The sequence below is a fragment of the Arsenicitalea aurantiaca genome (assembly GCF_003994485.1).
Classification (GTDB): Bacteria; Pseudomonadota; Alphaproteobacteria; order Rhizobiales; family Devosiaceae; genus Arsenicitalea; species Arsenicitalea aurantiaca.
On the sequence record NZ_RZNJ01000006.1, the window covers coordinates 54,764 to 111,456 of the forward strand.

The window sequence follows — 56,693 nt, forward strand, 5'->3', positions numbered from 1 at the left end:
GACCGAGGCGCCGATCCTCGAACTGCGCGGGCTCGAGAAGCGCTATGGGTTCGTGCAGGCGCTCAAACGCTCCGACCTCAGCTTCCGCCGCGGCGAGATCCACGCGATCGTGGGCGAGAACGGGGCCGGTAAATCCACCCTCATCAAGCTCCTGACCGGCGTCATCCGGCGGACGGGCGGCGACATCCTCTGGCAGGGCGAGCCGGTGGGGCTCGACACCCCGCAGGAGGCGATCGACCACGGGATCAACGCGGTTCACCAGGAGGTCGTGCTCTGCCGCCACCTGACGGTCGCGGCCAACATCTTTCTGGGCGACGAAAAGGTCCGCTTCGGGCTGATGCAGCAGCGCGCCATGACGCGCGAAGCGCAGCGCATCCTCGACGACATGGGCTTCCAGCTGCCGGCAGGAGAAATCCTGGGCAATCTCACCATCGGCCAGCAGCAGCTGGTCGCGACGGCGCGCGCTTCGCTCCGGGGCACCAAATTCCTCATCTTCGACGAGCCCACCGCCTACCTCACCCGTTCAGAGGCAGCGCAGCTCTTCGCGCTCATCCGAAGGCTAAAGGCCGAAGGGGTGACGATCGTCTATATCAGCCACCGCATGGAAGAGGTGTTCGAGCTCGCCGACCGGGTGTCGGTGCTGCGCGACGGGCTTCTGGTGGGCACGCGCAATATTGGGGAAACCGACGAGACCGAACTCGTCGCGATGATGATCAACCGCTCGCTCGAGCAGATCTACCACAAGGAAAAGATCGCGATCGGCGAGGTGCTGATCGAGACCAAGGGGCTGAGCGGCAAGGGCTTCGAGAACGTGTCGCTGAGCGTGAGGCGAGGCGAGATCGTCGGGCTCTATGGCCTCATCGGCGCGGGCCGGAGTGAATTCGCCCTCTCGCTCTTCGGGCGCAATCCCGCGACCTCGGGCGAGATCTTCTGGAAGGGCAAGCCCCTATCGATCACCAATGAACGCCAGGCGATCGAGATGGGCATCGCGCTCGCGCCCGAAAGCCGGCGCGACCAGGGGCTCGCGCTCAACCTGCCCATCGGCTTCAACATCAACCTGCCGGTCTATGACCGGCTGAGCCGGGGCCCGCTGATCGACGGGCGAGAAGAAGGGCGCCTGGCGGATCGCCAGATTTCCGATCTCGCCATCAAGACGCCGAGCCGGCGGGTGCTGGTCTCGGCCATGTCGGGGGGCAACCAGCAGAAGGTCGTGATCGGCAAATGGCTCAATCACGGGGCTGACCTCTTCATCTTCGACGAGCCGACGGTCGGTGTCGACGTCGGCACCAAGGCCGAAATCTATCGCCTCTTCGGGGATCTCCTCAAGAACGGCGCCGGGATCATCCTGATCTCCTCCTACCTGCCCGAAGTCTATGAAATGGCCGATACGCTCCATGTGTTTCGCACGGGGCACCTCGTCGCCAGCCGCAAGTTCCACGAAGCCAGCCATGAAGACATCCTCGCCCAGGCGATCGGTGTCTGAGGCTTTGCACAGCGACCCCCGGAGACGCCAATGAGCACCGAAGCCCCGCAGAAAAAGCCGATGTCCATGCGGAACTTCAACTTCCTGTTCGCGCTCACCCTGCTCGCGCTGCTCATCCTTTTATGGGTGATCCTGGCGATCGCGACGCCGAACTTCGGAACGCCCAACAATATCGCGAACCTGCTGCGCCAGGGTTCGATGATCGCGATCCTCGCGATCGGGCAGACTTTCGTCATCATCACCGCCGGCATTGATTTGTCGGTGGGCGCGATCGTGGGGTTCTCGACCGTCACCGTTGCCTGGCTCCTGCAACAGGGCGTGCCGGTCTGGGGCGCCATCCTCATTACACTCCTGATCGGGCTCGCGATCGGGCTCTTCCACGGCTTCGGCATCGTCAAGATGGGCATGCCGCCCTTCATCATGACGCTGGCGACGCTGACCTCGCTGCGCGGGGTGGGGCTTCTGATCACCAATGGCGCGACGATCAACATCACCGATACCGGCTTCACCGAGTTCTCGCGGAACTCGTTCCTCGGCATCCCCAACCTCTTCTGGATGGTGATCCTCGTTGCGGTGCCCGCCTATATCTTCCTGCACCACACGCGCTGGGGCCGCTACCTCTTTGCGGTGGGCTCGAACCCGGAATCGGCGCGCCTTTCGGGCGTGAACGTGCCGCGCATGATCTACATCGCCTATTCGCTCTCGGCGGTCTGCGCGGCCTTTGTGGGGGTGCTGCTCGCCGCGCGCATCGGCATCGGCAACGCCACGCAGGCCGAAGGCTGGGAATTGCAGTCGATCGCCTCGACCGTGATCGGGGGCACGAGCCTCTTCGGTGCGGTGGGTTCGGTGCACGGCCCGCTGATCGGCGCCTTCATCCTCGCAACGATCAACAATGGGGCGAACCTGCTCAACGTCAATTCGTTCTGGCAGCGCATCATCACGGGCCTCCTGATCATCGTGATCGTCTTCTTCGACCAGCTGCGGCGACGCCGGCAGTAAGACCAAAGGCGGAGGGCCCGCGGGCCCTCCATCCATTAGGACGGGGCCACCACGCTTTGCCGATCGGGGTCTGAGGTGAAAACCGATACCGTCTACAAACGCGCCTTCAACCAGGCGCTCGAACTGGTGGCGCGGTCCGGAGCGGGCGCGCCGCTCCCTTCCGAGACCGCGCTCGCCGAGCGCTTCGCGGTGAGCCGCACCACGGTGCGCAAGGTGCTCGAGGGGCTTACGGCGCGCGGGCTCGTTTCGGGCGCGGGGCGCCGCCGCATCGTCACCGCCACCCCCGAACACGCCGATGCCTTTCCCGACGCCGAGACGGTGCCGACGGCCGACCAGGTGGAACAGCGCTTCATGGAATGGATGCTCCGGGGCGATCTCAAGCCCGGCGCGCACATCAATGCGCTCGATCTTGCGCGCCAGTTCAACGTCTCGACCACCGGGATCCGCGAGTTTCTCAACCGCTTTGCCCGCTTCGGGCTCATCGAGCGCCGCCCCAACGCGCGCTGGACGTTCAAGGGGATGACGCGGGACTTCGCGCTCGAGCTCTGCGACATTCGCGAGCTTTTCGAAATGCGCGCGGCCGAAGCCTTCATCGCCCTGCCCGAAGACGACCCCTCATGGGCCCGCCTGAGGGTCCTGCGGGCCGATCACGAAGCGCTGCTGGCCGAACTCGACGCGCGTTTCCACGATTTTTCCGAGCTCGACGCAAGGTTGCACCGGCTCATCAACGACGCGGCTGACAATCGCTTCATCCGCGATTTCTACGACATCATCGCCTTCATCTTCCACTACCACTACCAGTGGAACAAGACCTTCGAGAAGGAGCGCAACGCCGTCGCGATCGGCGAGCACATCGCCTATATTGACGCGCTCGAAAAGCGCGACCGGGCGGCGGTCGCCGAGGCGTGCAGACGCCACCTCGTCTCGGCGCGCGAGACGCTGCTGGCCTCGCTCGCGGAGCCCTGAGCCCCCTCCCGCACGCAGCCGTGAGCGGGCGGGCGCAAAAGAAGTCTGGCCGCCCCGACAAAACCATGGTTGAATTTCAAGGCTTTCGGCCCACACCCTACCCCGAACCGGAGACTTGATGGGCGCCTACATCCTCAGACGCCTGCTGCTGATGATCCCGACCATTTTCGGGATCATGGCCGTCTCGTTCCTCGTCGTGCAGCTTGCGCCGGGCGGCCCGGTGGAGCGGATGATCGCGCAGATCTCGGGGAGCGAGTTCAACGTCACCTCGCGCATCACCGGGGCGGGACCGGGCGAAGCGGGGGTGCAGCCGGGGATCGGCGCGGCCGCGACCGGGGATACGCCGCGCGGACAATATCGCGGCGCGCAGGGGCTGAGCCCGCAATTCATCGCCCAGATCGAGGCGCAGTTCGGTTTCGACCGCCCGCCGCTCGAGCGCTTCGGCATGATGCTGTGGAACTATCTGCGCTTCGATTTCGGCGAGAGCTATTTCCGCGACATTTCGGTGATCGACCTCGTGCTCGAGAAGATGCCGGTGTCGATCTCGCTCGGGCTCTGGATGACGCTGATCAGCTACGGGATCTCGATCCCGCTGGGGATCGCCAAGGCGATGCGGGACGGCAGCCGGTTCGATGTGTGGACCTCGGGCGTCATCATCGTGGGGTACGCGGTGCCGGGGTTCCTGTTCGCCATTCTCCTCATCGTGCTCTTTGCGGGGGGCAGCTTCTGGACGATCTTCCCGCTCCAGGGGCTGACGTCGGAGAATTTCGCGCAGCTGAGCTGGTGGCAGCAGATCCTCGACTATTTCTGGCACCTGACGCTGCCCATCATCGCCATGTCGCTCGGGGCGTTCGCGACGACGACGCTTCTGACCAAGAATTCCTTCCTCGAGGAGATCCGCAAGCAATATGTGATGACGGCGCGGGCCAAGGGCCTGACCGAGCGGCGGGTGCTCTACGGGCACGTCTTCCGCAACGCCATGCTGATCATCGTTGCGGGCTTTCCGGGCGCCTTCATCGGGGCGTTCTTCGGGGGGTCGCTCCTGATCGAGACGATCTTCTCGCTCGACGGGCTGGGGCTGCTCGGCTTCGAGGCGGTGCTGGGGCGGGACTATCCGGTGGTGTTCGCGACGCTCTACATCTTCTCGCTGATGGGGCTCGTCATCGGGCTCATCTCGGACCTCACCTATATGTGGATCGATCCGCGCATCGATTTCGAGAGCCGGGAGGTCTGATTTGGCGCTCTCGCCCATCAACCAGCGCCGGCTCGCCAATTTCAAGCGCAACAGGCGCGGCTATGTCTCGTTCTGGATCTTCCTCGTCCTGTTCCTCGTGACGCTCGTCGCCGAGCTCATCGTCAACGACAAGCCGATCATCGTCTCCTACAAGGGCGAGACGCTCTATCCGATCGTCGTCGATTATCCGGAGGCCAAGTTCGGCGGCTTCCTGGCGGTGACCAACTATCGTGATCCGTTCATCCAGGAGGAGATCGAGGCCAATGGGTGGGCGCTCTGGCCGCCGGTGCGCTATTCGTTCCGGACGGTCGATACCGCGCTCGGGGTGGCGCCGCCCTCCCCGCCCTCATGGCTGATGACCGCCGAGCAGAGCTGCGGCCGCCTGCCGCTCGGGGCGGAGGACCCCAATTGCTCGATCGGCAATTACCATTGGCTCGGGACCGACGACCAGGGCCGGGACGTGCTGGCGCGGCTCATCTACGGGTTCCGCATCTCGGTGCTGTTCGGGCTGACGCTGACGCTCATCTCTTCGGTGATCGGGGTCGCGGCGGGCGCGGTGCAGGGGTATCTGGGGGGATGGGTCGATCTCATCGCGCAGCGGGCGATCGAGATCTGGACCTCGATCCCCTCGCTCTATCTGCTGCTCATCATCTCCTCGGTGATCGCGCCCAATTTCTGGATCCTCCTCGGGATATTGCTGCTCTTTTCCTGGGTGGCGCTCGTGGGGGTGGTGCGGGCCGAATTCCTGCGCGGGCGGAACTTCGAATATGTGCAGGCGGCGCGTGCGCTCGGGGTTTCGAACGGCCGCATCATGTGGCGGCACCTGCTGCCCAATGCGATGGTCGCGACGCTGACCTTCATGCCCTTCATCCTCGGGGGCTCGATCACGACCTTGACCTCGCTCGACTTCCTCGGCTTCGGCCTGCCGCCCGGCTCGCCCTCGCTCGGGGAGCTGCTCGCGCAGGGCAAGAACAATCTGCAGGCGCCCTGGCTCGGCATTACCGGCTTCCTCGTCATCGCGATCATGCTCAGCCTCCTCATCTTCATTGGGGAAGCGGTGCGCGACGCGTTCGATCCGCGAAAGACCTTCACGTGACCGGGCCGCTTCTGGATATCCGCGACCTCGAGGTCGCCTTCGGCACGGGCCCCGATCCGGTGCGCGCGGTGCGGGGCGTGAGCTTTTCGATCGCCCCGGGGGAAACGGTGGCGCTGGTGGGGGAATCGGGCTCGGGGAAATCGGTGACGGCGCTGTCGGTGCTGAAGCTCCTCACCTATCCGCCCGCATCCCATCCGCGCGGGGAAATCCTCTTCGAAGGCCGCGATCTGCTCAAGGCCGACGAGCGGGCGCTGCGCCAGGTGCGCGGCAATGCGGTCTCGATGATCTTCCAGGAGCCGATGACCTCGCTGAACCCGCTTCACCGGATCGGGCGCCAGATCGTCGAGGTGCTGAGCGTCCATCGCGGGCTCGGGCAGCAGGCGGGGCGCAGCAAGGCCATCGAACTGCTCGGCGAGGTCGGCATCGACAATCCCGAGAGCCGGCTCGAAAGCTTTCCGCACCAATTGTCGGGCGGCCAGCGCCAGCGCGTGATGATCGCGATGGCGCTCGCCAACGAACCCAAGCTCCTGATTGCGGACGAGCCCACCACCGCGCTCGACGTGACGGTGCAGGCGCAGATCCTCAGACTGCTGAAATCGCTGCAGGCGCGCCACGGCATGGCGATGCTCTTCATCACCCATGACCTGGGGATCGTCCGGCACATGGCCGACCGGGTCTGCGTGATGAATGCCGGCGAGATCGTCGAGACCGGGCCGACCGAGCGCGTCTTTGCCGCGCCCGAGCACGCCTATACCCGCCATCTGCTTTCGGCCGAACCGAAGGGTCAGCCCCCCGGCACCGATGCCGCCGCGCGCCCGCTGCTGGTGGCCGAGCATCTGAAAGTCTGGTTTCCGATCAAGGCGGGGCTTCTCAAGCGAACGGTGGGGCATGTGAAGGCGGTCGACGATGTCGACATCGTCCTGCGCGAAGGCCAGACCCTCGGGGTCGTCGGGGAATCGGGATCGGGCAAGACGACGCTGGGACGCGCGCTCCTGCGGCTCGTCTCGTCCGAAGGCACCATCCGGTTCGACGGCGCCGACATCCAGAACCGCTCCTGGAAGGCGATGCGCCCCCTGCGCAAGGACATGCAGATCGTCTTCCAGGATCCCTATGGGTCCCTCTCCCCGCGCATGTCGGTCGCCGAGATCATCGCAGAGGGCCTCAGCGTGCACAGGCCGGGGCTCGGCGCCGAGGAGATCGAGGCGCGCGTCATCGCCGCGCTCGAGGAGGTCGGGCTCGACCCGGCAACACGCGGACGCTATCCGCACGAATTCTCGGGCGGGCAGCGCCAGCGCGTCGCCATCGCACGGGCGATGGTGCTCGAGCCGCGGCTGGTCGTGCTCGACGAACCGACCTCCGCGCTGGACATGAGCGTGCAGGCACAGGTGGTGGACCTGTTGCGGGCGCTGCAGGAGAGCAAGGGCCTCTCCTACCTCTTCATCAGCCATGACCTCAAAGTGGTACGCGCGCTCGCCAATGACGTGCTCGTCATGAAATCGGGCCGGATCGTCGAGCAGGGTCCGGCAGAAGCGATCTTCAACCGGCCACAAGAGCCCTATACCAAGGCTCTGCTGGCGGCCGCCCTCGATACCGGCAAAGGGCCCATGCGGCCGCAGAACTGAACCCCGGCGCCCGCCCCGGCGGGCCCGACAACGACGATTGGGAAGAGAGCGCAGTGATGAAACCCTTGTCCCGACTGGTCCTCGCCCTCGGCGCGACGCTCGCGCTGACCGGCCCGCTGCTGAGCCAGGAGGCGGCCCCGCCTCCCGACATGGCCGACGAGGCCCATGCCGACACCTGGCTCTTCGGCACCTCGCTCATCGACGAACCGAAATATGCCGAAGGCTTTCCCCATTTCGACTATGTGAATCCGGACGCGCCCAAGGGCGGCGTGCTGCGCCTGTCGGCGTCGGGCGGCTTTGACACCTTCAACCCCATCCTGCCAGCCGGCGAGCCTGCCGCCGGGCTCGGGCTCGTCTACGAGACGCTGATGACCTCGTCGCTCGATGAGGTTTCGACCCAGTACGGGCTGATCGCCGAGGCCTTCCGCTATCCGGCCGACTATTCGTCCGTGACCTTCAGGCTCGACCCCGATGCGCGCTGGCACGACGGGGAACCGGTGACCGCCGAGGACGTCAAATGGTCCTTCGAGAAAATGGTCGAGCTCAACCCCAACATGGCCAATTACTACCAGAACGTGGTTTCGGCCGAGGTGACCGGGGAACGCGAAGTGACCTTCACCTTCGATGAGGCGGGCAATCGCGAGCTGCCGCACATCATGGGGCAGGTTCTGGTCATGCCGCAGCACTGGTGGGAGGGAACGGGCGCCAACGGCCAGCAGCGCAATATCGGCGCCTCCACCCTCGAACCGCCGCTGGGCTCGGGCCCCTATCGCATCGCGAGGTTCACCGCCGGCCGGTCGGTCGCCTTCGAGCGGGTCGAGGACTATTGGGGGGCCGACAAGCCGGTCAATGTCGGCACCAACAATTTCAACGAGATGCGCTACACCTATTATCGCGACGAGACGGTGCGCTTCGAGGCGTTCAAGGGCGACCAGTTCGACTTCTGGCAGGAAGCCATCGCCCGGCGCTGGGCCACGGGCTACGAGATTCCCGCGGTTACCGAAGGCCGGATCATCCGCGAAACCTACGAGAACCCGTTCCGCAGCTCGGGCATCCTCTTTGGCTTCGTGCCCAATCTGAGGCTCGAGAAATTCCAGGACCCGCGCGTGCGCGAGGCGCTGAACTATGCCTATGATTTCGAGACGCTGAACCAGACGCTCTTTTACGAGCAGTACCGGCGCATCGATTCCTATTTCTTCGGGACCGAACTCGCCTCTTCGGGCCTGCCCGAGGGCGAGGAGCTCGAAATCCTCGAATCGGTCCGGGACCTCGTGCCGGAAAGCGTCTTCACCGAGGTCTACACCAATCCGGTGGGCGGGGATCAGACGCAGCTGCGCGCCAATCTGCGCGAGGCGCTGCGGCTCTTTTCGGAAGCGGGTTATACGCTCGAGGGCAACCGGCTGGTGGACGCCAACGGCCAGCAATTCGGCTTCGAGATCCTGATCGACAACCCGATCCTCGAGCCGATGATCACGGCCTTCCAGACCAATCTGCAGGCCATCGGCATCAACGCCACGATCCGGACGCTCGCCGCGGACCCCGCGCAATATCTCAACCGGCTGCGCTCGCGCGATTTCGAGATGGTCTATGAGCGCTGGGGGCAGTCGCTCTCCCCGGGCAACGAGCAGCGCTTCATGTGGGGCTCCTCCTCGGCCGAGGGCGATTCCTCGAACTATCTGGGCGTCGCCGATCCGGGGATCGACCAGCTGATCAACCGGGTGATCTTCGCCGATGACCGCGAAACGCTGATCGCGGCGACGCGGGCGCTCGACCGGGTGCTGCTGCACAATCATTTCGTCGTGCCGACCTATACCGCGGGCAGCGCGCGGATCGCCTACTGGAACCGCTTCAGCCACCCCGAGGAACTGCCCGAATACGCCATCGGCTTCCCCTCGATCTGGTGGTACGACGACGCCAAGGCCGCAGCGACCGGCGGTCGATAGGGGTTTCTTTGGGTGCGGGGGGCGGGCGTTCGTCCGCCCCGGATTAGGGGGCTGCCATCTGAGCGCGCCTTTAGTGCTTGTCCCGCACCATCACAGTCCCCTCATCCGCCCCTTCGGGGCACCTTCTCCCACAAGGGGAGAAGGAGGACGACTGCAGCTCTTGTGCTGGTGGAAGGCAACGCAAGTACCGGGCCTGCGTGCGGCTGCCCTCTCCGCTCGGGATGTGCCCGGTGGTGACGGCAGATCGGGGCTAGAAGTAGGCCTCTATCCTTACGCATGACGTCTCAGTCGGGATCCCTTCTCCCCTTGTGGGAGAAGGTGGCGCGCAGCGCCGGATGAGGGGGCTGCGATGGGGCGGGTCTTTCATTGATGACGCCGCACGATCTCAGTCCCCTCATCCGTCTCGCGCTTCGCGCGATCCACCTTCTCCCACAAGGGGAGAAGGGGGACGACTGCAGGTTTCGGTGGAGGGGAATGCTGCAGAGGTGAGGCCGGTTCTGGCCAAGGGGCGTCATCTGTGCGAGAGGGACGCCATCCTGCCCCTTGCCGAGAGCTTGACGATGCGCCGCCTTACTTTCCGCCGCCCCGATGACTGGCATGTCCATTTCCGCGACGGGGCGATGCTCGAAACGGTGGTGCCCCATACCGCGCGCGCGTTCGGGCGGGCGATCGTGATGCCCAATCTCGTGCCGCCGGTGACGGATCGGGCGAGCGCCAGCGCCTATCGCGACCGGATCGTTGCGGCGGTGCCGCAGGACGCCGATTTCACCCCGCTGATGACCTGCTACCTCACCGATCACACGGACCCCGCGGACCTCATTGCCGGGTTCAGGGAGGGGCTCTTTGCGGCGGCAAAGCTCTATCCGGCGCACGCAACGACCAATTCGGCCCATGGCGTCTCCTCGATCCGCGCCATAGACGGGGTGCTCGGGGCGATGGCCGATGCGGGGATGCCGCTTCTGACCCATGGCGAGATCACGCGGCCCGAAGTGGATATCTTCGACCGGGAGAAGGGGTTTGTCGACGAGGTGCTGATCCCCACGCTCGAGCGATTCCCGACGCTGAGGGTGGTGATGGAACACATCACCACGCGCCAGGGCGCGGAGCTCGTCGCCGAGCATCCGGACCGGATGGGCGCGACGATCACCCCGCAGCACCTGCTCTACAACCGCAACGCGCTTTTTGCGGGGGGCCTGCGCCCGCACATGTTCTGCCTGCCCATCTTGAAGCGCGCCGAGCATCAAGAGGCGCTGCGCAAGGCCGCGACGAGCGGGCGTTCCAACTATTTCCTCGGCACCGACACCGCGCCCCATCTGCGCCACCTCAAGGAAGCCGATTGCGGGTGCGCGGGCGTGTTCAGCGCCCCGGTGGCGATCGGGGCCTACCTCAAGGTCTTTGCCGAGGAGGATGCGCTCGACCGGTTCGAGGCCTTTGCAAGCCTCAACGGACCGGCCTTTTACGGGCGCGCGCCCAATGAGGCGCGGGTGACCTATGAGGAGCGCGCCACCCCCGTGCCCGCGACTATTGCCACCGGCGAGGGTGAACTCGTGCCGCTCTTCGGAGGCGGCTCGGTTGACTGGATCGAGGCCAGCCAATAGGACCCAATCCGATCAGGAGACAGAGAACATGAGCCTGCCCGCATCGGCCGACAAGAAGGCCATAGCCGCCCAGACCGCACGCATGCTGCTCGAGGTCGGCGCGATCCAGTTCAACGCCGAAAAGCCCTTCATCTTCACCTCGGGCTGGGCGAGCCCGGTCTATACCGATTGCCGCAAGCTGATCTCCTATCCGCGCCTGCGCTCGGGGCTGATGGATTTCGCGGCGCGCACCATCGTGTCCGAGATCGGGTATGAATCGCTCGACGTGGTGGCGGGCGGGGAGACGGCGGGCATTCCGTTTGCCGCGTGGATCGCGGACCGGCTGTCGCTGCCCATGCAATATGTGCGCAAGAAGCCAAAGGGCTTTGGGCGCAATGCGCAGATCGAGGGCAATGTGGTGCCGGGCCAGAGGGTCCTGCTCGTTGAGGATCTGGCGACCGACGGACGCTCGAAGGTTCATTTCGCCGATGCGCTGCGCAAGGCCGAACTCACCGTGGAGCACTGCTTCGTGCTCTTTTTCTACGACATCTTCTCGGGCAGCCGGGAGACGATGAAGGAGATCGGTATCGAGCTCCACTATCTCGTCACCTGGTGGGACGTGCTGGAAGCGGCGCGGGCGAGCACGCATTTCGATCCGGGTGTGCTGCGCGAGGTCGAGAGTTTCCTCCGCAATCCCGCCCCGTGGTCGGCGGCCCATGGCGGGATCTCGGATTTCGCGCAGAAGGCGGAATAGGCCTTTCGCGGGGACTTTCGAAAGGGCGGCCCGCGCGTGGCCGCCCTTTTTCTTGCGCTAGAGCGCGCCCTTTGCCTCGGGGATGACGCGGGTGAGGCTGCCTTCGGCGGGAAAGAGCGGGATCAGGCACGCTTGGAGCGCATGATAGATGTCGGGCTTGCCGGTAAAGAGGCGCTGCGCGACCGCGAGGGTTTCGGACAGTTCGGGGTGCCAGCCGCCATGCTCGGTATCGAGCAGGTGATTGGCCGAGAAATCCCAGAGCCGGCGATACCAGCCCTCATGGACCGCGCTCGGGCGATGCGCGTTGAGGAAGGCGGTGGCCCCGATCCCCTCATTGACCGGCCACCAGAGCTTGTCGGTGAGCGCGGGGCGGCTCTCCCAGTCGAGCGTATAGTAGAAGCCGCCATGGGCATGGTCCCAGCCGATGGTGACGGCCTGGGCAAAGAGGCTCTCGGCCGCCTCGGGAAGCCAGGAGACCGTCCGCCCGCCGAGCACCCAGAGCTGGAGCAGGAGCCGCGACCATTCGAGCCAGTGGCCCGGGGTGGAGCCGGCAGGACGGAACATGTCGGCGCCCCGATAGTCGCGGTCGAGCACCCAGTTCTCATCGAAATGCTCGGCAACGCGGAAGTCGAGCGCGCGGGCGTGGCGGTTGATGATGAGGTCGGCGATGCGCTCGGCCTTGTCGAGATAATGCCGCTCGCCGGTCGCCTCGAAGGCGGCCATCAGGGCTTCGGTCAGGTGCATGTTGGAGTTCTGCCCGCGATAGGGGCCGATCTCGGACCAGTCGCGGCGAAACTCCTCCCGTACCGCGCCATGGCCCTCGTCCCAGAAGCGGGTTTCGAGCACTTCGGTGATGTCGGCGAGGAGGCGGTAGGCAAGCGGATGGCCGAGGATCTTGCCGCCAGAGGCGGCGAGCAGCACGAAGGCGTGACCATAGGCCTGCTTGGTGTCATCGCGCGGGCCGTCATCGTCGAGCGACCACATGTAGCCGCCATGGGTCTCGTCCCGATGCGTGCCCCAGAGATAGGCGAGGCCATGATCGACGATCTCGTCGCTGCCCGGCCGCCCCAGCAGGCTGCCGATGGTAAAGCAGTGCACCATGCGCGCGGTGGCGTGGATCTGGCGCAGGCCGTTTTGCGGATCGACCGGACGACCGGCCCGATCGAGGTCGAAAAAGCCGCCCTTGGGGTTGATCGCCCCCGCCTGGAAGAAATCAAAGAGGCTATCGGCCTGGGCCCGCAGCCACTGGCGGTGATAGGGGCGCCCCTGCCAGGGCGCCGCATTGGCAGGGGTGAAGGCGGGCGGGGTGGTCATGATCGTGCTCTTGGATTGGATGGCGCGTGCCGCAGGAGCGCCATCATGGGCAGAAGTTTCGCGCCGCTCAAGCCGGTTGAGCGCCGGGCGCAGGCTTCAATCACAGTTTGGAACCAACGCCCGACCCACGGATTGTTAGCCCGACAACGCCATCGAGGAAGCAAGCAAAATGGTCGAGCATCGTGAAACGGTCGTCGTGGATCGTGGCGGCGGAAGCGGCCTCGCCATTGCCGGCGGCATCGCAGCGGTCCTGCTGATCGTCCTTGCCTTCCTCTACTTCAACGGCACATTCGGCGGATCGGGCGGCAGCGTTGCTGTCGATGTCCCGGCGGTGAATGTGGACGTCGCGCCCGCCGGGCAATAGACCCCGGGCCCCTTCTTCAACTCCGGCAGCCAAGACCGGAGACCAAGTAGCCAGTTCGCCGTCGCTCCCCCCCGCGGCAGGACGAGACCTCAAGGCCGGCGCCATCCTCCCCCCAGGATGGAGCCGGCCTTTTTACTTGTGCGCCGGCCCTCGCGTGGAACGTTCGGTTTCGATATCTGTTTACGAGCGACGCGCCGCATGAGCGGCCATGTGAAAGACACCCCGATGGCCGACCCGGTGATCGCCCCGCCGCCCCCGCCCGCCAATGCGGGCAATCCTCTTGTCACGGCCGGCATGATCATCGTCCTGATCGGCGCCCTTTATGTCGGCGCCTCGATCTTCGTGCCGCTGGTGCTGGCGGTGCTCCTGACCTTTGCGCTCGCGCCGGTCGTGCGGTTCCTCCGCCGCCTGCGCCTGCCCCACATCGTTGCGGTGCTGCTGGCGGTGAGCCTTGCGGCCGTGGCGGTGGCCGGCATCGGCTATCTGATCGTGACGCAGCTGGCGCGGCTCGCCGCGGACCTGCCGGCCTATCAGATGACCATTGCGGGCAAGGTCGAGGCGCTGCGCGAGACGGCGGCCGGCGGCCAGGTGGTGGAGCGCATGCTGAGCGCCATACAGCGCATCGGCGACGCCGCGACGCAGGCGACCGGAGAGCTCGAAGCCGAGGCCCTGCGCGATACGCCGATCCCCGTGACCATCTCGAACGCGCCGATCTCGCCGATCGCGGCGGTGCAGGCCTTTCTGGGGGCGCTGCTCGGCCCCCTCGCTACAGCGGCCATCGTCCTCGTCTTCGTGATCTTCCTGCTGCTCGAGCGCGAGGATTTGCGCGACCGGTTCCTCAAGCTCGTCAGCCGGGGCGATCTCAGAACCTCAACCATCGTCATCAACGAGGCCGGCAAGCGCGTCAGCCGCTATCTGCTGGTGCAGCTCGGGATGAACACCGCCTATGGCGTGCTTTTCGGGCTCGGGCTCTGGTTCATCGGCGTGCCCAACGCCATTCTCTGGGGCCTGCTCTCGACGCTCTTTCGCTACATCCCCTTCGTCGGCACGATCATCGCCGCGGCGATCCCGATGGCGCTCGCCTTTGCGGTCGATCCGGGCTGGTCGATGCTGCTCTGGACGCTCGCCCTCTTCATTGCGCTCGAGGTCTTTGCGACCAACGCCATCGAACCGCGCCTCTACGGCAACAGCACCGGCATGTCGGCGCTGGCGGTGATCGTCGCGGCCATGTTCTGGGCGAGCCTCTGGGGGCCGATCGGGCTCATCCTCGCGACGCCGCTGACGGTCTGCCTCGTGGTGATGGGCCAGTATGTACCGCAATTGCAGTTCCTCCAGATCCTGCTCGGCAGCGAACCGGTGCTGGCCCCCGAAGAGCGGCTCTACCAGCGGCTGATGGCGGGCAATGGCGAGGAGGCGATCGAGATCGCCGAGGATCATCTCGAAAAGGGCACGCTGCAGACCTTCTACGACAGCGTCGCCGTGCCGATGCTGCGGCTGGCCGAGATGGACAGGGACCGCAACGTCACCGATCTTGCCCATCGCCGGGTGCTGGTGGATGGGCTCGAACTGCTCGTCGGGGAACTCGAGGATCTTGACGACAATGCGCCCGAGCGCCCCGAACTTCGGGCGGCGCGGATCGTCTGCGTCGGGGGCAAGACCGAGCTCGACGCCGCTGCCGCCGAGATGGCCGCACAGATCCTGCGCCGGCCCAACGTCACCACTCTCGTCATGCCGCCCGTGGCGCTGCGGCCCGAAGGCATCGGGCAGCTCGGGCTCGATGAGACCGATATCGTCGTCATCTGCTATCTCGGCACCCAGCCGCGCGCGCAGATGCGTTATGCGGTGCGCCGCCTGCGGCGCCAGGCGCCGGGCCTCAGGATCCTCGCGTGCCTCCTCTCTGCCGGGGAAAGCCGCGACGACGCCTATCGGGGCGACGACGTGCCCGTCGACGCGGTCGCCTTTTCGCTCGGGGAAGCCGAAGGACAGGTCGAGGGCTGGCTCGCCCTTGCCGCAGAGACCCCGGCGCTCGCCCCGGCGGTGGAGCAACTCGGCATGGCGCTGCAGCGGCTCAAGATCGATCCGGCGGCCGCCGAGACGCTTGGGAACTTCATCAACGGGGTCGCCGACCGTTTCGACGCGCAGTTCGCGCTTCTGACGCTCGCCGGAGAGAGCCTCGGCGAAGACACCGACGCCCCCACCTTCCTGCCCGACGCCGTCTCCCCCGAACGCGCGGTGCTGGCCGTGCCGGACGTCGCCGAGCATGCGGCCTATCGCACGGACCCCTTCCTCATCGAGAACGGGTTGCACTTCTTTGCTGCGGCTCCCCTGATCGAGGACGGCCGGGTGATCGCGAGCCTCGCGATCTTCGACCATGCGGCGCGCAAGTTCGGCTCGGAGGATGCCGAAGCGCTCCTCGAGGAGGCCGACACCCTCGCAGGGCTCGCTCTTGGGCGCGCCGATGGGCCCCCGAGGAACCAGAAGCGGTTAACGCGGGTTGATTGAGGAACCAAGCCAACGGAGCGTCAGCATGTCCTATTCGATCGAAAAGATCGCCCGCCGGGTCAACCGGCAGACCCGCAGCAGCCGCCATGAGATGGAAGACCGCCTGGGCGAGATCCGCCACGACATGGCCGCGCTCGCCGACGCGGTTCAGGCCTATGGGGCAGACGCGCTCGACCATGCATCGGATTTCGCAAGCCAGGTGAGCCGCCAGGGCGGCAAGGCGCTGGCGCGGGCCGGGCGCGAGGCAAGGCGGGCCGGCTCGGCCGTGCAGCGCGACCCCGTGCCGGCGATCGTCGCCATCGGCGTCGTCGCGCTCGTTGCGAGCCTTCTGGCCGCGCGCCGATAGGGGCCGGTCAGGCTCTGGAGGAGAACTGAACCGGGCGCAGGATGTCGGCGTATCCAGCCCATGACAGAGACACCCTTCGGAAGTGGCCCGGCAAGCGCGATCGTTATCGGCGCGAGCGGCGGGATCGGCAGCGCGCTTTTTTCGGCGCTCGAAGCGCACGGGCGCTTCTCCCGGATCGTCGCGCTCGGCCGCAATAGCAGCCCGGCCCTCGACCTCCTCGACGAGCGCAGCATCGCTTCGGCCGCTGCCGAGATCGCGCTTCTGGACGCAAAGCCCCGTCTCGTTCTCGATGCGACGGGGTTTTTGCATGGCGACGGCTTCGAGCCCGAAAAGAGCCTCGGGCAGATCGACGGCGCGCATATGGCCCGTTCGTTCGCCGTCAACGCCATCGGGCCGGCGCTGCTCATGAAGCATTTCCTGCCGCTGCTGCCGCGCGAGGGCAAGGCGGTCTTTGCGACGCTTTCGGCCCGGGTCGGCAGCATTTCGGACAATCGGCTGGGCGGCTGGTACAGCTACCGGGCAGCCAAGGCTGCGCTCAACCAGCTGGTGCGAACCGCATCGGTGGAGCTGCGCCGACGCGCGCCGGAAGCCATTTGCGTCGCGCTTCATCCCGGGACGGTCGAGACGCGGCTTTCGGCGAGTTTTGCGCGCCGCCATCTCGACGTGCTCACCCCCGCCGATGCCGCGACGCGTCTTTTGAAGGTCATCGACGCGGTCGGACCCGAACAGAGCGGGGCCTTCCTCGACAATCAGGGCGAGCCGATACCGTTCTGAGCTTGCCCCGTGCTCTCTCTATGCCGATAAAGGCTCTCATTCCCCCGCCTTCGGAGCATGAGATTGAGCGCTTCACACCGACCCGACCGCGAAGCCATGGAATTCGACGTGGTGATCGTGGGGGGCGGCCCGGCGGGGCTTTCCGCCGCGATCCGCATCAAGCAGCTCGCCCCGGAGCGATCGGTGGTGCTGCTCGAAAAGGGCGCCGAGATCGGCGCGCACGTGCTTTCGGGGGTGGTGATCGATCCGGTCGGGATCGACGCGCTGCTGCCCGGCTGGCGCAGCGAGGCGGGGCATCCGCTCGAAACGGAGGTCACGACGGACCGGTTTTCATGGCTCACCGAAACGCGCGCCATCGGCATCCCCCAGGCGCTCCTGCCGCCCCTGATGTCGAACCATGGCTGCTATGTGGGCTCGCTCGGGCGGATCGCCGCATGGCTCGCCGAGAAAGCCCAGGCGCTCGGGGTCGAGATCTATCCGGGCTTTCCCGCGAGCGAGATCCTCTTTGACGAGGAGGGGCGCGTGGTCGGGGTCGCGACGGGCGACATGGGCAGAACGCGCGAGGGCACGCCCGGCCCCGATTTCATGGCGGGCATGGAGCTTCACGCCGCCTATGTGCTCTTTGCGGAGGGGGCGCGCGGCTCGCTCTCGAAGCAATTGATTGCCCGGTACGGGCTCGACAAGGACCGCGACCCGCAGAAATACGGCCTCGGGCTCAAGGAGCTCTGGGAGGTGGAGCCCGCCCGGCACAACCCGGGCCGGGTCGAGCATTTCATGGGCTGGCCGCTCGGCACCGGAGTGGGGGGCGGCGGCTTTCTCTATCACCTTGCCGACAACCGGGTGTCGGTGGGGTATGTCGTCCATCTCGACTACAAGAACCCCTATCTCTCGCCCTTCGAGGAATTCCAGCGCTTCAAGACCCATAGCGCCATCGCGCCGGTGCTCAAGGGTGGGCGGCGGCTCGGCTATGGCGCGCGGGCGCTGACCGAGGGGGGGCTGCAATCGGTGCCCGAACTCGTCTTTCCGGGCGGGGCGCTGATCGGATGCGCGGCCGGGTTCATGAACGTGCCGCGCATCAAGGGATCGCATACCGCCATGCTCTCGGGCATCGAGGCGGCCGACGCAGTGGTGGGCGCGCTCGCCGAAGGGCGGCGGCACGATCGGCTCGACAGCTTCGAGCGGGGCTGGCGCAAGGGCCCGATCGGGCGCGAACTGGGACCGGTGCGCAATGTGAAACCGCTCTGGTCGCGGCTCGGCACGGTCTGGGGCGTCGCGGCGGCGGGTGCGGACATGTGGTGCCGGACGCTGCTGGGCCGTTCGCCGCTCGGCACGCTCCATCACGCCGGCCCCGATGCCGCAGCGCTCGAGCCTGCCGCGCGTCACCGCCCCATCGCCTATCCCAAGCCCGACGGCGTCGTGAGCTTTGACCGGTTGAGCTCGGTCTTCGTTTCGAACACCGCCCATGGCGAGGACCAGAAGGTGCACCTGCTCGTGCGCGACATGGCGCTCCACAAACGCTCCGAGCACGACGTCTATGCGGGGCCCTCGACGCGCTATTGTCCGGCGGGGGTCTATGAATGGATCGAGGGGCCGGACGGCCCGCGCTACCAGATCAACGCTTCCAATTGCGTGCACTGCAAGACCTGCGACATCAAGGATCCGAACGGCAATATCGACTGGGTGCCGCCCGAGGGCGGCGGCGGCCCGAACTATGCGGGGCTCTGACGCCTCGACTGTTTATGACGGGGCCGCGCGGTGCTATCTCTTTGAAAGGAGAGGTTCGGCGAGGGCGCATGCAGCAGATCATCGACGCACTTGAGGCCCGCCGCCGGGCGGCCCGCGCAGGAGGCGGCCCCGCGCGCATCGCGACCCAGCACGAAAAGGGCAAGCTGACGGCGCGCGAGCGGCTCGAGGTGCTGCTCGACCCCGGCAGCTTCGAGGAATACGGGCTCTTCGTTACCCACAGGGCCACCGATTTCGGCATGGCGGAGACCCGCGTGCCCGGCGACGGGGTGGTAACCGGCTGGGGCAGGATCGGGGGGCGGCTGGTTTACGTCTTTTCCCAGGATTTTACCGTGTTCGGGGGGTCGCTCAGCGAAACCCATGCCGAAAAGATCTGCAAGATCATGGATCTGGCGCTGCAGAACGGGGCACCGATCATCGGGCTCAACGATTCTGGCGGCGCCCGCATTCAGGAGGGCGTGGCCTCGCTCGGGGGGTATGCCGAGGTCTTCTGGCGGAACGTGCAGGCTTCGGGCGCAGTGCCCCAGATTTCGGTGATCATGGGCCCCTGCGCAGGCGGCGCGGTCTATTCGCCGGCGATGACGGATTTCACCTACATGGTCGAGGGGACGAGCTACATGTTCGTGACCGGCCCCGATGTCGTCAGGACCGTGACCAACGAAATCGTGACCCATGAGGAACTGGGCGGGGCGAGCACCCATACCCGCATCTCCTCGGTCGCCGATGCCAGCTTTGCCAATGACATCGAGGCGCTACTCGAAACGCGGCGGCTTCTGGACTATCTGCCCTCGCGCGCGGGAGAAAAGGCGCCGCGGCGGGAAACCACCGATCCCGCGACGAGGCAGGAGCCCGCGCTCGACACGCTGGTGCCGGCCTCGCCGAGCACGCCCTATGACATGAGCGAGCTCATCGTCCGGCTCGCCGACGAAGAGGAGTTCCTCGAACTGGGCAAGGCCCATGCGGGCAACATCCTGACCGGCTTCATCCGGCTCGAAGGGGAGACGATCGGGGTCGTCGCCAACCAGCCGCTGGTGCTCGCGGGTTGCCTCGACATCAATGCGAGCAGGAAGGCGGCGCGCTTCATCCGCTTCTGCGACAGCTTCGAGATCCCGATCCTGACGCTGGTCGACGTGCCCGGCTTCCTGCCCGGGGTCGCCCAGGAGCATGGGGGCATCATCAAGCACGGGGCGAAGCTCCTTTTTGCCTATGCCGAGGCGAGCGTGCCCAAGGTGACGCTGATCACCCGGAAGGCCTATGGCGGGGCCTATGACGTGATGGCCTCAAAGCACATCCGCGCCGACGTCAACTATGCCTGGCCGAGCGCGGAAATCGCCGTGATGGGCGCGAAGGGGGCTGCCGAGATCCTCTATCGCTCCGAAAAGGGGGATGCCGAGGCGCTTGCCCAGCGCACGGCCGAATACGAGGCGCGCTTCGCCAACCCCTTCATCGCCGCCGAACGCGGGTTCATCGACGACGTGATCATGCCCCACAACACCCGCCGGCGCCTCATCGGCGCCTTCTCGACGCTACGTGGCAAGATTGTTGCGGGGCCGAGGAAGAAGCATGGGAACATTCCGCTGTGAGGGGCCGGGGCACTGTTTTTTGCCACGGCACAGGGTCAGCACCCTCCCCCTTGTGGGGAGGGATGGGGAGGGGGTGAGCCATGAACAGTGAACACGCCAGAGCGCTCCGTCGTGCGCCAAGCTCGGCCGAACTTCGCATGTGGCGGCTTCTGCATCCATTCCGAACGGGCGGCTACCACTTCCGCAAGCAAGCGCCGATCGGACCATACGTGGCTGATTTCGCCTGCCATCATGCCCGCCTCATCATCGAGGTCGATGGTGACAGCCACTATAGCGGCGCAGGACTTGCCCGCGACGCGCGGCGGGATGCTGCGTTGGAGGCCGACGGCTACACGGTGCTGCATTTCTCCAACACCGATCTTCGGGAATCGCCTGATGGGGTTTTCGCGAGGATCGCGGAGGTTCTGACCAGCCGTCCCCCGACGGGTCTCCGGAGGCCCCCCTCCCCATCCCTCCCCACGAGGGGGAGGGTGTCCGATCGTGCGGATGCGGGCCGGGCTGAACTGTTGCTGGCAACGAAAGACCTCCGCCGATGATCAAATCCCTCCTCATCGCCAATCGCGGCGAGATCGCCTGCCGGATCATGGCGACGGCGCGGCGGATGGGGTTGCGCACCATCGCGGTCTATTCGGATGCGGACCGGGAAAGCCTGCATGTCGCGATGGCCGACGAGGCCGTGCGGATCGGGCCCGCCCCGGCGCGGGAGAGCTATCTGTCGATCCCTGCCCTCCTCGAGGCGTGTCGGCAGACGGGCGCGGAGGCGGTTCATCCCGGCTATGGCTTCCTTTCGGAAAATCCCGAATTTCCCGAAGCGCTTGCCGAGGCGGGCATCGTTTTCGTCGGCCCGCCGCCGGGCGCGATTGCGGCGATGGGCGACAAGATCACCTCCAAGGAGATCGCCGCGCGGGCCGGCGTGCCCACCGTGCCGGGGCATATGGACCTCGTTGCCGATGGCGCACAAGCCGAAGCGATTGCCGCCGAGATCGGCTATCCGGTGATGATCAAGGCCTCGGCAGGCGGCGGCGGCAAGGGCATGCGCATCGCCCGGAACGCGGCGGAGGCGCGCGAAGGGTTCGAGCGGGCCCGCTCGGAAGCGCGACCGGCGTTCGGGGACGAGCGGATCTTCATCGAGAAATATATCGAGCGGCCGCGCCATATCGAGATCCAGGTGCTCGCGGACGCCCATGGCAATGTCATCCATCTGGGCGAACGGGAATGCTCGATCCAGAGGCGCAACCAGAAGGTGATCGAGGAGGCGCCGAGCCCCTTCGTCGATGCCGCGCTCAGGACGGATATGGGGGCGCGTGCCGTCGCGCTCGCCCGCGCGGTCGGTTATCAGAGCGCGGGCACGGTCGAGTTCATCGTCGATGCGAGCGGGAATTTCTTCTTTCTCGAAATGAATACGCGGCTTCAGGTCGAGCATCCGGTGACCGAGCTCGTCACCGGCCTCGACCTCGTGGAACTGATGATCCGGATCGCATGCGGGGAGAAGCTGCCCATCGGACAGGACGATGTGGTGCTCAATGGCTGGGCGCTCGAGGCGCGCGTCTATGCCGAAGACCCCTATCGGGACAATCTGCCCTCGACCGGCAGGCTCGTGCGCTACCGGCCGCCCGCGCAGGTCGCCCAGATCAAACGGCTCGTGCGCAACGACACGGGCGTCTTCGAGGGCGCGGAGATTTCGCCCCATTACGACCCGATGATCGCCAAGCTCTGCGGCTGGGCGCGTAACCGCGAGGAAGCGATCGAGACGCTGGCGGGCGCGCTCGACCAGTTCGAGATCGAGGGGGTGGGCAACAATCTGCCGCTGCTGTCGAGCATTCTCGAGGACGGAGGCTTCAAGCAGGGCGAGATCAGCACTGCCTTTCTCGCCGAGCGCTATCCGGACGGGTTCACTGGCCCAGAGCCGGATCCGGACCGCATGCGGCCGCTCCTCGCGCTTGCAGCCTTTGCGGTGCTGAAAAATGAGCAGCGGGGCGACGCGCCCAGCGCCGGCAGGCGGGCGGTGATCCTCGGAGAAGAGCGCTTCGATCTCTCCTGCGAGCCGATCGAGGGCGGCATGCTGATCGACGACGGGACCGGCGAGCCCCTGTCCGTCCTATCGGGGTTTCGGCCCGGCGACCGGCTGATCAGCGCGGAGATTGGCGGAGCCATGGTGACGGCGCGGATCGAGAGGCGCACGGGCGGGGTCCGGCTGCGCCACCGGGGGTATGATCTGGAGATCGGGGTCTATCCCCCGCACATCGCCGACCTCCTGCCCCTGATGCCGAAGCGCGCCGCGCCCGATCTCAGCCGGTTCCTCCTCTGCCCCATGCCCGGCCAGCTCATGCGGCTCTCGGTGGCGACGGGCGATCTCGTCGAGCCGGGCGAGCCCCTCGCCATCGTCGAGGCGATGAAGATGGAGAACGTCCTTCTTGCCGAACGGCGCGCACGGATCGGGGCGGTCCATGCGAGCGCAGGCGACGTGCTCGCGGTGGATGCGGTCATTCTCGAATTCGAGGCGGTCTCATGAGCAAGCCCGTTCGCCCCGCGACATTCGAGGACTGGGCAGAGCTTGCTAAAGCCGAACTCGGCACGGTTTCGCCCGAAACGCTCGACCGGCGCTATGGCGAAATGGAGGTCCGGCCGGTCTATTTTGCCGGGGACGTGCCCGGGGAGGCGGCCGACGCGCTGCCGGGGCAAGCGCCGTTCACGCGCGGCATTAGGGCGACGATGTACGCCAACCGGCCCTGGACGATCCGTCAATATGCCGGGTTCTCGACCGCCGAGGAGTCCAACGCCTTCTACCGGCAGGCGCTCGAACGCGGGCAGAAGGGGCTCTCGGTCGCCTTCGACCTTGCGACCCACCGGGGCTATGACAGCGACCATCCGCGAGTTGCCGGGGATGTCGGCAAGGCCGGCGTCGCGATCGACAGCGTCGAGGACATGAAGGCGCTCTTTGACGGCATTCCGCTCGGAAATGTCAGCGTTTCCATGACGATGAACGGCGCGGTGCTGCCGGTGCTCGCCATGTTCATCGTCGCGGCCGAGGAGCAGGGCGTGCCCCAGGAGGCGCTGCAGGGCACCATCCAGAACGACATCCTCAAGGAGTTCATGGTCCGCAACACCTATATCTACCCGCCCGAGCCCTCGATGCGGATCGTGGGGGACGTGATGGTGCATCTGGAACGGCACATGCCCCGGTTCAACTCGATCTCGATTTCGGGCTATCACATGCACGAGGCCGGGGCGACGGCGGTGCAGGAGCTGGCCTATACGCTGGCGGACGGGATCGAATATGTGCGCTGCGCAATGGCGCGGGGGCTCGATATCGACCGGTTCGCGCCGCGGCTGAGCTTCTTTTTCGGCATCGGAATGAATTTCTTCCTCGAGATCGCCAAGCTCCGGGCGGCGCGCACGCTCTGGGCGGAGATCATGACGGGGCTGGGCGCGAAGGACGCGCGCTCCCTGATGCTCCGGACCCATTGCCAGACCTCCGGCGTTTCGCTCACCGAGCAGGATCCGCACAACAATGTCGTTCGCACGACGCTCGAGGCCCTGGCGGCGGTGCTGGGCGGGACGCAGAGCCTGCATACCAATTCCTTCGACGAGGCGATCGCGCTGCCCACCGAGTTCTCCTCGCGCATCGCGCGCAATACGCAATTGATCTTGCAGCATGAATCGCGGGTGACCGATGTCGTGGATCCGCTTGGGGGCTCCTACTATATCGAGGCGCTGACGGCCGACCTCGTGGGGCGCGCCCGCGCCATGATCGAGGAGATCGAAGCGGCGGGCGGCATGGTAAGGGCGGTGCAGGCGGGAACGCCCAAGGCGGCGATCGAGCGGGCGGCGACCGCGCGGCAGGCGGGCATCGACAAGGGCGAGGAGGTGATCGTCGGGGTCAATCGATACCGGGTCGAAGACGTTGAAAACGTTGAGATAAGGCAGATCGACAATGCGCGCGTGCGGGCGCGGCAGGTCGGCCGGCTCGAAAGGCTGCGGACGGCGCGGGACGAGGCGCGGTGCCAGTCCATGCTGGCGGCGCTGACCGAATATGCGGCCAAGGACGAGGGCAATCTGCTGGCCGCGGCGATCGAGGCGGCGCGGGCGCGGGCGACGCTGGGGGAAATTTCGGCGGCGCTCGAGACCGTCTTCGGGCGGCACCAGGCGGACGCTCCGCTCGTCACGGGTGTCTTTGCCGAGCGCTTTGTTGGAGACGCGGAATTCGATGAAATTTCATCCAGAATTGCACAAATTACAGCAAGGCGGGGTCGGCCACCCTCGATCCTCGTCGCCAAGATGGGTCAGGACGGTCACGACCGGGGAGCGCGGGTGATCGGATCGGCCTTCGCCGACCTCGGCTTCACCGTCCATATGGGTGCGCTTTTCGAGACGGCGCCGGAGGTGGCGGCTGAGGCGGGACGGCTGCGGGTGGATGCGATCGGGGTCTCCTCGCTCGCGGCCGGTCACCTGACGCTCCTGCCCGAACTGATCGATGCGCTCGAGGCGATGGCGCTCGGACATGTGCGGGTGTTCGCGGGCGGGGTGATCCCCGCGGAGGATTACGCGGCGCTGCGCGAGGCGGGGGTGCTCGAGATCTTCGGGCCGGGCAGCAATGTGCTCGAAAGCGCCGCCGCCATCCTCGATCATTTCGAGGAGCGCCTGCCCAACCGGTAAGGCCTCGATTTTTTTCCCTGCGGCTGTCGGATAGGCTGGGGCTTCTTCGTCCTTAGACCAGAGGAGCCCGGGACCGATGCTTTACGCCATTTTGTGCTACAATTCCGAAGACGCCGTCGGGAGCTGGAGCAAGGCCGAGGACGACAGGGTAATGGCCCAGCTCGGCGCGGTCGAGGACGGGCTTGCGCAAAAGGGCAAGCTCGGCCCGGTGGCGCGGCTGATGAACACGACCGCCGCCACCACCCTGCGCAAGAGCGGCAATGAGCAGATCGTGCTCGATGGCCCGTTCGCCGAAACCAAGGAGCAGTTCCTGGGGTTTTTCGTCCTCGATTGCGAGTCGCTCGAGGACGCCATTGCGGCGACCCGAGAGCTTGCCATCGCCAATCCCGGCGGCGGGGCCTATGAGATCCGCCCGCTGCGCATTTTCAAGCCCGCGCCCGAAGGGTTTCGCGGCAAGGCGCTCGGATGACCGACATCGCCTGGATCGAAAAGGCCATCCGGTCTGCCCGCCCCCAGGCGATCGGCGCGCTCATGCGCTATTTCCGCGACCTCGACAGCGCCGAGGAGGCCTTTCAGGAAGCCAGCCTCAGGGCGCTCACCAACTGGCCGAAGAACGGGCCGCCGCGCGACACGGCGGCCTGGCTCATCTTCGTAGGGCGCAATGCCGGGATCGATGCGGTGCGCAAGCGTGCCCGCACCACCGCGCTGCCGCCCGAGGAGGTGATCTCGGACCTCGAGGATGCCGAGGGGGCCATCGCCGAACGCATCGACGGCAGCCAGTATCGCGACGACATCCTGAGGCTCCTCTTCATCTGCTGCCATCCCGACCTGCCCGCGACCCAGCAGATCGCGCTGGCGCTGCGCATCGTGTCGGGGCTGTCGGTCAGAGAGATCGCGCGTGCCTTCCTCGTTTCCGAAGCGGCGATGGAGCAGCGCATCACCCGCGCCAAGGCGCGGATTGGGGCGGGATCGGCGGATTTCGAGCCTCCCGATGCGATCGCGCGAGCCGAGCGGCTCGCGGCGGTCGCGGCGATGCTCTATCTGCTCTTCAACGAAGGGTATTCTGCAGCAAGCACGCCCGGCAAGGCGCGGCTTTGCGACGAGGCGATCCGGCTCGCGCGCCTCCTGCTGAAGCTCTTTCCGGCCGAGCCCGAAATCATGGGACTGACCGCGCTCATGGTGCTCCAGCATGCCCGGATCGGGGCGCGGTTCGATGCCGATGGCGCGATCGTGCTGCTCGAGGCGCAGGACCGGCGGCTCTGGGACAAGGACATGATCGGGGAAGGGCTGGCGCTGATCGACAAGGCGATGCGCCACCGCCGGCCGGGGCCCTACCTCCTCAAGGCCGCAATCGCGGCGCTGCATGCGCGGGCCCAACGCGCCGAAGACACCGACTGGGCCGAGATCGCGCTGCTTTATCAGGGGCTCGAACGGCTCGAGCCCTCCCCCGTCGTGACGCTCAACCGCGCAGTCGCGATCGCCAAATGCGAGGGACCCGCGGCGGCGCTCGCCCTTGTCGAGACGCTGGGGGACCGGCTCGACACCTATTTCCACTACCACGGGCTCCGGGGAGGACTGCTCGCCGAGCTCGGGCGCCCTGAAGAGGCGCGCACCGCCTTCGACCGGGCCATCGCGCTTGCCGGCACGCCGGCCGAAGCCGCCCATATCCGACTTCACCTGGACCGGCTGAACCTGGCCCGTCCGCAACTGGAGGAAACGCGAAATGACTGATCTTCCGACACAGGCCGTCATTCCCATGCCGGGGGTGACGCCGAACCTCGTCCCGTCCGACGCCAACGCGGCGGCAGACCTCTACGTCAAGGCGCTGGGGGGCGAGATCATCGCCAGAATGCCGGCCGATGACGGCAAGCGGCTGATGCACTGCATGATAATGATCAATGGCGGCCCGATCATCCTCAACGACGCGTTTCCCGAATATGGCGCGCCGCACGTGCCGCCTGCCGGCTACGTCATGCATCTGCAGGTGGAAGACGGGCAGATGTGGTGGGACCGCGCCGTGGCGGCCGGCTTTACCGTGGTGATGCCCTACAAGCTCGAATTCTGGGGCGATTATTACGGGCATCTGCGCGACCCCTACGGGATCGTATGGTCGATCGGATCAACGCCGCAAAAGGCCGGCTGAGGCCTATCCAGCGAACACTGCGTCGGCGCACGCGCCCTTGCGGGCGGGCGTGCCGACGCCTATCTGGCAGGAAAGGAGCCTGCCATGACCCCTCCCCGGCCGCTGAGCATCGTCGCCTTTTCCGCCAACACCCGCAGGCCCTCGCGCTCCCGGGCGCTGGCGGGCCTGATCGGGCAGCATGCGGCGCGCCATGTCGATGCCGATCTCATCCAGATCGACCTGGTCGATGCAGGCCACGGGCTCGGCGCCGCCTATGCGCGCGACCAGCTCGACCCGCAGGCGCGCCGCGCCATCGAAGCGGTGGAAAAAGCCGACATCCTCATCGCCGCAAGCCCGGTCTACAAGGGCTCCTATACCGGGCTCTTCAAGCATTTCTTCGATCTCGTCGACATGCATGCGCTGGCCGAAACGCCCGTGGTGGTGGCCGCGACCGGCGGCGGGCAGCGCCATGCACTGATGGTCGAACACCAGATGCGCCCTCTCTTCGGCTTTTTCGGCGCGCTGACCATTCCGGTCTCGGTCTATGCCGAGGACGCAAGCTTCGACGAGGAGTTCGGCCAGACCGACCCCGGCATTCTGGCGCGGATCGAGCTTGCCGCGCGGCAGGCCGCTGCCCTCGCCTGCCTCTCGCCGATCCGCAAGGCCGCGCCGGGCGCGGCCGCTGACGGCGACAACATCGTGCGGCTCAAGGGCTGACCCAACCGACCAGCCAGAAGGGAGCGCGCCAATGGAGGTGCAGGGCCTTTTTATCGACAACGAAACCGTGCCCGCCCAAAGCGGGAAGAGCTTTGCGCGCATCAATCCGGTGACGGGCGCAGTGGCGAGCCGTGCGGCGGCGGCAGGGGTGGCCGACGCGATCGCGGCGGCCGATGCGGCCGGGCGGGCATTTCCCCAATGGGCCGAAACGCCGCCCGCAAAACGCCGCGCGGTGCTGCTCGCGGCAGCCTCCGGGCTCGAGGCGGAAGCCGATCGGTTCGTCACGCTCATGCGCGAGGAGATCGGGGCGACCGAGGGCTGGGCGCGCTTCAACGTATCGCTTGCCGCCGAGATGCTGCGCGAGGCGGCGGGGCTCGCAACGGCGATGGGCGGAGAGGTGATCCCCTCGAACCGCGCCGGCAGTCTTGCGATGGCCGTGCGCCAGCCCGCCGGCGTCGTGCTCGCGATTGCCCCATGGAACGCGCCGGTGATCCTCGGGGTGCGCGCGCTCGCCGCTCCGCTCGCCTGCGGCAACAGCGTCGTCATGAAGCTTTCCGAGACCTGTCCCCTCACGCAGGGACTGATCGTCAAAGTGCTGATCGCGGCAGGTCTGCCCAAAGGCGTGTTGAACGCGATCTCCCATGCGCCCGACGCGGCCGAAGGGATCGTCGAGGCCCTGATCGCCCACAATGCGGTGCGGCGGGTCAATTTCACGGGCTCGACGCGGGTCGGCCGGATCATCGGGGCGCTGGCGGGGCGGCATCTGAAGCCGGCGCTGCTCGAGCTCGGCGGCAAGGCGCCGCTCGTCGTGCTCGATGATGCGGACCTCGACGCGGCGGTTTCGGCGATCGCCTTCGGGGCCTTCCTCAACCAGGGCCAGATCTGCATGTCGACCGAACGGGTCGTCGTGGACGAAAAGATCGCCGATGCGCTGGTGAAAAAGCTCGTGGCGAAGGCGAAGACACTGAAGGCCATCGACCCCGCGACGGGGCCGGGCCCGCTCGGGGCGCTGGTCGGCAAATCGGCGGCGGACCGGATCGCGGCACTGGTTGAAGATGCCAGGCAGCAGGGGGCGCGGATCCTCACCGGCGGCACGATTTCGGGCGTTCTGATGGATGCGACGGTGATCGACGGGGTCACCCCAAAGATGAAGGTCTATGGCGAGGAGAGCTTCGGGCCGCTCGTTACGATCGTGCGGGCTGCCGACACCGAGGATGCCATCCGGATTGCCAACGACACCGAATACGGGCTCGCCGCCGCGGTCTTCGGGCGCGACAGCGCGCGGGCGCTGGGAGTAGCGCGGCGCATCCAGTCCGGCATCTGCCACGTCAACGGGCCGACCGTGCATGACGAGGCGCAGATGCCGTTCGGCGGGGTGAAGGCCTCGGGCTTCGGCCGGTTCGGCGGCCGCTTCGGGATTGCCGAGTTCACCGATCTGCGCTGGATCACGCTCCAGGAGAGGCCGATCCACTACCCGTTCTGAGCCCTTTGCCCGAGCGGGCGCGGCCGTGGCAAAGCCGTGTCGCGACGGCCCGACGCGACGCAAAACAATTCCGGCTTGCGGGGCTGGAGGCGCACCGCCCCGGTCCATATGTTGAGCCCAGACCAAAGCCCGCGGGCTTGAAAAGGAGACCAAGATGCCAGTTCTGATCGGCGACATCGCGCCCGACTTCGAGGCCGAGACCACCGAAGGCCATATCCGCTTTCACGATTATATCGACGGGCACTGGGCGGTGCTGTTCTCGCACCCCAAGAACTTCACCCCGGTCTGCACCACCGAGCTCGGCTATACCGCCAAGCTGAAGCCCGAATTCGACAAGCGGGGCGTGAAGGTGCTGGGTCTTTCGGTCGATGCGCTCGACAATCACGCCGGCTGGGCCGCCGACATCGAGGAGACCCAGGGGACCGCGCTCAACTTCCCGCTGATCGCCGATACGAGCGGCGAGATCGCGCGGAAATACGAAATGATCCACCCCAATGCCAACGACACGCTGACCGTGCGGTCGGTGTTCGTCGTCGGGCCGGACAAGAAGATCAAGCTCAAGATCGAATATCCCGCCTCGACGGGCCGGAATTTCGACGAGGTGCTGCGCGTGATCGACAGCCTGCAGCTGACCGCCAAGCACCAGGTGGCGACGCCGGTGAACTGGAAGGATGGCGAGGACGTGATCATCGTGCCGGCCGTCTCCAACGAGCAGGCGCGCGAGAAATTCCCCGGCGGCTGGACAGAGAAGAAGCCCTATCTGCGCATCGTGCCGCAGCCGGGACGCTAGGATGGGACGGGGCGGGTGACCGCCCCGTTTTCGTTTCGGCCCTCTTAAGCCGATCCTGCTAGAAGAGCCTTTTCGGCCGGAGGGCGGATGGGCGAGGCGCGGCAGAGGGACGGGCGGGCGGGGCGCGAAGGCCTCGTCTTTTTTGCGCTCTACCTTCTGGGCGCGGTGCTGCTCGGCTGGCGGCCGCTGGCGCTTCTGGGCCAGGTGCCGCTGCTGTCGGACAGCGACGATGCGATGCGCCTCGTCGTCATGCGCGATTTTCTAGGCGGGCAGGGCTGGTACGATCTCGTCCAGCACCGGCTCAACGTGCCGTTCGGGGCGGAGATTCACTGGTCGCGGCTGGTCGACCTGCCAATGGCGGGGCTCCTCCTGCTCCTGAGGCCGATCGCGGGCGCAGGGGCGGAGACGGCGCTGGCCTTCATCTGGCCGATCCTGCTCTACGGACTTTTCCTCTCGGTGCTCGCGCGGCTGACGCTGCTGCTCGCGGGGCGGGAGGCGCTCTGGCTTGCGCTGATCCTGCCGCTCTTTTCGCCCGCTATCACCACAGAATTCAGCCCCGGCCGGCTCGACCATCACGGGGTGCAGATGATCCTGCTCGTCGTGATGGCAGGGGCGCTGGTGGCGGCGGTCGAGCGGCCGGCGCTGGGCTGGGTCGCGGGCCTCGCGGCGGCGACAGGGCTCGCCATCGGCACCGAGGCGTTGCCGGGGATCGCGGCGGGCATCGTCGCGATCGGGCTTCTGTGGGTCCACGCGCCGCGGCACGGACGGGCGATGGCGGGGTTCGGGCTCGCCTTTGCGCTGGGGACGGTCGGGCATCTGATGCTGGCGCGGCCGCCGGGGCGGTGGCTGGAGCCGGCCTGCGACATGATCTCGCCCTTTTACGCGCTCGCGGCGATCGGGGTCGGGGCGGTGTTCTGCCTTGCCGCGGCGTCCTGGACCCGGGACTGGCGGGCATGGCAACGGCTCGCCTTCGGCGCGGTGACGGGAGGGGCGCTCGTCTTTGGCCTGCTGGCGGCCTATCCGGCCTGCCTTGCGGGCCCCTATGGCAATGTCGATCCCTGGCTCGTTGCCAACTGGATCGACCGCATTCTCGAGGCGCGGCCGATCTGGGAGAGCATGGGGACGCTCGCCCCCTATCTCGTCGCGATCACGGTGCCCGGGATCGTCGCGCTCGGGGTTGCGGCATGGGGGGTGACGCGCGGGGATGGCGCGGCGCGCGAGAGATGGTTCGTGATGCTCGTCTTCCTGGCGGTCGCCTTTACCGTCATGGTCGTGCAGGTGCGCGGGGCGCGGCTCCTCGCGCCGCTGGTCGTGCCGGCGGGGGCGGCGCTGATCGTGATGATGACGGCGCGGATCGCGGGCGCGCGGCTGAAGCCGCTGGCGGTGCTGGTGCTCGGGGTCTCGATCCTCGCGTTCACCGGGACCGGATTATCGAGCCTCACGCGGGTCGTCGAGCGGCGGATCGCGGCGGCGCCGGCTGCGGGCGGCGAGGCGCGGCCCGACCGGCGGGCATGCCTGATCGAGACTGCTTTCACCGCGCTCACTGCGATCGCGCCGGCGCGGCTGCTGGCGCCGACGGATCTGGGGGCGCATGTGCTCGCCCATACCGCGCATGGGGTGGTGGCGGCGCCCTATCACCGCAATGGCGAGGGCGTGCTCGATACGCTCAATTTCTGGAGGACGCCGCTCGCCGAGGGCCGCGAGATGCTCGCCCGGCGCGGGATCGACTTCATTGTCCTCTGCCCGGCCATGCCCGAACTGCGCGCGCAGGCAGGGGTAGACGAAGCAAGTTTCCTCGCGCTCTGGCGGGAGGGGGCACTGCCCGAGTGGATCGGGCCGAGGATTGGAGACGGGCCGCTCGAGATCTATCCCGTGCGGCCCTGAGGCTCAGCGGCGCCCGGCGCGGGGCAGCAGCGTATCGAGCTCGGCAAAGAGCTGGTTTGGCTTGAAGGGCTTCTGGATCACGCGGTCGCCCGAAAAGGTCTCGAGATCATCCAGATCGCCATAGCCGGTGAGGAACACGGCAGGCAGGTCGGGGCGGCTGCGGCGCGCGGCACGGACGAAATCGCCGCCATTCATGCCGGGCATCGCGTAATCGACGACGAGGAGGTCGACCCCATCGGCGCGCGCAATGTTCTCGAGCCCCTCGCTGCCGCTCGCGGCCTCGACGACGCGATAGCCCTGCTCCCGAAGGAGCGAAGCGGTGACCTCGCGGACAGCATTGTCGTCGTCGACGAGGAGTATGGTGCTGTCGCCGCGCTCGGGGACCGCTTCGGGCTGGACTGCGGCGGACGCCATGGCCTCGGGCGCTTCGGCGCGGGGCAGGAAGACGTGGACCGAGGTTCCCTCGCCCAGGACCGTGTCGATCTTGACCCCACCGCCGGACTGGCGGGCAAAGCCGTAGACCTGGGCAAGCCCGAGCCCAGAGCCCTTGCCGACATCCTTGGTGGTGAAGAAGGGTTCGAGCGCCTTGGCGAGCACGTCCTCGCTCATGCCGGTGCCGGTATCGGCGACGGTGAGGCGCACATACTGGCCCTCGGGCAGGTCATCGCCTGCCTCGTCCGGACCGAGCGCGACATTGGCCGTGGTGATGGCGAGGCGCCCCCCGACCCCCATGGCATCGCGCGCATTGATGGCGAGGTTGAGGATGATCATCTCGATCTGTGTGGGATCGACGAGCGCATGCCAGAGCGCGTCATCGGGGTGGGTCTCGATCTCGACGCTGCCGCCCATGGTGGTCTGCAGGAGCTCGCGCATGGACGCGACGGTTTCGTTGAGATCGACCGGGCGCGGCTCGAGGCGCTGGCGGCGCGAGAAGGCGAGGAGCTGGGCTGTTAGCGCCGCGCCGCGATCGGCGGCGATGCGCATGTGCGAAAGGCGCCGCTTGAGCTTGGGATCGACATCGTCGCCCTCGAAGGCGCGATCGATGAAGTTGAGATTGCCCAGGATCACGGTCAGCAGATTATTGAAGTCGTGGGCGACCCCCGAGGTCAACTGACCGACCGCCTCGAGCCGCTGCATCTGGCGCAGGGCGTTTTCGGCGCGCTCGCGCTCTTGGATCTGCTCGCGCAGGAGCCGGTTGGCCTCGGCAAGCTCCTCGGCCTTAACGCGCTGCTCGGAGATGTCGCGGCCGATGGCGTAGATCATCTGGCCCGAGGGCACGGCCGTCCAGGAGAACCAGGCATCCGAACCATCGGCGCGCAGCATGCGGTTTTCAAAGCGCGTGGTGCGCCCGGTATCGCGCATGGCGTCGCGGACCGCGCGGATGCCGGCGAGATCATCGGGGTGGACGAACTGCGTCAGGGGCGCCGACAGCAGGGTCTCTTCGGAATGGCCGAGAATGGCCGTCCAGGCCGGATTGACCGAGCGCAGCCAGCCATCGAGATCGGCCACGGCAAGCAAATCATGGCTATGCTGCCAGATCTGGTCGCGCTCCTGGGTACGCAGCTCGACGCTCTGCTCGAGCGAGGCGGTGCGCTCGAGCATCGCCTCTTCCTGACGCTTCTGCTCGGTGATGTCCCGGAGGACGCCGACGAAGCGGACGCAGGCGCCATTCTCGAAAAGACTCTGGCCGCGCGCCTCTACCCAGCGCAATTCGCGGCCGGGGCGCAGGACGCGGAACTGGCGGTTGAGCTCGGTATTGCCGGTGGGCTTGTCGATATCGGCGATCGCCGCGGCGAGACCGGTGCGATCGTCGGGGTGGATGACGGCAAGAAACTGGCCGAGTTCCCGTGGCGGGCCATCGGTGAAGCCAAACAGATCCTCGCAGACCGCGTCCCACACGAAGCTGTTGGAGACGATGTCGAAATCCCAGCTGCCGAGCCCGGCGGCGGCAACCGCCAGGCGGGTCGAGATTTCGCTCGCGCGAAGGGCGCCTTCGGCCTTGCGGCGATCGGAGCGCTCGCGCGCCTCGGCGATGGCCCGGCGCACCGCGGCAGGCAGGCGGCGCAGATTGCGCTTGGTGATGTAGTCGACCGCGCCGTGCTGGAGGGCGTTGGTTGCGAACTCCTCGCCCACGACCCCAGAGACGAAGAGAAAGGGCACGTCGGGCAGGGCTTCGCGCGCAAGGGCGAGGGCCGCGAGCCCATCGAACCCCGGCAGCGAATAATCGGCAAGGATCAGATCCGGGCTGGCATCGAGCCCCGCAACGAAGCTCTCGCGGCTCGTCGCGCGCAGCATGTCGAAAACGAGCTCGCCGGCAGCCAGATGGCTTTCGAGCAGCTCGGCATCGATATCGCTGTCTTCCAGCAGCAGGATACGCAGTGGCGGGCGGGCAGCCGCGCCGGCAGGCGAACTAGAGGCCATTCGCACCCCTCGGAGGTGGTTCGTTGAGGACGGCCCAGAACATGCCCAGATCCTGGATGGCCTCGAAGAAGGCGTTGAAATCGACCGGCTTCACCACGAAGGCGTTGACGCCGACTTCGTAGCTGCGGAGCACGTCGCGCTCTTCGCGCGAAGAGGTCAGCATGACCACCGGGATGTGCTTTTGCATCGGATCCTGCTTGACCGTCTCGAGCACCTGCAGGCCATCGACCTTGGGGAGCTTCAGATCGAGCAGGACCACGGCCGGATTGCCCGGATCGCGCCCGGCAAAGCCGTTGCGTGCATAAAGATAGTCGAGCGCTTCGGCCCCGTCGCGCGCCACGACGATGTCATTGGCGAGCTGGCACTTGGCGAGCGCGGCGAGGGTCAGTTCGAGATCGCGCGGATTGTCCTCGACCAGAAGGATGGGACGCAGATCAGCCATCAGCCTGTTCCTCGTGTTTTGGGAGCCCGAAGGTGAAAGTGGCGCCATGGTCGAGTTTGCCTTCTGCCTTGATCCAGCCGCCATGCCTATCGATCACGCGCTTGGTCAATGCAAGCCCAATTCCGGTGCCCTCGAAATCCTCCACCCGATGCAGGCGCTGGAAGACCCCGAAGAGCTTGTCGACATAGGCCATGTCGAAGCCGACGCCATTGTCGCGGACGCGGTAGACGGTGCTGCCGGGGCGTGCTTCACCCGAAATGGTGATGATCGCCGGATCGCGGCCGCGGGAATATTTGAGTGCATTGGAGATGAGGTTGGTGAGCGCCTGGCGCAGGAGCGCAGCATCGCCCCAGCCCGGGGGCAGTCGATCGACCTCCCAGGTGACGTTGCGATCGACATGCTCGCCGGCGACGGAACGCCGGACCTCCTCGACGAGCTTGTTCATGTCCACCCGCGTCTTTGCCAGATGGGCACGCCCGAGCTGGGAGAAGCTCAGAAGGTCATCGACGAGATCGCCCGCGGCGAGCGCGGAATCGACGATGGACGTAAGATAGTGGCGCGACTTGTCGTCGAGCGCGCTCTCGCGATCGCGCAGCAGTTCGGCATAGCCCACGATGTGACGGAAGGGCGCGCGCAGATCGTGCGACACCGAATAGGAGAAGGCCTCGAGCTCCTTGTTGGAGCGTTCGAGTTCCTCGGTCAGCTGCGCGCGCTCCTCGGCGCGCAGAAGCACGAAATTGACGAGCGCGTTGCGGAAATCCTCAACGCTTTCGACCTCGGCCCGGCTCCATGGCTCGGCGCGCAGGCGTACCTGCTCCTTCCACTGGTCGAACGACGTACGCGGATGGAGCCGCTCGGCCGTGCCGGTCGCCGGCTTGTTCGGATCACCTCCCCAACTCACCGTGCGCACGACCTCCGGACGGAACCACATCACATAGCTGGCGTGAAGCTGCGAGATCGAGGCGGCGACCAGCCCGCTCGCCACATCGCCAAACGTGCGCGCGGCGGGCAGGTTCCGCGACAGCTCGTCGGTGACGAAGACGTCCTGGGGCACGTTCTCGTGAAGATGCTCGGCGATCATGCGGATCTGGTCATCGGTGGGGGTATTGCCGACCTGCCGGACGGCCCCATCGACGAGGATGGCGGCGCCGTCGGCGCCGGCAAGATCCATCCAGAGCCCGGCATGCTCGGCAAGCCCGCTCTGGAGGCTCTTCGCGCGGGAGAGCCGGGCGACGAGCTCGGTCTCGCGCTGCTTGAGGCGGATGCGGGCGGCCGCATGGGCCCCGCGCTCGAGCGAACCGATCTGGAGCGCCAGGATCTTGGTGGCGAAATTGCACGCCGAACGGGCCTGTGGCGAGACGCGGCGGGGCGTCGCGTGGTGGCAGGAAATCAGCCCCCAGAGCTGGTCCTCGACGAGGATCGAAATCGACATGGAGGCGAGCGTGCCCATGTTGCGCATGTATTCGAGATGCACCGGCGAGACGCTGCGCAGCCCCGCAAAGCTCATGTCGAGCGGCCTGCCGTCGAGAGGACTTTCGGCGGGCGCGACAGGCACGGGCTGGTAGGCGGCATCTGGGATGAGGCGGAGGGGATTGAGCCGGTAAAGTTCGCGCGCCTGGGCCGGGATGTCGCTCGCGGGGAAGCGAAGCCCGAGATATGAGGGCAACACCCCGTCGCCGGATTCGGCGATGACGGTGCCGTGCCAGTCCTTGTCGAAGCTGTAGCAGAGGACGCGGTTGAACCCGGTGATCGCGCGGACCTCCTCGACGGCGAGCGCGGCGAGGGCATGGAGGTTTTCCACCCCCACGACGCTGTCGGCGAGAAGCTGCAGCCGCGGGTAAAGAGTGTCGAGCGTCTCGCCGGCCTCGGGCGGGGTGGGCTCGAATTCGAGGATGGTGCCCTGATCGGTGCGGTGGCCGACGACCTGATATTCGACCCCACCAAGGGTGAGCGAGCGCAGGAGCGTCGCCTCGCCCGACCTGACCCAGCCGACGAGACCGGGCCCGAGCAGGTCAGCGGCGCTGGCGCCCGCGAGGATGCCCGCGCCGAGCTGGCTCGCCGCGTTGGTGCTGGCCTGGAGGATCTCGAGGCTCTCGGGGGCGAGCACGAGGAGCACGCCATGGGGCTGGATGCCGCCCGGAATGCGGATCGGCTCGCGCGCGCAGGCGTCGAGATCGAGCGCAACCGGATCGATGGGGGTGTCGGTCGTGGGCTCAGTCATGGATGCGGGTCCGGCAGGGGGGCGAGCGCAGGGGCGAGCCAGCTCTGGAGCAGGGTGAAGGTCTCGTTTGCGGCATGGATCACCTCCTCATCGGTTTCTGGATCCGCCCCGGCCTCGAGGTCGCGGCGAAATGCGTTCCACATCGATCCGGCGTGGGCGCCGTAGGGATCGAAATAGGCGATGCGGGCGAGGCGCGGATCGCCCGAGCGGGCGAGCGCACGCCCGATGACGCGCCCCCCGAGGGTCGAGCCCTCGAGGACGTAGCAGGCCCCGAGCGCGCCGGGGGCGGTGTCGGCGATCGCCGCGGCGGCATCGGCGCGCGGCAGGGCGTCGAGCGAGGCCCCGTCATGCCCCAGGGCGACGAGGTCGGCCCGCAGCGCCCCAAGCCGTCCGCGCCCCGCCATCAGTCCCTCGGGCAAGCGGAGCGCAAAGAGCGGTTCGAGCACGGCGTGGATGCCATGGAAGCGCTCGAGCAGGCCGCGCAGGCGGGGCATATCGGCCGCCATGGCATCGATATCCATGCCGGCCTCGAGCCGATGGTGGGCGGTGGCGGTGCCGGCCTTCAGCCGCTCGCCGAGGGTGGGCCTGTGCAGGGATGCGAGCATGGGTATCCGGCCGCGTTTCACTCAAGATCGCGGACGCGCAGCGCCGATCTCCGTTCAGGTTCTAGCATAGCGGCGCGGGCGCGCCAACCGAGCGGGAGAGGGCCAGATCAGACGGGCGCGATGAGCCGGTGCGCGCAGAGGTCGGCAAAGAGCGCCTCGACATCGCCGCCGATGATCTGGCGGGGCATGGCGGGAAAGGCGCAGGCGAGGATATCGGTCGCCTCGGCGATCGAGACGGGGTCCTCGAGGAGGTTCCAGACGCCGGTGGCGAGCTGGTTGAGGTGGAGCACCGCCTGCTGCGTGTCATCGATGAGGAAGAGTTCGCCATCGATGGCGCGGACCCCGATGCCGAGCGCGCGGCGATAGGCGCGCTGGGCGTCGAGCCCGGGGCGGATGCGCTCGACGAGGTCGTTCTCCTCGAGCGGCAGGGGCGATCCGGGGATGGCGCCCGAAACGAGGCTTTCGGCATCCCTGGGCCAGACGCGGAAGGCATCGCAGAGAAGAGCGGCGACTTCGTCGAGGTCGGAATAGAAGAGCCGCAGATTGAGCGTGCGGGTCATCAGGGTTTCCATCGCGGCGGCGAGCTCGGCGGCGGGGCGCTCGTGCGAGAGATTGCGCAGGAGCAGGTGCTGGAGCGTTTCGCTGCGGCTCGCGGCGGCAAAGCCTGCCGGCCCGTCGACGCGCCGGTCGAGAAGGATGATGGCGCCGATGGGCGCGGTGCGGCCATGGGGGACGAGGCGCGGCGCATCGAGATAGGCGTAGCGCGTATCGGCGGGCCCGGCATGATGGGCGAGGAAATCGCGGAAGGGACGGCTCGCAGAAGCGGGCAGCGGCAGGCGGAGGCGCGGCGGGACGCCGAGCGCCATCCCCTGTCCGCTCGCAGGGTGGATGGGGAGCATGTCGTCGCAATAGAGCGCCACGGGCTCGGCGGCGAGGCGGGCGGCGAGCGTGCTCTTGCCGGCCCGGGCATGTCCGGCGATGACGACCAGGCGCCCGCCGATCTCGAAGGCCGCGCAGTGGAGGCAAAGCATGTCGGTATGCTTTTCGAGGAAGGCGCGGGCGATATCGACGATGGCGCAGCAGGCGGCCGAGACGGAGGTGAGCCCGTCATAGGGGGTGTCGAGGGTGGGGGCGGTGCAGGAAAACGCGCGCCCTGTGCCGGTGATCGCGATGTCATCGCCCCCGCCGCGGGGGGCGGCGGGGGCTGCGGGCCAGAGCTTCAGAACGCGGGACAGCGCTCCGGCCACGGGCTCGGCATTCTCAAAGACGACCGTCCGGTCGGTTCCGGCAAAGCGGAGGGCAGAGACTTCGCCCCTCGCCCCGGACCGGGACGCGTCCATGATCTGCCCTGCCCGCATGACGCTCATTCTCGACCTCAGCGGCTGCCGCCGAAGATGCGGCGCATGTGACGGCGCCACTCGGCATCGGTCATCATGGGGCGGCGGCCGGGGCGCGAGGCGGCGCTGGGGGCGCTGAAGCTGCCGCCCCTGCGGGAGCCGCCCGAACGGGCCGAACTGCCGCGGCTCGGGGCACTGAAACTTGCCGCGCTCGGCGCGCTGTAGCTGCCGCCCGAGGCGCGGGCCTGGCTCAGCGAAAGCATGACGGGGGCCATATAGGCCGCACCTGCCGCAAGGCCCAATCGTGCAAGCATCTGGCGGCGCCCGATCCTGTTTCCGTTACCGTTGTCGTTGATCCCGTCGGTCATGTCCATATTCCCTGTTCGACTGTGACGAGGCCCAGCCAGTTCCTGGACCGATGCGACGAGAACGGAAGGGAAAGCGGTTTATTCCACGAGGCAGCGTTTTTTACTGCTCGAGAGCACAAAAAGGCTCGGCGCCGACGAGCCCGAAGCCGAAGACCGGGTCGCGGCCGGGTTCGCCCAGATCGCGGACGCGCGCGACGAGCCGCTCGCGGCGCGCCTCGGGGGTGAGGCCCGGCTCGGCGGCGATAAGGGCGGCGACCGCCGCAGTGACGAAGGGCGCGGCATAGGAGGTGCCCGAGCGGAAGCGGCCGCCCGAGACCGATGCGGCGGTCCAGAGCTGGACGCCGGGGGCGGCAAAGGCGATGTGCGGGCCGGCGCTTGCCTGGCGATAGACACGTTCGGCCGCGTCGATGGCGGTGACCGCGAGGACCTCGGGATAGGCCGCAGGATAGAGCGGCGGGGCGGCGGGACCGGCATTGCCAGCGGCAGCAACGAGGCTCACCCCGCGCGCCGCAAGCGCCCTCACCGCATCGGCGAGCAGAGCGTTGTCGGGGCCAGCAAGGCTCATGTTGACGACGCCGACGCCGGCTTCGGCAAGCCGGTCGAGCGCGCGCAGGAGCGAGAAGGCGTCAGCCATCTCTTCGCCGGCGCTCGTGTGGAAGGCCTCGATGGCGACGAGCTCGGCCTCGGGCAGGAGGCCCGGCGTGCGGCTTGCGGCATCCCCCACGAGGAGGGCCGCAATGGCGGTACCGTGGGTGCGGCCGGCCGGGTCGAGCCCCGCCTGGTCGAGCGCGACGATTTCGAGCGCCCGCCCCGCAAGCGCCTCGTGATCGGGGTTGATCGGGCCATCGATCATGCCGATGCGGGCGCGGATGGTGCAATCGGGGGACGGCCGCCAGCCCACCATGTCGAAGGCCGCGCAGCCTTCATCGGTGCAGGGGAGCTCATTGGGCCGGTAGAGCCCGTTGGGCGCAACCAGAGCATCGGGCAGGAGGGAGGCGATTTCGGCCCGGGCGCTGTCGACGGAGCGCCCGGGGGCGAGGCGGATCCGCGCCAGATGCGCCTCGATGAGCCCGAGCCGCTGGCTTGCGACGATTTCGAAGCCCGCCGCGCCCAGCCGGTCGAGATCAGCGCTATTGCGGAGCGCGACGACGAGCTCCTCGCGCCGGGCCGGGCGGGATGGCGCGGAAAAGGAGGGGGCCGAGAAGGATGGAGCCGAAAAGCTCCCATCGGAGGCGCGGGCGCCGCTCAGGGGCAGGACGACCGGGGCGACATAGGCAATGGCGGCGGCAAGACCGAGCCGGCCCAGGAGCCGCCGGCGCGCCGGATCGGCGGGGCCGTCTCCCATCCCGTCCCTGCCATCCTGCGCCATTGCCCGCCCTCCGTTCGCACCGGTCTTGCCCGGCCGCGCCATGCGGACCAGTCTTGCCCAGAACGGCGGGGCGGCGCAATTATTCCGGATGTTCCGGGAATAAAGCGGCGGCGACGCCGTTTTCAGAGGCAAAGGCAGTCGGAGGAAGGCTTTGGCCGAAGACATCCGCTACGGCATCGTTGCGCTCCTGCCGCGGCTCAGGGGGTTTGCCCATGCGCTCGCGGGTAATCGCGCCGATGCGGACGACCTCGTGCAGCAGACCTGCGAGCGGGCGCTCAGAAACAGTGCGAGCTTCACGCCGGGGACGCGGCTCGACAGCTGGCTCTATCGGATCATGCGCAACCTCTTCATCGACGGGCGGCGCGCGCGACGCCCGTCGGTTTCGATCGAGGACGAGGCGGTGGCGGAAACCCTCGCCGGGGAGGACGGGCGGCGGGTCAGCGAGGCCCGTATCGCGCTCGGACAGACCGAGGCGCTGATCGCCGCGCTGCCCGAGGAACAGCGCTCGGTGCTGGTGCTCGTCTGCATGGAGGGGCTGCGCTATCGCGAGGTGGCGGAGATCCTCGACATTCCGATCGGCACGGTGATGAGCCGGCTGGCGCGGGCGCGCCTCGCGGTGGCCGAAGGGCTCGAGGGCGGACAGAGCGAGACGGCCGGAGACGATCGGGCGGAAAGGACGGGACGATGAACCCAGAGGATGTGACCGACGAGATGCTGATGGCCTTCGTGGATGGCGAGCTCGAGCCCGAAGAGGCCGAGCGGATCGCCGCGCTTTCGGGACGGGACAGCGGGATCGGGACGCGCATTGCCCGGTTCGAGCGCTCGCGCGCGGCGGTGGCCGGCGCGTTCGGCGCGGTGCGGAGCGAGCCGGCGCCCGACTGGCTGGTGCATGCGGCGCTGGGGGCGACCCCGATCGCGAGCGCGCGGCGCGCTGCGGACACCCGCAAGGGTTTCGGGCAGAGGCTCGGCGCCTTCTGGAGCCGGGACGGGCTTGCGGTCGCGGCTTCGCTGGTGCTCGTTGCGGGGCTCGGGGGCTATCTCGCCTCGGGCCTGCTCAGGAGCGAGGAAACGCCCTTCCTTGCGCGCGCAACGAGCCCCGAACTGCTCGACAGGCTGGCGCTGGCGCGATCGGGCGAGACGGTGCGGGTGGCGCAGGTTTCGGCGACCCCGATCGGGAGCTATCCCGTCGCGGGCGGCATCTGCCGGATCTATGAGGCGAACGCGCAGGCGGGTGCGGGGCTGCGGGCGCTGGCCTGCCATGTGGAGGGACAGTGGCGGGTGCCGCTGGCGGTGCGACAGGGGAACGGGCAGAGCTACCAGACCGCGAGCGCGGCAGCGCTCGGCGCGGTCGATGCCTATCTCGATTCCATCGAAGCGGGCAGTGCGCTCAGCGCCAATGAGGAGGCGGCGCGGATCGCGGCGGGCTGGTAGGCCGACCCCGATTGGGGTTGGCCTTCGCGACGGCGGGCGCTACAAGTTCGGCCGCGCCATGGGAGATGGCGCAGGGAGAGCCCGCCATGGCCGAAATCGCCTTTCCGGCACCCGACCCGGAGATCCTCGCCCGGCGCGACGCGATCGTGGCCGGGCTCGCGCGCCTCGTGGCGCCCGAATGCCTCATCACCGAAGCGGACGGGCGACGGCCCTTCGAGACCGATGCGCTGACCGCATATCGGCGTCTGCCCATGGCGGTGGTGCTGCCGCGCACGACCGAGGAGGTGAGCGCGGTGCTCGGCTTTCTCAACGCCGAGGGCGTGAAGGTTGTGGCGCGCGGCGCGGGCACCTCGCTGGCGGGCGGCGCCATTCCGCAGGAGGACGCGGTGGTGGTCGGCGTCTCCAAGATGAACCGCATCCTCGATATCGATTATGCGAGCCGCACGATGCGGGTCGAAGCGGGGATAACCAATCTGGCGGTCACGGGCGCGGTGGCGGCGGACGGCTTTTTCTACGCGCCCGACCCCTCATCGCAGCTCGCCTGCACCATTGCGGGCAACATCGCGATGAATTCGGGCGGCGCGCACTGCCTCAAATACGGGGTGACCACCAACAACATCCTCGGGGTGAAGATGGTGCTGATCGACGGCACCGTGGTGGAGCTGGGCGGCGACGCGCTCGATGCGCCGGGGCTCGACCTTCTGGGGCTCGTCATCGGCTCGGAAGGCCAGCTCGGCATCGTCACCGAGGCGACGCTGCGCATCCTGCATGCGGCCGAAGGGGCCCGGCCGGTGCTGTTCGGATTTCCGACCAGCGAGGCGGCGGGCGCGGCGGTGGCCGCGATCATCGGGGCGGGGATCATCCCCGTCGCGATGGAATTCATGGACCGCCCCGCGATCGCGATCTGCGAGGCCTATGCCAAGGCGGGCTATCCGCTCGACGTCGAGGCGATGCTGATCATCGAGGTCGAGGGCTCGGACGCCGAGATGGACGCAACGCTCAAGCGCATCATCGCCATCGCGCAGGCGCATGGGGTGACGACGATCCGGGAATCGCGTTCGGCAATGGAGACGGCCGCGATCTGGAAGGGCAGGAAATCGGCCTTCGGCGCGACGGGGCGGGTGGCCGACTACATCTGCATGGACGGCACGATCCCGACCGGGCGGCTGCCCGAAGTGCTGCGGGCGATGGAGGAGATCGCGACGGGCTACGGGCTCAGGGTCGCCAACGTCTTTCATGCCGGGGACGGCAACCTCCATCCGCTCATCCTCTACAACATCAACGATCCGGACGAGCAGGCGCGCGCCGAGGCGGCGGGCAACGACATCCTCAAGCTCTGCGTGGATGTCGGGGGATGCCTCACCGGCGAGCACGGGGTGGGGATCGAGAAGCGCGAGCTGATGACCCATCAGTTCGCCCCGGTCGACCTCGAGCAGCAGATGCGGGTGCGGGCGGTGTTCGACCCGGCATGGCTGCTCAATCCGGCCAAGGTGTTTCCGCTCGAGGGGCGGTGGCAGGGCCGATGAGCGTGCTTTTTCCCAAGGACGAAGCCGAATGCGCCGGGCTCGTGGGCGACATCGCGGGGCGCGGCGAGACGCTCGAGATCGTGGGCGGGGGCACGCGGGCGGGGCTCGGGCGGCCGGTCGAGGCCACGCACCGGCTTTCGAGCGCGCAGATGAGCGGCATCACGCTCTACGAACCCTCCGAACTCGTGATCGGGGCGCGGGCGGGCACGCCCGTTTCGACGATCGAGGCGGCGCTCGCCGAGAAGGGGCAGATGCTGCCCTTCGAGCCGATGGATCATCGCACGCTCTATGGGCAAACGGGCGAGCCGACGATCGGGGCGGTGGCGGCGGCCAATGTTTCGGGCCCGCGCCGGATCAGCGTGGGGGCGGCGCGCGACCACCTGATCGGCGTGCGCTTCGTCAACGGGCGGGGCGAGGTGGTGAAATCGGGCGGGCGGGTGATGAAGAACGTCACCGGGCTCGACCTCGTCAAGCTCTCGGCGGGCGCGCATGGCACGCTCGGGGTCTTGACCGAGGTGATCTTCAAGCTGCTGCCGCGTCCCGACGCCTCGCTGACGCTCGTCTTTCGCGGGCTCGGGGATGCCGATGCGGTGGGGCTGATGAGCCTCGCGCTCGGCTCGCCCTATGAGGTTTCGGCGGCCGCGCACCTGCCGGCGGAGGCCGATTTTTCGGGCCGCACGCTGATCCGCATCGAAGGGTTCCCGGCCTCCCTCGCCTATCGGCGGGACCAGCTCGTGGCGCGGCTCGCCGCCCATGGCGCAGCCGAGGCGCTCGAGGGGGAAGCCGAAGGCGCGCTCTGGGCGCGGGTGCGCGACTGCGCGCCACTCGCCGGGGACGGCACGGGCGAAGTCTGGCGCGTCTCGGTCGCGCCGGCGAAGGCCGCAGGGTTCGTCGCGGGGCTTTCGGAGGCGGGGATCGTGCGCCATTTCTACGATTGGGGCGGCGGGCTCGTCTGGCTTTCACGGGCGGCAGGCGCTCTCGATGACGGGGCGATCTTTGCTGCGGCAGCAAGGGCCGGCGGGCATGCGATGCTGGTGCGTGCGCCCGACGCACGGCGGCGGGCGGGCCCGGTGTTCCAGCCGCTCTCGGCGGGCGTGATGGCCCTGACGGCCGGGATCAAGGCGAGCATCGATCCGGGCCACGCGATCAATCCCGGGCGAATGTACGAGGGGCTCTGAATGCAGACCAGTTTCGCGCCCGAGCGGCTCGCCGACAGCCAGATCGCGTCCTCAGAGAAGATCTTGAGGACGTGCGTCCATTGCGGGTTCTGCACGGCAACCTGCCCCACTTACGTCTTGGGCGGCGACGAGCTCGACAGCCCGCGCGGGCGGATCTACCTCATCAAGGACATGCTCGAGAACGACAAGCCGGCGAGCAAGGCGGTGGTGACCCATGTCGACCGCTGCCTTTCCTGTCTTTCCTGCATGACCACCTGCCCCTCGGGCGTGCACTACATGCATCTGGTCGATCATGCGCGGGCCCATATCGAAAAGACCTATCGGCGCCCGCTGGCCGACCGGATGGTACGGCGGCTCCTGGGCTTGGTGCTGCCGTACCCCGCGCGGTTCCGGGCCGCGCTGGTCGCAGGAAAACTGGCGCAGCCCTTCCGCGGCCTTCTGCGCGCGCTGCCCGGCGGGATGCGGCTCGATGCGATGCTGGGGCTCGTGCCCGCGCGCCTGCCCAAGGCCATTCGCACGTCCGCGCCCGCCATGGCGACGCCCCCGAGCGCGCGGATCGTGATGCTCGGGGGCTGCGCGCAGACGGTTTTGAAGCCAGCGATCAACGCGGCGACCGATCGGCTGCTGGCGCGGCTCGGGGTCGAGGTGGTGGCGGCGCCCGGCGAGGGCTGTTGCGGGGCGCTCGTCCACCATATGGGCGACGAGGCGGGGAGCCACCGCTTCGCCCGCGCCAATATCGATGCCTGGACCAGGGTGATCGAGGCGGACGGGCTTGACGCGATCATCATCACCGCATCGGGATGCGGGACGACGATCAAGGATTACGGCTTCATGTTCCGCAACGACCCCGCCTATGCCGAAAAGGCGGCGCGGGTGTCGGCACTGGCCATGGACATCACCGAATTCCTCGCCACCCGCGCCATCGCGCCCACGATCGCGACCGGGCAGGTGGTAGCCTATCACTCGGCCTGCTCGATGCAGCATGGCCAGCAGATCAAGGACCAGCCCAAGACGCTGCTGAAGGCGGCGGGGTTTGTGGTCAAGGACGTGCCCGAGGGCCATATCTGCTGCGGATCGGCAGGCACCTACAACATTCTGCAGCCCGAAATCGCCGGCCAGTTGCGGGCGCGCAAGGTGGCCAATATCGAGCGGGTGCGGCCGGAGATCATCGCCACGGGCAATATCGGGTGCATGACGCAGATCGGGCTCGCGACCGGCATCCCCATCGTCCACACCATCGAACTGCTCGACTGGGCGACGGGCGGGCCGATGCCGGCCGAGCTCGAGGGGCGCATCGGGTCGGACGGGAAAGACGCCACCGCGCCGGTCGCGGCGCAATAGCACAAAGGAGGCCGCAATGGCACGGACCGCATTCATCGGGCTCGGGGTAATGGGCTTTCCCATGGCGCGCCACCTGCTGGCCAAGGGGCATGAGGTGACGGTCTACAACCGCACCGGGACGAAGGCAGAAGCGTTTGTTGCCGAGCATGGCGGCAGGAGCGCGCCGACGCCGCGCGCGGCCGCGAAGGGCAATGAATTCGTCTTCTGCTGCGTCGGCAATGACGAGGATCTCCGCTCGGTGACCCTCGGGGCGGACGGCGCTTTTGGGGGGATGGACGCGGGCGCGGTCTTTGCCGACCACACCACCGCCTCGGCGGATATCGCGCGCGAACTCGGCGCCGCTGCCGAAGCGGCCGGGTTCGGCTTTCTCGACGCGCCGGTCTCGGGCGGACAGGCGGGCGCCGAGAATGGCGTGCTCACCGTGATGGCGGGGGGCGAGGCAGACGTCTTTGCGCGCGCCCGGGCGGTGATGGAGGCCTATGGCCGCTCGGTCAGCCTGATCGGGCCGACCGGTTCGGGGCAGCTGGCCAAGATGATGAACCAGATCTGCATTGCCGGAGTGGTCGAGGGGCTCGCCGAGGCCATTCATTTCGGCAAGCGTTCGGGGCTCGACATCGAAAAGGTGATCGGGGCGATCTCGGGCGGGGCAGCGCAGAGCTGGCAGATGGAAAACCGCTGGAAGGCGATGGACGAAGGCGCGTTCGACTTCGGCTTTGCGGTCGACTGGATGCGCAAGGATCTCGACATCTGCCTTGCCGAAGCACGCCGCAATGGCGCGAAACTGCCGCTGACCGCGCTCGTCGACCAGTTCTACGCCGAGGTGCAGAGCCTTGGTGGCAAGCGCTGGGACACTGCGAGCCTGATCGCCCGGCTCGAGCGCGACTGAGCCCAAAGCACGGCCATTTACAGCTGATTAGGCGTTCTTGCCTAAGGTGGTCCCGATCGCGCCAGAAGGCGGCGGCCTCGGGGGTACCAGAATGGACATCGCAACGATTGTCGGCCTGATCGTAGGGGCCGCGGTGATCAGCTTTGCGATCTATCTGGGCGGCTCGTTCATGGCGTTCGTGGACGCCCCTTCGATTCTGATCGTGATCGGGGGCGGGTTCGCCGCGACGCTGATCCGCTTCCCGATGATGGGGATCGCCGGGGCGCTGGTGACCGGGGCGCGCGAAGCCTTCATCCACAAGAAGCGCGAGCCGCGCGAACTCATCAACACCCTTGCCCAGATGAGCGAGACGGTGCGCCGCTCCGGCCCGCTCGGTCTCGAAGAGGTCGAGATCGACGAGCCCAACCTCAAGAAGGGCGCCCAGTTCATCGCCGATGGCTATGAGGGCGGGTTCATCCGCGAATCCATGGAGCTGGCACGCGACCAGTACCTGACCCGGCTTTCTGAAGGGCAGCGCGTCTTCAAGTCGCTCGGGGACGCCGCGCCCGCCTTCGGGATGATCGGCACGCTGGTGGGGCTCGTGCAGATGCTGGGCAATATGGAGGATCCCTCCAAGATCGGCCCGGCCATGGCCGTGGCGCTCCTGACGACGCTTTATGGCGCGGTGATCGCCAACCTCGTCTGCCTGCCCATGGCCGACAAGCTTTCGGCCAAGCTCGACGTGGAGGAGATCAACCAGACGCTGATCATCGACGGCGTGCTGGCCGTGCGCGAGGGGCTGAGCCCGACGCTGATCCGCGAAAAGCTCGTCGCCTATCTGCCGGAGAACCAGGACAAGCCGCTCGAGGCGGCGGCTGCCTGATGGCCCGCAAGAAAGCCAAGGCCGCGGGCGTGCCGGAATGGCTCGTCACCTTTGCGGACCTGATGTCGATCCTCGTCTGCTTTTTCGTGCTCATCATCTCGTTCTCGATACCCGACGAGGAGCGCCTGCAGGTGGTGGCCGGCTCGATGCGCGACGCCTTCGGCATGGTGGACTGGGCACGCCGGGCCGGCGTGATCGAGCGCGAGGGCAACCCCAACCGGGAGCACATGCGCATATTGAGCCCCGAGGAGACCCGGGAAAGCCTCGACATCGCGACCGAGCCGCATGACGCCGACGAGCAGCGGGCGAACCTGCCCAACACGGCCGCGGGCCTCCATTCGGAGACCGAGCAGAGCCGGCAGTTCGCGCTGGCGGCGGCAAGCATCAGGCAGGCCTGGCAGCAGATGCCGGACGTGACGCGGATCGCGGACAATCTGCTGGTCGAGGAAACACCCGAAGGCCTCGCCATCCGCATCATGGACCAGCAGGGCCGGCCGATGTTCGCCGAAGGCGCCAAATACCCCTTCGAGGCGACGCGCCGGGCGATCGCGGCGCTCGCGCCCATTCTCGCGCGCCTGCCCAACCCGGTCGTCATCACCGGTCATGTGGCCGCGGGCGCGGTCTATCCCGACCCGCGCTATGATGGCTGGCACCTGACCGCTGACCGCGCCAATGTGGTGCGCGGCATTCTCGAGGAATTCGGGCTTCCGGGCGGGCGCATCCATTCGGTGGTGGGCCGCGGGACCGGGCAGCCGCTCTTTGCCAACGACCCCTACATGTCGGCGAACCAGCGGGTCGAGATCCTGCTGCGCCACGAAGCGCCGCCCGTTCCCGCCGATCTCAGGCCGTGAGGGCGCTCAGACGAGGCGCTTGCCATCTTTATCGATCACGACCTCGCCATCTTCCTTGGTGAAGGGGCCGATATCGGGATTGGGGAGAATGTCGAGCACCAGTTCGGAGGGCCGGCACTGGCGCACGCCCTTTTCGGTGACGACGAAGGGGCGGTTGATGAGGATCGGGTGGGCGAGCATGGCCTCGATCAGCGCCGCATCGGACAGAGCGGGGTCATCGAGCCCCAGTTCGGCATAGACCGGTTCCTTGGTCCGCATCGCCTCGCGCACGGTGAGACCGGAGCGCGCGATGAGATCGCGGAGGGTTTCGCGTGTCGGCGGGGTTTCGAGATAGGGCACGATCTCGGGCTCGACGCCGGACTGGCGGATCATGGCGAGGGTGTTGCGCGAGGTGCCGCAGAGGGGGTTGTGGTAGATGGTGATGGTCATTGCGGGTTTGCCTCGAAATGGTGCTGGGTTCGGTTGGCGAAGGCGACGAGCGAGAGCATGACGGGCACCTCGACGAGAACCCCGACCACGGTGGCGAGGGCGGCGCCGGAATTGAGCCCGAAGAGCGAAATGGCGACCGCGACCGAAAGCTCGAAGAAATTCGAGGTGCCGATGAGCGCGCAAGGGGCGGCGACGTTGAAGGGCACCTTCCACTTCCAGGCGGCGAAATAGGTGAGCCCGAATATGCCGTAGGACTGGATGAGTAGCGGGATGGCGATCAGCAGGATGACCAGCGGATTGGCGAGGATGGTCTCGCCCTGGAACCCGAAGAGCAGGACCACCGTGGCAAGCAGGCCCAGCACCGAGGCGGGCTTGATGCGGGCGGTGAAGGCGGCGATCCGGCCGGTATCGGGGTTGCCGCGCAGCAGGATGGCGCGGGTCGCGATGCCGGCAAGGAGCGGGACGACCACATAGAGCCCGACCGAGAGCAGGAGCGTCTCCCATGGGATTGTGAACTCGGTGAGCCCGAGCAACAGGGCGACGATGGGGGCGAAGGCCACCACCATGATGGCATCGTTCACCGAGACCTGGACGAGGGTGTAGTTCGGATCGCCGCGCGTCAGCTGGGACCAGACGAAGACCATGGCGGTGCAGGGGGCAGCGCCGAGGAGGATGAGGCCGGCGATATACTGCTGGGCATCGGCAGGCTCGATCAGCGGGGCGAAGACGATGTTGAAGAAGAAGACCGCGAGCAGCGCCATGGTGAAGGGCTTGATCAGCCAGTTGACCACGAGCGTCAGCACCAGCCCCTTGGGCTGGCGACCGACCTGTCCGATGGCGGAGAAATCGACCGCCACCATCATCGGATAGACCATCGCCCAGATCAGAAGCGCGACGACGAAGTTGACCGAGGCGTGTTCGAGCCCGGCAAGGCCGGCAAAGAACCCCGGCAAGAGATTGCCGAGCACGATGCCGGCAAGGATGCAGAGCGCCACCCACACCGAGAGCCATTTTTCAAAGAGGCCAATGCCGGCGGGCGCGCGCAGGGTCGGGGATGGGGAGGTCAAGCGGAATGGTCCGATGTGTGGCCGATGGCGTCGAGCTCGGACTTCAGCGCGAGGCGGTCGAGGCTGGAAATGGGCAGGTTGAGCAGGAGCGAGATGCGATTGCCCAGCATGCGGGCGGCTTCGGCGAAGGCGTAGCGGCGCTCGGCCTCGGTGCCGGTGGCGGCAGCCGAATCGGGGACGCCCCAATGGGCGGTCATGGGATGGCCGGGCCAGATCGGGCAGGCTTCGCTCGCGGCGGCATCGCAGACGGTGAAGATGAAATCGAACCGCGGCGCATCGGGGCCGGCGAATTCATCCCATCTCTTGGAGCGGGCAAAGCCGGTATCGATGCCCAGACTGCCGAGCAGTTCGAGAGCATAAGGGTGAACCTCGCCCTTGGGGTGGCTGCCGGCGGAGCGGGCGATGAAGCGCCCCTCGCCGTCTCGGTTCAGCAGGCCTTCGGCGATGATGGACCGGGCCGAATTGCCGGTGCACAGGAACAGGACGGAATAGGGCGTGTCACGCACAGCAGGCCTCGGGCTCTGGTTGCAGGCATTGCAGATTGGCAAGAAGGGGCGCGCAGACTTCGGCACGGCCGCCGCAGCAATCCTCGAGGAGGAAGGCGACGAGGGCGCCCGCGGTCGCGTAGCTCGCGCAATAGCGGATGACCCGTCCCTCGCGGGTCGCGGTGACGAGGCCGGCGCGCGCAAGAGCGGAAAGATGGGTGGAGACGGTGTTCTGCCGGCCCTCGACCGCATCGGCGATGGCGCCTGCAGGCATGCCCCCGGGCCCGGCCGCGACGAGCCGGCGGAAGATGGCGAGGCGGGTCGGCTGGGCGAGCGCGTCGAGCGCGAGGAGAGCGTTTTCTGTATCCATATATCTGGAAATATCGATATGTAGTGCGCCCGTCAAGCCGTTCACAAGAGGGTCGATGACGGCAACTTTCCCCGCGCGGGCACGTTGGTCGGTCTTGATTCAACAAGGGAAGCGGGCATACCCGCACAGGTGAACCATGCGCATTCTGCACGCCTTTTCCATTCTCGCACTTCTGACGACCCCCGCCCTCGCCCAGGAGGCGACGCCCGAGGGGACGTGGCGCGACAGCTATGGCACGACGCTCCAGCTCTCGCTTTGCGGCGACGGCACGCAATTGTGCGCCACGCTGGTCGACGTCCACGGGGATTCGCGGACCGAGGAAAACCTCGCCTATGTGAACCAGCAGATCATGCAGGCGGAGATGACCGCGCCAAATCAGTGGAGTGGCACGGTGATCTTCGATGGCAGCGAAGCCGCGAGCACGGCGACGCTGGTGGCGGCCGATACGCTCGAGATCCAGGGCTGCCGCGCGGCCATCCTCTGCCAGACCCTCTCTTTCACCAGGATCTGAGAGAGAGCCTATCGAGGGCGGGCGCCGAGCCTGCCCTCTTCTTTTGCATAAAGTCCGGGCATTTAATGCATTTGCCTGCCGATTGGGTCATTCCCTAATGTGCCGCAGCCGTTTCGGCCAATGAAGGGAAATCCAATGAGACTTTCGATCGCCCTCGCAGCACTGATGCTCGCGACCCCTGCCCTCGCCCAGGACCTGCCGCTCCTCAATCAGATCGAGATGTTCGAGGCCGCCAAGGGCGACGGGCTGACGGGCGTTGCGCGCAAGACGCTGCCGGTCGATGCCCGGCCGGCGGTCGAGGGTGAGATCGTCGTCAGCATCATTCCAGGGGAAGGGGTTGAAACGCAGTCGCCGCCGGCGAGCGCGGGCGATTGGGTGGTGCGCAACCGATGCTTCGAGAACGTCGAGGACAATCCCGAAATCCTCGTCCGCGCTGCCCGCTTCCCCGAGCGCTACGGCCCGGCTCAGTCCGAGCCCGACGATGGCGGCTATAGCGAATTCCACCCCACTGGCGTCGAGATGGAATATTTCATCGTGACCGAAGAAACGGGCGAATTCCAGTTCACGGCGCCCTGGGGCGAGCCGATGGTCGCGCGGCCCGGCGACGCCATCGTGCAGATCCCCAATGATCCGGACGATACCTATCGCATCGCGCGGGTCGAGTTCGACTGCACCTATGAGGTGGTCGAGCCGGCCGCCGAGTAGGACAATGCGCCGGCTCCACCAGGGGCCGGCGCTTTTCTTTTGTGGTCAGGCCTTGGCGAGCTTGGCCTGTTCGAGCGACCAGTATTCCATGTCGAAGAGGTCAGGCTCCGAAATCGGGGTGAAGCGGCCATAGGCTTCGGCGGCCGGCACGATGCGGGCGGTCTGTTCGGCGAGATCGGCCGCGATGCGGGCGGCCTTGGCATTGGGCGCGATGCCGGCGAGCCCCATTCCTTCGATCAGGACGACGCGCGGCAGGGGATCGAGCATGATCTTCTTTTCGCTCGCGCGGGCCGCGTTGCGCTCGAAATAGGCCCTGTAGCGCTCGGCATATTCGTCGAGCCCGTGCGCGATGGTGGCGCGATCGGCATCGGGGGCAAGGATCAGAGGGAAGGGCTTGATGCGAATGACGTGATCGGGCGTCGCCGTGCCGCGATGGGCGATGTCGACGAGATCGGGGAGCGCGAGATAGGCGCGGATGGCCGGCGTGGAGCGGATATCGAAGGCGGTCCCGGCGCCGAAGGGGCCGTCACGTTCGGCGAGGATTTCGGCAAGCCGCGACAGGAGCCCATCGGGCGCTTCGGCATCGCTTGGTTCGGGCGGCGGCAAAGCGGCGCCATGGGCCTCGAGTTCGGCCTCGGCGATCGAAACGAAGGTGATCATGCGCTCATAGGCGGTGCGTGCATCGGGGCCGAAGGTGAAGAGCCCGTGATTTTCGAGCCAGAGCCCCTCGGCATCGGGGTTTTCGGCCTGGATGCGCCCGCCTTCGATGGAGAGATCGAAACCGGGCATGACATAGGGCACGAAGGCGAGCCGATCGCCATAGAGGGCGGCAACGCGCGCCGCCATGCCGGGCTGGTTGGCGAGCGCGAGGACGGCGCTCGAATGGCTGTGATCAACGAAGGCTTCGGGAATGAAGGCGTGGAGAAGCGCCTCGACCGAGGGGTTGGGCGCCTTGGGATCAACGAGCGCCGAGCGCAGGAGCGCGACCATTTCGGGATCGGTGAGCTTCGTCCCCTCCCGAACCGGCAGCAGCGCCTCGAGCCGGACGGCGGGGAGGCCCGGGGCCTCGATGGTGTCGAGATCCCAGCCGCTGCCCTTGATGTGCATCAGCATGCCATCGGGGCCCGCGACCTTGACCGACGTATTGCCGCCCCCATGCATGACGAGGTCCGGATCCTGCCCGATGAGGCGGGAGGAATAGATGCGGTGGCCGAGATCGGGATGGTGCCCCTCCTCGCGCGCCCTCGCGGCAAAAGCCTCGGCTTCCTCGTTGCTCCAGCGGCTATCCATCTTCGGGCATCCTTGGGTCAGATCATGAAAAAGGGCCGCCTCGGAAGAGGCGGCCCGGAACGCGACGCTGTCGATCAGAAATCGAAGTCGTCGATGTTGTCGGCGGTGAAGACGGTGCGCTCGGGCAGCAGGATGATGCCATTGCCATCGGCTTCATAGTCATAGCCCTGGACCGAATTGGGCTCGACGGTGACCGTGCCCATGCCGGGGATCTCGATGGAATCGCCGACATTGAGCGGGCCGTTCTCGATCACATGGGCCGCGACATGGACCGAGAGCGCACCCTGATCGGTGACGTTCCAGAGCCCGAAGCGCTTGATGGTGCCGCGCTCGACATAGGGGCGCATCACGTTGGGGGTCGAGAAGCCGACGATGGTCACGTCTTCGCGGCCGAGGTTTTCGGCGGCCTGGGCGGCAGCCGGAAGCGCGTTGGCATCGGGGGCGATGATGGCATCGAGATCGGGATAGGCCTGCAGGATGCTTTCGGCAGTCTGCAGCGACTGCTGGGCATCATTGTAGCCGTACTGGGTGGTGACGATCTCCCAGCCGGGATGCTCGGCGGCGATCTTCTCGCGCGCGGCGGCGACCCAGGCGTTCTGGTCGGTCACGGTCGGGCTCGAATAGAAGAAGGCGATCTTGGCGTTCTCGTTGGTCACGTCCTCGGTGGTCATGTCGACGAGGAGGCCGCCGAGCTGCTCGGGCGTGCCCTGGTTGATGTAGTAGCTGCGGCACTCGGGATCGACGTCGCTGTCCCAGGTCATCACGAGCACGTCGCGCTGCATGGCGCGCTGCAGGGCCGGGCAGAGCCCGTCGGGGCTGACCGAGGAGACGATGACCGCGTCATAGCCCTGGTTGACGAAATTGTTGATGAACTGCACCTGGCCCGAAACGCTGGGCTCGGTGGGGCCGTCATAGGTGACGTTTACGCCGAGCTCCTCGCCCGCCGCAACCGCGCCGGCGCCGCCGCTGGTGAAGAAGCCCACACCCACGAGCTTGGGGATGAAGGCGATATCCTGCGCGGTGGCGGGGGCCGCCGCCGCGAGCGCCATGAAGGCGGTCGAGGCGAGCGCCAGGGCCTTGATCGGATCAGTCATTCGTTTTCTCCTCCACGAAACGCCGCGGACGGGCCGTCATGGCCTTTTGTCCCGCGGCAATGAGATTAGGCAGCATCGCGCTTCCATGGCGCAAGGCGACCACGACAACCAGCAGGCCCCCCGAAAGGGCGCTGGACACCTGGCTCGGCACGCCGGCCATCTGCAGACCCTGCTGCAAAAAGCCGATGACGAAGACCGCAAGGATGGTCCCGACCAGAGACCCCTGGCCGCCATAGATCGAGGCGCCGCCGAGCACGACCGCGGTGATGGCGGGCAGGAGCGTGGCGGTGCCGAGATCGACCCGGGCCGAACCGAAATAGGATGAGAGGACGAGCCCGGCGATGGCCGCGCAGAGGCCCGTCAGCAGATAGGTCGCCGCCTGCACGCGCCCCACGGGCAGGCCCGAATAGCGCGAGGCATCGGGCGACTGGCCGACGAGATAGACGGCGCGCCCAAAGCGGGTGAGGTGCAGGAGCACTGCAAAGAGCGCCGCGAGCATGAGAAAAAGGATGAGGATGGCCGGCACCCCGAAAATTTCGAGATAGCCGAAGCTGGTGAAGGCGGCGGGGAAATTGCCGATCCCCTCATAGCCCCCTGCCCCGACGGCGCCCGAAAGCACGGTTGCCGCGCCCCCGAAGAGATAGAGGCTACCCAGCGTGACGACGAGCGGCTGGATGCGCGAGAAATGGATGATCGCAGCGTTGAAGGCGCCCGCGAGAACCCCGGCTGCCAACGCCATGGCGATGGCAAGCGGAAGCGGCACGCCGAAGAAATTTGCGACCCCGAAGACGATGGCGCAGAGCCCGACGAGTGAGGCGAAGGACACATCGATCCCGCCCGAGATGATGACGAGCGTCAGCGGCAGGGCGATGATGCCGATATGGACGAAATCGGAGGTGCCGTAGAGGAGGTTCGATGGGTTGAGGAAGCGCGGGTTGATCGCGCCGAAGACGATGAACTCGAGGACGAGAAGCCCGACGAGCGCGGCTTCCCAGCGCAGAACGAAGCGTTTCATCGGCCGGCCTCCGGAGCGGTGTGGGGCGTGGGAATTGCGGGCGCCGCGGTGGCCGACGGGCGGCTGGGCGACTTGGTGCGCTCGGCGCCATGATGGGAGGCGTAGCGCTTGGCGCGGATGCGCCGGTCGACCGCCATGCGCACCCGTCCGTCCAGCACGAGCACGGTGAGCAGGATGGCGCCCGCGATGAAATCATTCCAGAAGGCGGGGATCCGCAGGAAGACCAGCGCGCTGTCGATGGCGGTAAGGAAGATGACCGAGATGAAGACCCCGACCGCCGAGCCGACGCCGCCAAGAAGGCTGACGCCGCCGAGCACGTTGGCCGCGATGGCCTTGAGCTCGATGCCGTTACCGGCCTGGTTGGGGATGAACCCGATCTGAGCGGCAAAGACGACACCTGCGAGCGCCGCGCAGGCCCCTGCCCCGACAAAGGCCGAAAAGACGATCGAGCGAACCGGAATACCCAGATGGCGGGCCGCTTCGCGATTGTCGCCGGTGGCGAAGAAATAGCCGCCCTGGCGCGTCATGCGCAGGAAGAGCCAGAGAATGAGGAAGACCCCGAGCACGATGAGGGTGAGCACCGAGCCGCCCCAGCCCAGATTGGCCGCGAGGGCTTTGATCGATTGGGGCAGGGCCTCGATCCAGCGTCCGCCGGTGAGGCTGAGCATGAGCCCGCGATAGAGCCCGAGCGTGCCCAGCGTCGCGACGATCGAGGGCACACCGAAGCCGGCGACGAGCAGGCCGTTGAACGCGCCGGCGAGCGCGCCGACCCCGATGCAGATGCCGATGGCGAGAGGGAGCGCGATGCCGGCATTGAGGCTGAGCCCCAATACGGCAGCGGAGAGCCCGAGCACCGAGCCGCTCGACACATCGATGTTCCGGGTGATGATGACGAGCATGGTGCCGAAGGAGACCAGCATCAGCACGAGGCTGTTGG

At 67.3% G+C, this 56,693-nt stretch carries 51 protein-coding genes (1 of these 51 cut by a window edge); 35 read left to right on the forward strand and 16 right to left on the reverse strand.

The window, feature by feature from the left end; translation table 11 throughout:
* Positions 1 to 13: 13 nt before the first annotated feature.
* The 9 genes from EMQ25_RS15570 (at position 14) to EMQ25_RS15610 (ending at position 11,674) form a co-directional block, all read left to right on the forward strand.
* A complete protein-coding gene (locus tag EMQ25_RS15570; protein ID WP_425290248.1) occupies positions 14 to 1,483 on the forward strand; it encodes a sugar ABC transporter ATP-binding protein in 1,470 nt (489 codons plus the stop codon).
* A 30-nt stretch (positions 1,484 to 1,513) separates the two neighbouring features.
* Positions 1,514 to 2,482, forward strand: coding sequence for an ABC transporter permease (locus EMQ25_RS15575; protein ID WP_127189531.1), 969 nt, complete (start codon positions 1,514 to 1,516; stop codon positions 2,480 to 2,482).
* A 75-nt stretch (positions 2,483 to 2,557) separates the two neighbouring features.
* Positions 2,558 to 3,448, forward strand: a complete 891-nt coding sequence (locus EMQ25_RS15580; RefSeq protein WP_127189532.1) for a GntR family transcriptional regulator — start codon at positions 2,558 to 2,560, stop codon at positions 3,446 to 3,448.
* A gap of 118 nt (positions 3,449 to 3,566) precedes the next feature.
* Positions 3,567 to 4,682, forward strand: coding sequence for a microcin C ABC transporter permease YejB (locus tag EMQ25_RS15585; RefSeq protein WP_127189533.1), 1,116 nt, complete (start codon positions 3,567 to 3,569; stop codon positions 4,680 to 4,682).
* Position 4,683: 1 nt separating this feature from the next.
* The gene (locus EMQ25_RS18425) at positions 4,684 to 5,778 is read left to right on the forward strand and encodes an ABC transporter permease (protein ID WP_244606616.1); all 1,095 of its coding nucleotides are present in this window, start codon (positions 4,684 to 4,686) and stop codon (positions 5,776 to 5,778) included.
* Positions 5,775 to 7,400, forward strand: coding sequence for an ABC transporter ATP-binding protein (locus EMQ25_RS15595; RefSeq protein ID WP_127189535.1), 1,626 nt, complete (start codon positions 5,775 to 5,777; stop codon positions 7,398 to 7,400). Before EMQ25_RS18425 ends, EMQ25_RS15595 begins: the two co-directional genes overlap by 4 nt.
* A 56-nt stretch (positions 7,401 to 7,456) precedes the next feature.
* Positions 7,457 to 9,343 carry an extracellular solute-binding protein gene (locus EMQ25_RS15600; RefSeq protein WP_127189536.1) on the forward strand — a complete coding sequence of 629 codons (1,887 nt, stop codon included), beginning with the start codon at positions 7,457 to 7,459 and terminating at the stop codon, positions 9,341 to 9,343.
* 560 nt (positions 9,344 to 9,903) lie between these two features.
* The gene (gene pyrC, locus EMQ25_RS15605) at positions 9,904 to 10,941 is read left to right on the forward strand and encodes a dihydroorotase (RefSeq protein WP_127189537.1); all 1,038 of its coding nucleotides are present in this window, start codon (positions 9,904 to 9,906) and stop codon (positions 10,939 to 10,941) included.
* Between the two features lie 28 nt (positions 10,942 to 10,969).
* Positions 10,970 to 11,674 (forward strand): orotate phosphoribosyltransferase, encoded by a 705-nt coding sequence (locus EMQ25_RS15610; protein ID WP_127189538.1) that lies wholly within the window; start codon positions 10,970 to 10,972, stop codon positions 11,672 to 11,674.
* A gap of 57 nt (positions 11,675 to 11,731) precedes the next feature.
* Here the strand turns inward: EMQ25_RS15610 and EMQ25_RS15615 are convergent, their stop codons facing one another.
* Positions 11,732 to 12,988, reverse strand: coding sequence for an AGE family epimerase/isomerase (locus EMQ25_RS15615; protein WP_127189539.1), 1,257 nt, complete (start codon positions 12,986 to 12,988; stop codon positions 11,732 to 11,734).
* 169 nt (positions 12,989 to 13,157) lie between these two features.
* On the opposite strand from EMQ25_RS15615, the gene EMQ25_RS15620 reads away from it, so the two are divergent.
* From EMQ25_RS15620 to EMQ25_RS15695, 16 genes are all read left to right on the forward strand, one after another.
* The gene (locus EMQ25_RS15620; protein WP_127189540.1) at positions 13,158 to 13,352 is read left to right on the forward strand and encodes a hypothetical protein; all 195 of its coding nucleotides are present in this window, start codon (positions 13,158 to 13,160) and stop codon (positions 13,350 to 13,352) included.
* Positions 13,353 to 13,562: 210 nt separating this feature from the next.
* Positions 13,563 to 15,854 carry an AI-2E family transporter gene (locus tag EMQ25_RS15625; RefSeq protein ID WP_158626109.1) on the forward strand — a complete coding sequence of 764 codons (2,292 nt, stop codon included), beginning with the start codon at positions 13,563 to 13,565 and terminating at the stop codon, positions 15,852 to 15,854.
* 25 nt (positions 15,855 to 15,879) lie between these two features.
* Positions 15,880 to 16,200, forward strand: coding sequence for a hypothetical protein (locus EMQ25_RS15630; protein ID WP_127189542.1), 321 nt, complete (start codon positions 15,880 to 15,882; stop codon positions 16,198 to 16,200).
* A 60-nt stretch (positions 16,201 to 16,260) separates the two neighbouring features.
* Positions 16,261 to 16,974, forward strand: a complete 714-nt coding sequence (locus tag EMQ25_RS15635; protein WP_127189543.1) for an SDR family NAD(P)-dependent oxidoreductase — start codon at positions 16,261 to 16,263, stop codon at positions 16,972 to 16,974.
* Between the two features lie 57 nt (positions 16,975 to 17,031).
* Positions 17,032 to 18,699, forward strand: coding sequence for an electron transfer flavoprotein-ubiquinone oxidoreductase (locus EMQ25_RS15640; protein WP_127189544.1), 1,668 nt, complete (start codon positions 17,032 to 17,034; stop codon positions 18,697 to 18,699).
* A gap of 68 nt (positions 18,700 to 18,767) precedes the next feature.
* Complete coding sequence (locus EMQ25_RS15645; protein ID WP_127189545.1) at positions 18,768 to 20,300, forward strand: acyl-CoA carboxylase subunit beta; 1,533 nt, start codon at positions 18,768 to 18,770, stop codon at positions 20,298 to 20,300.
* An 80-nt stretch (positions 20,301 to 20,380) separates the two neighbouring features.
* Positions 20,381 to 20,836: an endonuclease domain-containing protein gene (locus EMQ25_RS18545; RefSeq protein ID WP_127189546.1), complete on the forward strand. Its 456-nt coding sequence runs from the start codon at positions 20,381 to 20,383 to the stop codon at positions 20,834 to 20,836.
* Positions 20,833 to 22,812: an acetyl-CoA carboxylase biotin carboxylase subunit gene (locus EMQ25_RS15655; protein ID WP_127189547.1), complete on the forward strand. Its 1,980-nt coding sequence runs from the start codon at positions 20,833 to 20,835 to the stop codon at positions 22,810 to 22,812. The genes EMQ25_RS18545 and EMQ25_RS15655 overlap by 4 nt, the downstream gene beginning before the upstream one ends.
* The gene (gene scpA / locus EMQ25_RS15660) at positions 22,809 to 24,956 is read left to right on the forward strand and encodes a methylmalonyl-CoA mutase (protein WP_127189548.1); all 2,148 of its coding nucleotides are present in this window, start codon (positions 22,809 to 22,811) and stop codon (positions 24,954 to 24,956) included. Before EMQ25_RS15655 ends, scpA begins: the two co-directional genes overlap by 4 nt.
* A 76-nt stretch (positions 24,957 to 25,032) precedes the next feature.
* Positions 25,033 to 25,425: a YciI family protein gene (locus EMQ25_RS15665; RefSeq protein ID WP_127189549.1), complete on the forward strand. Its 393-nt coding sequence runs from the start codon at positions 25,033 to 25,035 to the stop codon at positions 25,423 to 25,425.
* Positions 25,422 to 26,687 carry an RNA polymerase sigma factor gene (locus EMQ25_RS15670; protein WP_127189550.1) on the forward strand — a complete coding sequence of 422 codons (1,266 nt, stop codon included), beginning with the start codon at positions 25,422 to 25,424 and terminating at the stop codon, positions 26,685 to 26,687. Before EMQ25_RS15665 ends, EMQ25_RS15670 begins: the two co-directional genes overlap by 4 nt.
* Entirely contained in the window at positions 26,680 to 27,099 is a 420-nt protein-coding gene (locus tag EMQ25_RS15675; RefSeq protein WP_127189551.1) for a VOC family protein, read from the forward strand. The genes EMQ25_RS15670 and EMQ25_RS15675 overlap by 8 nt, the downstream gene beginning before the upstream one ends.
* An 84-nt stretch (positions 27,100 to 27,183) precedes the next feature.
* Positions 27,184 to 27,795, forward strand: coding sequence for an FMN reductase (msuE, locus tag EMQ25_RS15680; protein ID WP_127189552.1), 612 nt, complete (start codon positions 27,184 to 27,186; stop codon positions 27,793 to 27,795).
* A 31-nt stretch (positions 27,796 to 27,826) separates the two neighbouring features.
* A complete protein-coding gene (locus tag EMQ25_RS15685) occupies positions 27,827 to 29,278 on the forward strand; it encodes an aldehyde dehydrogenase (RefSeq protein WP_127189553.1) in 1,452 nt (483 codons plus the stop codon).
* Positions 29,279 to 29,432: 154 nt separating this feature from the next.
* A complete protein-coding gene (locus EMQ25_RS15690; RefSeq protein ID WP_127189554.1) occupies positions 29,433 to 30,068 on the forward strand; it encodes a peroxiredoxin in 636 nt (211 codons plus the stop codon).
* A gap of 87 nt (positions 30,069 to 30,155) precedes the next feature.
* Positions 30,156 to 31,952 (forward strand): hypothetical protein, encoded by a 1,797-nt coding sequence (locus EMQ25_RS15695; protein ID WP_127189555.1) that lies wholly within the window; start codon positions 30,156 to 30,158, stop codon positions 31,950 to 31,952.
* Between the two features lie 3 nt (positions 31,953 to 31,955).
* On the opposite strand, the gene EMQ25_RS15700 is transcribed toward EMQ25_RS15695, so the two are convergent.
* The 7 genes from EMQ25_RS15700 to EMQ25_RS15730 form a co-directional block, all read right to left on the reverse strand.
* Complete coding sequence (locus EMQ25_RS15700) at positions 31,956 to 34,373, reverse strand: response regulator (protein WP_127189556.1); 2,418 nt, start codon at positions 34,371 to 34,373, stop codon at positions 31,956 to 31,958.
* Entirely contained in the window at positions 34,363 to 34,815 is a 453-nt protein-coding gene (locus tag EMQ25_RS15705; protein WP_127189557.1) for a response regulator, read from the reverse strand. The genes EMQ25_RS15700 and EMQ25_RS15705 overlap by 11 nt, the downstream gene beginning before the upstream one ends.
* The gene (locus EMQ25_RS15710) at positions 34,808 to 37,036 is read right to left on the reverse strand and encodes an ATP-binding protein (protein ID WP_127189558.1); all 2,229 of its coding nucleotides are present in this window, start codon (positions 37,034 to 37,036) and stop codon (positions 34,808 to 34,810) included. Before EMQ25_RS15710 ends, EMQ25_RS15705 begins: the two co-directional genes overlap by 8 nt.
* Positions 37,033 to 37,641, reverse strand: coding sequence for a biliverdin-producing heme oxygenase (locus EMQ25_RS15715; protein WP_127189559.1), 609 nt, complete (start codon positions 37,639 to 37,641; stop codon positions 37,033 to 37,035). The genes EMQ25_RS15710 and EMQ25_RS15715 overlap by 4 nt, the downstream gene beginning before the upstream one ends.
* 107 nt (positions 37,642 to 37,748) lie before the next feature.
* The gene (locus EMQ25_RS15720; protein WP_127189560.1) at positions 37,749 to 39,008 is read right to left on the reverse strand and encodes a PqqD family protein; all 1,260 of its coding nucleotides are present in this window, start codon (positions 39,006 to 39,008) and stop codon (positions 37,749 to 37,751) included.
* Positions 39,009 to 39,016: 8 nt separating this feature from the next.
* The gene (locus tag EMQ25_RS15725; protein WP_127189561.1) at positions 39,017 to 39,346 is read right to left on the reverse strand and encodes a hypothetical protein; all 330 of its coding nucleotides are present in this window, start codon (positions 39,344 to 39,346) and stop codon (positions 39,017 to 39,019) included.
* A 100-nt stretch (positions 39,347 to 39,446) separates the two neighbouring features.
* On the reverse strand, positions 39,447 to 40,715 hold the full coding sequence (locus EMQ25_RS15730; protein ID WP_127189562.1) for a S8 family serine peptidase: 1,269 nt from the start codon (positions 40,713 to 40,715) through the stop codon (positions 39,447 to 39,449).
* Positions 40,716 to 40,866: 151 nt separating this feature from the next.
* Here EMQ25_RS15730 and EMQ25_RS15735 point away from each other — a divergent pair, with 151 nt between their 5' ends.
* The 8 genes from EMQ25_RS15735 (at position 40,867) to EMQ25_RS15770 (ending at position 48,790) form a co-directional block, all read left to right on the forward strand.
* The gene (locus tag EMQ25_RS15735) at positions 40,867 to 41,403 is read left to right on the forward strand and encodes an RNA polymerase sigma factor (RefSeq protein WP_127189563.1); all 537 of its coding nucleotides are present in this window, start codon (positions 40,867 to 40,869) and stop codon (positions 41,401 to 41,403) included.
* Entirely contained in the window at positions 41,400 to 42,146 is a 747-nt protein-coding gene (locus EMQ25_RS15740; RefSeq protein WP_127189564.1) for an anti-sigma factor, read from the forward strand. Before EMQ25_RS15735 ends, EMQ25_RS15740 begins: the two co-directional genes overlap by 4 nt.
* A gap of 86 nt (positions 42,147 to 42,232) precedes the next feature.
* Positions 42,233 to 43,672: an FAD-linked oxidase C-terminal domain-containing protein gene (locus tag EMQ25_RS15745; protein ID WP_127189565.1), complete on the forward strand. Its 1,440-nt coding sequence runs from the start codon at positions 42,233 to 42,235 to the stop codon at positions 43,670 to 43,672.
* Positions 43,669 to 44,850, forward strand: coding sequence for an FAD-binding protein (locus EMQ25_RS15750; protein WP_127189566.1), 1,182 nt, complete (start codon positions 43,669 to 43,671; stop codon positions 44,848 to 44,850). Before EMQ25_RS15745 ends, EMQ25_RS15750 begins: the two co-directional genes overlap by 4 nt.
* On the forward strand, positions 44,851 to 46,191 hold the full coding sequence (gene glcF / locus EMQ25_RS15755) for a glycolate oxidase subunit GlcF (RefSeq protein ID WP_127189567.1): 1,341 nt from the start codon (positions 44,851 to 44,853) through the stop codon (positions 46,189 to 46,191).
* 16 nt (positions 46,192 to 46,207) lie between these two features.
* Entirely contained in the window at positions 46,208 to 47,077 is an 870-nt protein-coding gene (locus tag EMQ25_RS15760; protein ID WP_127189568.1) for an NAD(P)-dependent oxidoreductase, read from the forward strand.
* Positions 47,078 to 47,168: 91 nt separating this feature from the next.
* A complete protein-coding gene (locus EMQ25_RS15765; protein ID WP_127189569.1) occupies positions 47,169 to 47,939 on the forward strand; it encodes a motility protein A in 771 nt (256 codons plus the stop codon).
* On the forward strand, positions 47,939 to 48,790 hold the full coding sequence (locus EMQ25_RS15770; protein WP_127189570.1) for a flagellar motor protein MotB: 852 nt from the start codon (positions 47,939 to 47,941) through the stop codon (positions 48,788 to 48,790). Before EMQ25_RS15765 ends, EMQ25_RS15770 begins: the two co-directional genes overlap by 1 nt.
* 6 nt (positions 48,791 to 48,796) lie before the next feature.
* On the opposite strand, the gene arsC is transcribed toward EMQ25_RS15770, so the two are convergent.
* The 4 genes from arsC to EMQ25_RS15790 are packed head-to-tail and all read right to left on the reverse strand — an operon-like array spanning position 48,797 to position 51,141.
* The gene (gene arsC, locus EMQ25_RS15775) at positions 48,797 to 49,219 is read right to left on the reverse strand and encodes an arsenate reductase (glutaredoxin) (protein ID WP_127189571.1); all 423 of its coding nucleotides are present in this window, start codon (positions 49,217 to 49,219) and stop codon (positions 48,797 to 48,799) included.
* Entirely contained in the window at positions 49,216 to 50,286 is a 1,071-nt protein-coding gene (gene arsB / locus EMQ25_RS15780; RefSeq protein ID WP_204570057.1) for an ACR3 family arsenite efflux transporter, read from the reverse strand. The genes arsC and arsB overlap by 4 nt, the downstream gene beginning before the upstream one ends.
* The gene (locus EMQ25_RS15785) at positions 50,283 to 50,792 is read right to left on the reverse strand and encodes an arsenate reductase ArsC (protein WP_127189572.1); all 510 of its coding nucleotides are present in this window, start codon (positions 50,790 to 50,792) and stop codon (positions 50,283 to 50,285) included. The genes arsB and EMQ25_RS15785 overlap by 4 nt, the downstream gene beginning before the upstream one ends.
* The gene (locus EMQ25_RS15790; protein WP_127189573.1) at positions 50,785 to 51,141 is read right to left on the reverse strand and encodes an ArsR/SmtB family transcription factor; all 357 of its coding nucleotides are present in this window, start codon (positions 51,139 to 51,141) and stop codon (positions 50,785 to 50,787) included. Before EMQ25_RS15790 ends, EMQ25_RS15785 begins: the two co-directional genes overlap by 8 nt.
* Before the next feature lie 136 nt (positions 51,142 to 51,277).
* Between EMQ25_RS15790 and EMQ25_RS15795 the strand changes: the two genes are divergently transcribed.
* Together EMQ25_RS15795 and EMQ25_RS15800 are read left to right on the forward strand one after the other, a co-directional pair.
* A complete protein-coding gene (locus EMQ25_RS15795; protein WP_127189574.1) occupies positions 51,278 to 51,652 on the forward strand; it encodes a DUF2147 domain-containing protein in 375 nt (124 codons plus the stop codon).
* Positions 51,653 to 51,787: 135 nt separating this feature from the next.
* On the forward strand, positions 51,788 to 52,357 hold the full coding sequence (locus tag EMQ25_RS15800; protein WP_244606617.1) for a hypothetical protein: 570 nt from the start codon (positions 51,788 to 51,790) through the stop codon (positions 52,355 to 52,357).
* Positions 52,358 to 52,402: 45 nt separating this feature from the next.
* On the opposite strand, the gene EMQ25_RS15805 is transcribed toward EMQ25_RS15800, so the two are convergent.
* The 4 genes from EMQ25_RS15805 to EMQ25_RS15820 all read right to left on the reverse strand — a co-directional run.
* Positions 52,403 to 53,647, reverse strand: a complete 1,245-nt coding sequence (locus EMQ25_RS15805; RefSeq protein WP_127189576.1) for a class II aldolase/adducin family protein — start codon at positions 53,645 to 53,647, stop codon at positions 52,403 to 52,405.
* Between the two features lie 74 nt (positions 53,648 to 53,721).
* Entirely contained in the window at positions 53,722 to 54,741 is a 1,020-nt protein-coding gene (gene lsrB, locus EMQ25_RS15810) for an autoinducer 2 ABC transporter substrate-binding protein LsrB (protein WP_127189577.1), read from the reverse strand.
* Entirely contained in the window at positions 54,734 to 55,756 is a 1,023-nt protein-coding gene (locus tag EMQ25_RS15815; protein WP_127189578.1) for an ABC transporter permease subunit, read from the reverse strand. The genes lsrB and EMQ25_RS15815 overlap by 8 nt, the downstream gene beginning before the upstream one ends.
* Positions 55,753 to 56,693, reverse strand: partial view of an ABC transporter permease subunit gene (locus tag EMQ25_RS15820; RefSeq protein WP_127189579.1) — the 3' portion only. It continues 124 nt past the right edge of the window; the window shows 941 of its 1,065 coding nt (coding positions 125-1,065); its start codon lies off the right edge, out of view — the gene reads right to left on this strand; the stop codon is at positions 55,753 to 55,755. Before EMQ25_RS15820 ends, EMQ25_RS15815 begins: the two co-directional genes overlap by 4 nt.

What these genes read in the sequence shown, in the direction of transcription:
- EMQ25_RS15685 (WP_127189553.1), top strand. Translation starts at nt 27,827, where the DNA reads ATGGAGGTGCAGGGCCTTTTTATCGACAACGAAACCGTGCCCGCCCAA.
- EMQ25_RS15730 (WP_127189562.1), bottom strand. Translation starts at nt 40,715, where the DNA reads ATGGCGCAGGATGGCAGGGACGGGATGGGAGACGGCCCCGCCGATCCG.
- lsrB (WP_127189577.1), bottom strand. Translation starts at nt 54,741, where the DNA reads ATGACTGATCCGATCAAGGCCCTGGCGCTCGCCTCGACCGCCTTCATG.
- EMQ25_RS15695 (WP_127189555.1), top strand. Translation starts at nt 30,156, where the DNA reads ATGGGCGAGGCGCGGCAGAGGGACGGGCGGGCGGGGCGCGAAGGCCTC.
- EMQ25_RS15800 (WP_244606617.1), top strand. Translation starts at nt 51,788, where the DNA reads ATGAGACTTTCGATCGCCCTCGCAGCACTGATGCTCGCGACCCCTGCC.
- EMQ25_RS15760 (WP_127189568.1), top strand. Translation starts at nt 46,208, where the DNA reads ATGGCACGGACCGCATTCATCGGGCTCGGGGTAATGGGCTTTCCCATG.
- EMQ25_RS15675 (WP_127189551.1), top strand. Translation starts at nt 26,680, where the DNA reads ATGACTGATCTTCCGACACAGGCCGTCATTCCCATGCCGGGGGTGACG.
- EMQ25_RS15725 (WP_127189561.1), bottom strand. Translation starts at nt 39,346, where the DNA reads ATGACCGACGGGATCAACGACAACGGTAACGGAAACAGGATCGGGCGC.
- EMQ25_RS15615 (WP_127189539.1), bottom strand. Translation starts at nt 12,988, where the DNA reads ATGACCACCCCGCCCGCCTTCACCCCTGCCAATGCGGCGCCCTGGCAG.
- arsC (WP_127189571.1), bottom strand. Translation starts at nt 49,219, where the DNA reads ATGACCATCACCATCTACCACAACCCCCTCTGCGGCACCTCGCGCAAC.
- EMQ25_RS15770 (WP_127189570.1), top strand. Translation starts at nt 47,939, where the DNA reads ATGGCCCGCAAGAAAGCCAAGGCCGCGGGCGTGCCGGAATGGCTCGTC.
- msuE (WP_127189552.1), top strand. Translation starts at nt 27,184, where the DNA reads ATGACCCCTCCCCGGCCGCTGAGCATCGTCGCCTTTTCCGCCAACACC.
- glcF (WP_127189567.1), top strand. Translation starts at nt 44,851, where the DNA reads ATGCAGACCAGTTTCGCGCCCGAGCGGCTCGCCGACAGCCAGATCGCG.
- EMQ25_RS15645 (WP_127189545.1), top strand. Translation starts at nt 18,768, where the DNA reads ATGCAGCAGATCATCGACGCACTTGAGGCCCGCCGCCGGGCGGCCCGC.
- EMQ25_RS15720 (WP_127189560.1), bottom strand. Translation starts at nt 39,008, where the DNA reads ATGAGCGTCATGCGGGCAGGGCAGATCATGGACGCGTCCCGGTCCGGG.
- EMQ25_RS15700 (WP_127189556.1), bottom strand. Translation starts at nt 34,373, where the DNA reads ATGGCCTCTAGTTCGCCTGCCGGCGCGGCTGCCCGCCCGCCACTGCGT.
- EMQ25_RS15670 (WP_127189550.1), top strand. Translation starts at nt 25,422, where the DNA reads ATGACCGACATCGCCTGGATCGAAAAGGCCATCCGGTCTGCCCGCCCC.
- EMQ25_RS15790 (WP_127189573.1), bottom strand. Translation starts at nt 51,141, where the DNA reads ATGGATACAGAAAACGCTCTCCTCGCGCTCGACGCGCTCGCCCAGCCG.
- EMQ25_RS15715 (WP_127189559.1), bottom strand. Translation starts at nt 37,641, where the DNA reads ATGCTCGCATCCCTGCACAGGCCCACCCTCGGCGAGCGGCTGAAGGCC.
- EMQ25_RS15665 (WP_127189549.1), top strand. Translation starts at nt 25,033, where the DNA reads ATGCTTTACGCCATTTTGTGCTACAATTCCGAAGACGCCGTCGGGAGC.
- EMQ25_RS15815 (WP_127189578.1), bottom strand. Translation starts at nt 55,756, where the DNA reads ATGAAACGCTTCGTTCTGCGCTGGGAAGCCGCGCTCGTCGGGCTTCTC.
- pyrC (WP_127189537.1), top strand. Translation starts at nt 9,904, where the DNA reads ATGCGCCGCCTTACTTTCCGCCGCCCCGATGACTGGCATGTCCATTTC.
- EMQ25_RS15610 (WP_127189538.1), top strand. Translation starts at nt 10,970, where the DNA reads ATGAGCCTGCCCGCATCGGCCGACAAGAAGGCCATAGCCGCCCAGACC.
- EMQ25_RS15765 (WP_127189569.1), top strand. Translation starts at nt 47,169, where the DNA reads ATGGACATCGCAACGATTGTCGGCCTGATCGTAGGGGCCGCGGTGATC.
- EMQ25_RS15795 (WP_127189574.1), top strand. Translation starts at nt 51,278, where the DNA reads ATGCGCATTCTGCACGCCTTTTCCATTCTCGCACTTCTGACGACCCCC.
- EMQ25_RS18545 (WP_127189546.1), top strand. Translation starts at nt 20,381, where the DNA reads ATGAACAGTGAACACGCCAGAGCGCTCCGTCGTGCGCCAAGCTCGGCC.
- scpA (WP_127189548.1), top strand. Translation starts at nt 22,809, where the DNA reads ATGAGCAAGCCCGTTCGCCCCGCGACATTCGAGGACTGGGCAGAGCTT.
- EMQ25_RS15655 (WP_127189547.1), top strand. Translation starts at nt 20,833, where the DNA reads ATGATCAAATCCCTCCTCATCGCCAATCGCGGCGAGATCGCCTGCCGG.
- EMQ25_RS15750 (WP_127189566.1), top strand. Translation starts at nt 43,669, where the DNA reads ATGAGCGTGCTTTTTCCCAAGGACGAAGCCGAATGCGCCGGGCTCGTG.
- EMQ25_RS15740 (WP_127189564.1), top strand. Translation starts at nt 41,400, where the DNA reads ATGAACCCAGAGGATGTGACCGACGAGATGCTGATGGCCTTCGTGGAT.
- EMQ25_RS15635 (WP_127189543.1), top strand. Translation starts at nt 16,261, where the DNA reads ATGACAGAGACACCCTTCGGAAGTGGCCCGGCAAGCGCGATCGTTATC.
- EMQ25_RS15600 (WP_127189536.1), top strand. Translation starts at nt 7,457, where the DNA reads ATGAAACCCTTGTCCCGACTGGTCCTCGCCCTCGGCGCGACGCTCGCG.
- EMQ25_RS15710 (WP_127189558.1), bottom strand. Translation starts at nt 37,036, where the DNA reads ATGACTGAGCCCACGACCGACACCCCCATCGATCCGGTTGCGCTCGAT.
- EMQ25_RS15630 (WP_127189542.1), top strand. Translation starts at nt 15,880, where the DNA reads ATGTCCTATTCGATCGAAAAGATCGCCCGCCGGGTCAACCGGCAGACC.
- EMQ25_RS15705 (WP_127189557.1), bottom strand. Translation starts at nt 34,815, where the DNA reads ATGGCTGATCTGCGTCCCATCCTTCTGGTCGAGGACAATCCGCGCGAT.
- EMQ25_RS15585 (WP_127189533.1), top strand. Translation starts at nt 3,567, where the DNA reads ATGGGCGCCTACATCCTCAGACGCCTGCTGCTGATGATCCCGACCATT.
- EMQ25_RS15640 (WP_127189544.1), top strand. Translation starts at nt 17,032, where the DNA reads ATGAGATTGAGCGCTTCACACCGACCCGACCGCGAAGCCATGGAATTC.
- EMQ25_RS15745 (WP_127189565.1), top strand. Translation starts at nt 42,233, where the DNA reads ATGGCCGAAATCGCCTTTCCGGCACCCGACCCGGAGATCCTCGCCCGG.
- EMQ25_RS15690 (WP_127189554.1), top strand. Translation starts at nt 29,433, where the DNA reads ATGCCAGTTCTGATCGGCGACATCGCGCCCGACTTCGAGGCCGAGACC.
- EMQ25_RS15805 (WP_127189576.1), bottom strand. Translation starts at nt 53,647, where the DNA reads ATGGATAGCCGCTGGAGCAACGAGGAAGCCGAGGCTTTTGCCGCGAGG.
- EMQ25_RS15620 (WP_127189540.1), top strand. Translation starts at nt 13,158, where the DNA reads ATGGTCGAGCATCGTGAAACGGTCGTCGTGGATCGTGGCGGCGGAAGC.
- EMQ25_RS15575 (WP_127189531.1), top strand. Translation starts at nt 1,514, where the DNA reads ATGAGCACCGAAGCCCCGCAGAAAAAGCCGATGTCCATGCGGAACTTC.